The following is a 56,499-nucleotide window of genomic DNA, read 5'->3' on the forward strand; positions in this document are numbered from 1 at the left end:
GACTCGTCGAGCCGCAGGCGGTCGAGCAGGCTCACCTCGATGTCGGCTTCTTCGGCACGGGCGATGTCCTCGGCGTTGGCGGCGAGGATGGTCTCCGTTGCTGCCTCGACGGCGTCGGCCGCCGCGAGGAGGACCTCGTTCTTGGCGGCGGTCGTCAGACCACCCAGCGAGCGGGACGCCGACTTGGCGGCCCGGGCGAGCCCGAGGACGGCTTTCTCGATGTCCGACTTCTCGCCGGCGGCCTTCTCGGTGCCGGGCCCGCGTCCGGCGACGGACTGTTCTGCGGTGGGTGCGCTCATCAACATCCTCGACTTCGCGGTGGTTCACGGGCCGGGACGCCCGGGAAAGTGCCGTCCTCAGAGTAGCCCCGACGGTCGGGGGACCCGACGAGAGAGGCCCGCACCGCGTCCTCAGGCCAGGGCGAGAAACAGCTTCTCGAGTTCGGCCTCGGTCAACGGCGGTTGCTCACCGTCAACGGTCTCGATGCACTGGCGCATTCCCGACGCCACGATCTTGAAGCCGGCGCGGTCGAGCGCCCGCGACACCGCGGCGAGCTGGGTGACGACATCCTTGCAGTCACGGCCCGCCTCGATCATCGCGATCACGCCTGCGAGCTGCCCCTGGGCTCGACGCAGCCGGTTGAGCACTGCGCTCATCGCTTCTTCGCCGACAGCCATGTGCGGCTTCTCGTCAACGGCCATGGAGGCTCCCTCCGGGTTCGGGCACGACCGGTGTCCGGTCGTGCAGATTTCTTGACGGACGATACCCCCTTGGGTATGTTGGCCGCCAGAGACGATACCCCCAGGGGTATACAAGAAAGGAACATCATGGCTTCGACCAGCGCCTCGTCAGACGAGGCGGTTGTCACTGATCCGGCGACTTCCCCCGGCCCGCTCGGCCGGTGGGGCGCGGCGATGGCCGGGCACGCGCGGTGGGTGTTCGGTGTGTGGCTCCTCCTGCTGGTGATCCTCGGAGCGGCGGCACCGTCGGTGTTCTCCTCGCTCGCCGGGGCGGGCTGGCAGGCAAACGGATCGGAGTCCGTGCAGGTCCGCGAGCTGGCCCAGCAGCACTTCGGCGGAAACTCCTCGGCTGCGGTGCAGGTGGTCGTCCACTCCGAGCGCGACACGGTCGACAGTCCCGCGGTTGACGAGGTGGTCGCGAAGATCAGCGCGATCGCCGCCTCGGATGACCGCTTCGCGCAGGTCCTCCCGCCACAGCCGGGAATGTCGATCAGCCCCGACGGCCACACCGGAATCGTCATCTTGGGTGCCGCCGCCGACACCGACGAGATGGTGCGCGCCGTCGACGAGCACAAAGACGAGCTGACCGACCTGTCCGATGACGGCGTCGAGGTCTATCCGACCGGGGCGTCGGCGTTGTGGAGCGACTTCAACAAGGCCAACCACGACGCGATGATCAAGGCCGAACTGTTCTCCTGGCCGGTCACGTTGACGATCATGGTTCTCGCGTTCGGGTCGCTCGTCGCGGCCGGGCTCCCCCTGCTGCTGACCATCGCCGGGCTCGTCGCGTCCGCGGGCGGACTCGTCCTGCTCAACCAGGTCACCCCGATCTCGGTGTGGGCGATCAACTTCGCCATGATGTTCGCCCTCGCCCTGGGCATCGACTACGCACTGTTCATCGTGTCGCGCTTCCGCGACGCCATCCGCGGCCACGGCGACAACATGCGTGCCGCGGTCGCCGAGACCATGGACACCTCAGGAAAAGCAGTGTTGCTCTCCGGCATCACCGTCTTGGTGAGCCTGTCGGCCGTGCTGCTGGTTCCCGCACCCGCGGTGCGAACGATGGCCGTGGGCATCATGCTCGCCGTCGTGTTCGTCCTGGCCGCCACCCTGACACTGCTGCCCGCCGCACTGGGCGAGCTCGGCGATGGGGTCAACGCGGTCTCGATGCCATACGCGCGCCGCCAGCAGCACCGATCTCCGTTGTTCGCCCGCTGGGGCGGCTTCCTGCACCGCCACCCGTGGACGATCGCCGCAGGCTCTCTGGGCGTGCTCATCGCTCTCGCGATCCCGGTCTTCGGGCTGAAGGTCGCGATGCCCTCCATCAATGTCGTCCCGGCCGATGCCCCCGTCCGCCAGGGCTACGAACTCGTGCAGTCGCAGATGGGCGAGGGCGCACCGGGGATGTTGCAGATCGTCGCACCCGTCGACGAGGCGCAGCCGACCGCCGCGGTCGCGGCACAGTCCCCGGGCATCGAGATGGTCACTCCCCCGATGCCGGCCGCGGATGGCTCGGGATACGTTCTCATGCAGGCTCTTCCGGCGGTTGATCCGTCCGATGAGCAGTTGGCCACGATCGTCGGCGACCTGCGTGACGCATTGCCCGGAGGCGCTCTGGTCGGCGGCGCGCCCACCGAGAACCTCGACCTACAGCAGGCGCTGAACGACTACCTCCCTCTCGTCGTCTCCGTCATCCTCATCCTCGGTTTCCTCCTGCTCCTGGCGTCACTGCAAGCACCGCTGATCGCACTCATCGGCACCGTGGTGAGCCTGCTGTCCACCGCTGCGGCGTTCGGCGTCGCGAAACTGGTCTTCCAGGACGGCCACCTCGCCGACCTACTGGGTTTCACCCCGCAGGGCTTCCTCGACGGATGGGGCCCGGTGTTCTTCTTCGCCATGATCTTCGCGATCGCGATGGACTACACCGTCTTCCTGCTCGCCACGGCCAAGGAGCATTACGAGCGCTCCGACGACCCGGCGCAGGCCCAGATCGACGGGATGGCCCATTCCGGCCGCATCATCTTCGCGGCGGCCGCGGTCATGGTGGCGGTGTTCTTCACCTTCGCCCTGGCCGAACCGCTCCCCCCGAAGGAGATGGGGATCATCCTGGGCGTGGCGGTCCTGCTCGACGCCATCCTGATCCGGCTCACGCTCCTGCCGGCGCTGTTGCGCATCACCGGCCGGGCGGCGTGGTGGACGCCGTCCTGGTTGCGTCGAGTCCTGCCCGCCATCACCTTCTCGCATTGACTTCGCCCGAAACGGGTACACATCGACCCGAAATGGTCGACAACGAAAGGAATCACAATGTCACTCGCATTGGCCACGACGCTGCAGCTCCCGTTCGAGGAGGCCGTCGCGCGCACCCGCGCCGCCCTCGCCGACCAGGGGTTCGGCGTCCTCACCGAGATCGACGTCAAGGCGACGCTCAAGACGAAACTCGACGAAGACATGGAGCCGTATCTCATCCTGGGCGCCTGCAATCCGCCGCTCGCACACCGCGCGCTCGGCGTCCAGCGGCAGATCGGGTTGTTGTTGCCCTGCAACGTCGTCGTCCGGTCCGATCCCGACGATCCGAACCAGACCCTCGTCGAGGCGATGAACCCCGACCTCATGGTGCAGGTCTCGGACGAACCGGACCTCGAGCCGGTCGCGCGCGACGCCGCGGAGAAGTTGGGCGCCGCGATCGATGCCCTGTCATCGCAGCGGTGAGCACACCGTCCGACTTCGAGATCCTGGAGTCCTCATGACCAACTTCGACTTTCACTTCGACCCCGTGTGCCCCTTCGCCTGGGCGGCCTCCAGGTGGCTCATCGACCGGGCCGACGCGCACCATGCCTCCATCACCTGGCACGTGATGAGCCTGGCAATCCTGAACGAGGATCAGGAGCCGGACTCCGCCGAGCAGCGCCGGCAACTCGACACCTCACGGCGACTCGGACGTGTGCTGACCGCCGCCGCCGAGGAGTCCGGTGCCGAGGTGCTCGAGCCCCTGTACTCGGCGATCGGCCGACGACTCCACCACCGCGGCGACCAGATGACCCCCGCGGTCGCCGCCGAGACCCTGTCCGAGGTGGGGCTTGGTCCGGGGCCGGCCGAGGCCATGGATGACGCATCGTTCGACGAGGCGCTGCGCGCATCGCATCAGCGCGGCCAGGATGCGTTGGGCGAGGCCGGCGGCAGCCCCATCACCGGCATCGACGGGCGCCACTTCTTCGGTCCCGTACTCTCTGCCGTCCCGGCCGGCGACGAGGCCGAGGCGCTCTTCACCGCACTCGTCACACTCGGCGGTGCATCGACCTTCGCGCAGTTCAAGCGTCCGACCGGGGGGCCGCCGACCTTCTCGTCGTGAGGCTCGGTGGCCGCGGGCGGGAGAGCGGTCACCCACTATCCCCCGCACCGCAGAGCCTCCGAAAGGACGCGCCGCGACGGTTCGTCGATGGCCAATCCGTAGGCTGCTGTGACCATCACGAACTGGATCGCGTACTGACACCAGAATCCGGTCGCGGGCGGCATCCAGCGGGCCGGTTCGGAGTCGCTCTTGTCCTGATTCGAGTGCCCGTCGACCGCAACGAGATTGGCCGGATCATTGGCGAAGTCCAGCCTCCTGGCGGCTGTCCACGACCATGCGCCCATGTCCCATGCATAGGACAGCGGGACGATGTGGTCGATCTGCACCGCGGACGCGCTCCGGTCCCGTCGGAAGACGACGAAGTCACCGGTGTACGGACTCCGCAGTTCGCCGGCGAGAACCGCACGCGGGCAACTCGACACCGGACCGGCGCTGACATCGCGCAGATCGCGCGCGAGGACGTCGTTGCGCGTATCGCATCCGTTGCCGCTCCCGGGTACGGACGCGGCGTCGGACCAGGCACTGCCGAACGCCGACCGGTCGTAGTCCTCGCGATCGGTGCGTCCGGCCGAGACCGGTATCGCCGCCAGCGATACCGCCGCCTCGCCGGCCATCGTCCGTATCCCCGGGCCGATGGCGGGGCCGGCCCGGTGTCCGTCGACGCCGACCGCGACCGCCACTGCCGTGACGACGGCAGCGATGAGCATCGCCCACCGGCGCGCAGGCCAGGACGGTGTGTCCCGCGGGGTCCAGAGCATCCATCGCAACCGCATGCACATACGCCGGAGAGTCGGCGAACGCCGCCGAGCATCGCGCACCACCATGCATTCTCAGACGCATACGGCGACCATCCGGTTCCGCGACGAACCCGGTACCGCGCGAATGCCGCAGAACGTCGGTCAGGACTTGTCGAGATACGCGATCTTGTGCGGGACGAGGATGCCGTCGACGAGGTCGGCGAGCGGCCGGTGTTCGAGCAGGGTGATGTCCTCGCCCACGACGTCTTCCGCGAGTTCGCGAGCATCCTCGATGACCTCGACGTCCTCGAGCAGGGAGAGGAACCGCAACGAGGTGTTCACGCCGGACTGGAGAGACCCGAGCAGATCGCCTTCCCGTCGCTGTTCGAGATCTACTCGCGCGAGCTCGAATCCGTCGTTGGAGCCCGCGACGGCGCGGAGGCGATCCATCGACGGGGACGTGTCACGGGCGTTCGTCATGAGCAGGCACAGTCCGGCGTGCCGACCGCGGCCCACGCGACCACGCAACTGATGCAGCTGGCTCACGCCGAAGCGATCGGCGTCGACGATGACCATCGTGGTCGCGTTCGGCACGTCCACACCCACCTCGATGACGGTGGTCGACACCAGGACGTCGACCTCGCCCCGGCCGAAAGCGTCCATGACGGCGTTCTTCTCGTCTGCGGGTAACCGGCCGTGCAACAGCTCCACTCGGCGATGCGCGAACGGACCGGAGACCAGGGCCTCGTACTGCTCGATCACCGACGTCGTCTTCGGGCCCTTCTCGTCGTCCCCGTCGGGTTCGGGCTCGGGACCGTCGCCGATCCGCGAACACACGACGTAGACCTGGCGACCCGCCTCGATCTCCTCATTGGCCCGCGACCAGACGCGGTCGACCCACGAAGCCCGGCTCGTGGGCACCACGGAGGTGGTGATCGGCTGCCGGCCGCGCGGCAGCTCGCGGAGCACCGACGTCTCCAGATCGCCGAACGCGGTCATGGCGACGGTTCGCGGGATCGGCGTTGCGGTCATCACGAGGAAGTGCGGGATGCGTCCGTTGCGTCCCTTGCCGCGCAACACGTCTCGCTGCTCCACACCGAATCGGTGCTGCTCGTCGATCACGACGAGTCCGAGGTCGAAGAACTCGACCTTGTCCTCGAGGAGCGCGTGCGTCCCGATCACGATGCCCGCCTGTCCGGTGACCACGTCGAGCAACGTCTCGCGCCGACCCTTCGTCTTCATCGACCCTGTCAGCAGCGCGATCCGCGTCGCACCTTCGGCCGCGGTGAGCTCGCCCGCCTCGGCGAGGTCGCCCAGCATCGTCCGCATGGTCCGATAGTGCTGCGCGGCGAGAACTTCCGTCGGCGCCAGGATCGCGCACTGGAACCCGTTGTCGACGACCCGCAGCATCGCCAGCAACGACACGAGAGTCTTCCCGGACCCGACCTCACCCTGCAGCAGCCGCGACATCGGCTGCGCGCGGGCCAGATCCTCGGCGAGCTCCTCGCCCACCTCGACCTGACCGTCGGTCAGCGTGAACGGGAGCCGGTCACGCAACTTGTCCTCGAGACCGCCGGGCACCCGCGGGCACGGTGGCGCCGAATCACTTCGGCCCGCCAGTCGACGCTGCGCCAGCACGGTCTGGATGGCCAGCGCCTCGTCGAACTTCAGCCGATGGGACGCGACCTTCACGTCGTCCTCGGAATCGGGCAGGTGGATCTTGCGGATCGCCTCGTCGGTGCTCACGAGTCCCCGCGCCCGCCGCTGCGCCTCGGTCAGGGCATCAGGGATCGGTGCGCTCTCGCTCAACACCCGACGGAGGGCGCCGAGGATGTCCCAGGTCTGGATGTTCTTGTTGGCCGGGTACATCGGCAGGATGTCCCGGTCGAACATCGTGACCAGCGGGTGCTCGCCCCGCTCGCCCGTGACCTGCTCCTCGATCGCGTACATCTCGGTCAGCATCTTGGAGCCGACGACGTCCTCGATCTCCGGGTCGCCGTCGGGCAGGATCATCCATTCGGGGTGGGACAACTGGATCTGGTCGCGGAAGTACTTGACCGCGCCGGCCATCATCACCCGCGCGCCGGGCCGCAACAATCCCTTGATCCGGTACGCGTTGAAGAAGCTGGCCTCGTAGACGTCGTTGTCGTCGGTCACCTTCACCTTGAGGAAAGACCCTTTGCGGCTTCTCATCTTGATGAGATCGGACTTGGTGATCCGCCCGACGATCGTCAGCCACTCGCCGGGCTCGGGTCGTTCCTGGTCGGCCACGTGGCCGCGTCGGATGTACCGACGCGGCGTGTACCGCAACAGTTCGCCGACCGTGTGCACGCCCACGGTGGCCAGCTGTTCGGCGGGCTTGACCCCCAGGACGTCGGCCAGCGAATCCGACAGCACCAGCTCGGTCACTCCACACCCACCTGGATGAGATCGGCGCGCTGCCCGGTTCGATACACCGCCAGTTCGATACCCGGGTAACTGCGCCGCATCTGCTCGCCCACGGCCTCGAGGGCGGCCTCGTCGACGTCGACACCGGCGAGCACTGTCACGAGTTCACCTCCGGTGGAGAGCATGAGGTCGACGAGGGCGGTGCACGCCGACGTCTGATCCGGCGCGACCACGAGAACGTCGTCGCCGATCAGTCCCAGCACGTCGCCGACATCGCTCATCCCGGCCAGCGTCATCATCCTCGTCGTCGCCGACTGCAGCGATCCCCAGCGCGCACCGGCAGCCGCCTCGGCCATCGCGTAGGCGTCGACGTCGGGCACCTCACTCGGATCGTGCACGGCGAGGGCCGCCAGACACTGGGTCATCGACGAGGTCGGCAGCATGAGCACCGAACGCTGGTTGGACCGCACCTCGGTGGCCACCGTGACGAGGTCCTGCGAGGTCAGCGCTCCGTTGGCCATCACGACGACATGCCCACTGTCGGTGTCGCGGATCGCCTGCCCCAATTCGTGCGCGGAGAGACCGTCGTCGGCGCGCAGCACGACAGCACCGGCCTCGCCGAACAGTTCGGCCGCGCCGTCACCGGACACGACGACCACGACAGCACGCTTGTGCCGGGGCGGCGGTTCCGCCGAATCCGCCTGCGCTCGAATGGCATCGAGGGCGAAGCAGCTGATCCGGATGTCCGAGAGCTGCCCGATGCCCGCGCCGGCCTCCACCGCCGCACCCGGCTCGCAGGTGTGCACGTGCACCGAGAACCGTTCGCCCTCACCGCTGGAACTGTCACCGACGATCACCACCGCGTCGCCGAGGTCGTCGAGTCGTGCGCGGAGTTCGGCGATCTGCTCACCGGCCGCCCCGTCGAGGAGGTACATGACCTCGAAGTCCTGGTCGCTGCCGTCGACGCAGGTGTCGTCCGGCCCGTGTCCGAGGGTGGTGCTGTCGGTGAGGATGCCCCGGTAACGGCGCCGACGGTGAGAGACGCCGGTGATCACCTTGACCATGGCGTCGACGATCGCGAGGAATCCGCGTCCGCCCGCGTCCACCACGCCGGCGTTCGCGAGCACCGACAGCTGTTCCGGAGTGCGTTCGAGTGCCTCGGCGCAGTCGTCGGCGACCGCGCGCACCTGGTCGGCAGGCGACTCGTTCTCGTGTGCCGCGGCCGCCTCGGCTGCCACCCGTACCAGGGTGAGGACCGTGCCCTCGCGCGGTTCGCTCACCGCGCGGGTCGCCGCGAGCGAACCGAGGCGGAGTCCCAGCGTCGACAGTTCGGCGAAGGTCAGCGCATCCGTGTCGCCGAGGATCTCGGCACCGTCTGCGAGCCCGACGAGGACCTGGGAGAGGATGATCCCCGAGTTGCCGCGCGCCTGCGCGACCGCACCGTCGGCCATCGCGCGCGCCACCTCGGGCAGGGATGCGTCGGGCGGGGTCCTCTCGACCGCCTCGGCCGCCGCACGCATCGTGAAGAGCATGTTGCTGCCGGTGTCCGAATCCGGGATCGGGAAGACGTTGAGGTCGTTGATCTCGCCGCGCAGCGACTCGAGCTGCTCGACCGAGGTACGGGCCCAGTCGCGCAGCAACTGCGGGTTGACGGTGCGGGCGATCACACGGGAACTCTTTCTCGCAGACGCGGCGCGCGACGGGCAGTGCTCTCGCGGGCGACGTGACCGGCTGGTGAGGTTGTGTGCAAGGCTACTCGGGGTGTCCGACCGTGCGGCGCGACCGATCGGGTCCGCGTACGGCGAGTCGGCCCGGATTTGGTCACGTACCCACGACCTGGTTATCCTTGCAGGGTTGCCTTTCGCCTCGGCCGCGCACACCTTCCGGTGGTGCCGATCGGTTCGAGAGGCTGACCACCAGACCATGATCATCTACCAAGGGAGTTCGACGATGGCTGCCGTCTGCGATATTTGCGGCAAGGGCCCGGGCTTCGGCAAGTCGGTTTCTCACTCGCACCGCCGTACCAACCGACGCTGGAACCCGAACATCCAGTCCGTTCGCGTGGAGGTCGCCCCCGGCAACCGCAAGCGCAAGAACGTCTGCACCTCCTGCCTGAAGGCCGGCAAGACCGCAGCTGTCTGATCTTCCGCACCCGTCCGCGGGTGAGGTGTCCGAGAGCACGAGACCCGATGCCACGAGCGCACGCTCCCCGGCGTCGGGTCTTTGGCGTGTGCGCGATAGGGTTTCGCGCATGGCCTCACCGAACCCCGCCACCCCCGCCGAAGACTCCGCCGCCGGGGAGAACTCCGATGCCCTGGTGACCGAGAACAACGGCGTCCTCACCGTCGCGGTCTCGACCGCGGGTGCGGGCAACTCACTCGACGACGCCGCACTCGCCGCCGGCACGCAGGCTCTCCGCGAGGTCGCGCGCGGCCGTCGGGACGTCGGAGCCGTCCTGCTCGTCGGGCTGGGCAAGAACTTCTGCGCAGGCGGGAACGTCCGGGCCTTCGCCGGCGCGGACGACCGCCCGACCTATCTCCGCGAGATCGCGGACAACTTCCATCAGCTCGTCGGCGCACTCCACGAGGCCGACCGCCCCGTCGTCGTCGCCGCCAAGGGTTGGGCAGCGGGTGCAGGCATGTCGCTGGTCCTGCACGCTGACGTGGCCATCGGCGGCCCGTCCACGAGACTCCGGCCCGCCTACCGCGGCATCGGCCTGACGCCCGACGGTGGACTCACCTGGACACTCCCGCGCGCGGTCGGCGCCGCTCGCGCCCGACAGATCATCCTGACCGACCGCGTCATCACCGCGGAGGAGGCCCTGCAGTGGGGGCTGCTGTCGGAGATCGTCGCCGACGACGAGGTCGAGACGGCCGCGCGGACGGCAGCCGAGACCATCGCGTCCGGCCCTCGTGGCGCCGACGCCGCCACGAGGCATCTGCTCGCCGTCTCCGCGGACACCACGCTGGTCGAGCACCTCGCCCTCGAAGCCCGCTCGATCTCCGAACGGTCGGGGCTGCCCGAGGGCATCGAAGGTGTCGACGCCTTCGTCGGCAAGCGCGCACCTGATTTCGGCAAGGGACGCTGAAGCGGTCGTCGTCCTCGAGTGCGAGACTCGCCCCGCTCCCTGAGGTGCGAGCGAAGCGAGCCTCGAAGGGTCAGGGCAGGCGCCAGTCCACCGGCTCGGCACCGAGATCGAGCAATTCCTCGTTGGCCCGGCTGAAGGGTCGTGAGCCGAAGAACCCGCGCGAGGCGGACAGCGGCGAGGGGTGCGCCGACATGATGGTCGGTACATCGGGAAGCCACTTCTCCAGACCCGCGGCGTCCCGGCCCCACAGGATCGCGACGAGTGGTTCGTCGCGAGCCGCGAGTGCCTTGATGGCGCACTCGGTCACCTCCTCCCAGCCCTTGCCGCGGTGCGAGGCAGGCTCCCCCGGGGCCACCGTGAGCACACGGTTGAGCAGGAGCACGCCGTTGTCCGCCCAGGGCGTGAGATCACCGGTGGTCGGTGTCGGATAGCCCAGATCCGCGCAGTACTCGGTGTAGATGTTCGTCAGCGAGCGCGGGATCGGACGCACGTCGGGAGCCACCGAAAAGCTCAGCCCGACTGCGTGTCCGGGCGTCGGATACGGATCCTGCCCGACGATGAGGACGCGTACGTCCTCGAGCGGACGGGTGAACGCCCGCAGGACATGTTGTCCCGCAGGAAGATAGCGGCGTCCCTCGGCGATCTCCGTACGCAGGAACCGGCCCATCTCGGTGATGATGGGCTCCACCGGGGCCAACGCCTGCGCCCAGCCCGGGTCGATCAGTTCGGCGAGCGGTTTGGGTGGTGCGGTCACTCGATTGCCTCCGTCGTGCGCGGTCGTCAGTCCAGTCGTTTGAGCGCGGTGCGGTAATGCTGCGCGTTCTGGAAGTACATCTCACAGTTCAGGTCGGTGTGCCCCTCGGGAACCTCGTAGCCGTCACGGAGCCGTGCCGGCACACCGAGCGCCATCCGTCGCGGCGGCACGTCGAACTTGAACGGCACCACCGCGCCGGCGCCCACGATCGCGCCGTCACCGACGGTCGACCCGTTCAGGACCACCGATCCCGAGGCGATGAGGCAATCGTCACCGATCGTCGCACCCTCGATGTGCGCGTTGTGACCGACGACGCATCGCTCGCCGATCACCGTCGGTTCGAGGACCGTGCAGTGGATGACGGTGCCGTCCTGGATGTTGCTGCGCGCGCCCACGGTGATGGTCCCGTAGTCACCCCGCAGGACCGCGCCCGGCCACACCGACACGCCATCGCCCAGGGTGACCGCACCGATCACCACCGCATCCGGGTGCACGTAGGTGTCCTGTCCCAGGACCGGTTCTCGATCGTCGAGTGCGTAGATCGCCATGAGGCGACTCTAGTGGGGTGTCGGATCGGCGAAGGACTGCCACCCGTGCAGGTCCGGTCCGTCGGGCCCGCCGACGCGCCGGTCGTCGACCCAGACCTCGGGAGCCGATGACGACGCCGGACCGACCGAGCCGATGACGGTCCAGCCCGGGGGCACCGCCGCCGCCTCGAACGAGGCGAGAAGATGATGGTCCTCGCCCCCGGCGAGGAGCCACCGCGCGACGTCCACCCCGAGCGCACCGGCCGCATCGACCAGATCGGGGCGTCGCGGCACGGCACCGGACTCCACGGTCATCGCGAGCCCCGCGGCCCTCGACATCGTGAGCAGTTCTTCGACGAGACCGTCGGAGATGTCGGTCATGGCGTGCGCGCCCGCAGCCGCGGCGACCGGCCCCTGGCCGAGGTCGGGAGCCGGCACGCGATGCAGCGCAACGAGTTCCGGCCAATCGCTCTCGGCCGCACGCGGATCGGACAACACCGCGAGCCCCGCCGCACTGGCCCCGAGCGGACCACTCACCGCGAGGACGTCACCCGTACGAGCGCCACCGAGTGACACCGGACGACGACCCTCCAGGGCACCGACCGCGGTGACACTCACCACCACCTGCCCGGCCGCGACGAGATCGCCGCCCAGCACTCGCGCACCCAGTTCGTGCGCAGCGTGCACCACCCCGTCGTTGAGGTCGAGGACCACGCCGACCGGCGTCTCCGCCGGACACGCGATGGATACGACGAGACCCGTTGTGCGCCCGCCCATCGCGGCGACATCGGCCGAACTCTGCACCACCGCGCGGGCACCGACCTGGTCGGGCGTCGACCAGTCGAACCGAAAATGGTGGCCCTCGACGACGGTGTCGGTGCTGATCACCGCCGACCCGCCGATGTCGAGAACGGCTGCGTCGTCACCCGATCCGATCACGATGTCGTGGGCCGGCTCGCCGGTTGTCGCGGACGCGGTCAGCGCGGCGATCACCGCGCGCTCACCGATCGCACCGACCGTGTCGGTCCGGTCGATCGGGCGGTGGGGGCGACCGGTCTCCTCGAAGGTCACTCGTGGGCCTTTCCTCTTCCGGTCGCGCACGCACGGGGTTGTCGGTGACAATGTGTGCCACAGTGTATTGGGCCGCCGGGCGCGGCCGGTTCGCAGCAGACCCGGACTGCCCGGAGTCGAACACTGCCCGACGGAGAGGATGCCCGTGGTCCAGGCATACATACTGATCCAGACCGAGGTCGGCAGGGCCGCACTCGCGGCGGCGACGATCGCCGAGATCGCCGGCGTCGCCTCGTCGGAAGAGGTCAGTGGGCCGTATGACGTGATCGTCCGGGTCGATGCGGCCGACGCCACGCACCTGACCGAGAACGTCGTTCCGCAGATCCAGAAGGTCGACGGCATCACCCGCACCCTGACCTGCCCGGTGGTCACGAAGACGCGCTGACCGGTGACCCGCAGGCCATCGGCGTCCGCGACAGGTCCCCACGCGCGGGGCCGACCGGGGGGCTCTCCTACTGTTGTGGGGTGACGTCAGCAGGTTCGGATGACACCCCGCAGAGCCCCGTCGGCGACGATCCCGGCGACGACCCCACTGCCGAGGACACCCCGCGGTACGGCGGTGGCGGCCGGCTCAGCCCGGCACTCGTCGCGACGCTGGTGGCCATCCCCGTGATGGTGATCGCCGGATTCATCGTGTTCGCCGCGTTGCGACCCGACCCGGTGACCCCGATCGAGTCCTACGACGCCGCCGGGCCGGTCTCGGCGGAGTGCACCCGTCTCCTCGACGAAGCCCCGGACACCTTCGAGGGGTTCGGCACGAAAGAGGTCTCCGGAGATCGCGCGACGTGGCCTGCGACGGACTCCGGCGACGACATGACCTTGCGCTGTGGGGTGACCCGACCGGCGGAACTGTCTCCCACGAGCAACCTGCAGGAGATCCACGCCGCCGACCAGGCCGGCGTCCAGTGGTTCATCACCGACACGGTCGCCGGGTCGGGGCAGGCCTACGTGTGCGTCGACCACCGGCCCTACGTCGCGATGTGGATCCCGGCGAACGCAGGCAACGGCCCCATCACCGACATCTCGGGCGTGATCGACCGCACCCTCGAACGGGGACCGCTCGACTTCGGCTGATCCGGCGCGCGGGATCAGTCCCGATAGATCTCCGGCTTGGGGCTGCGGCCCAGCAGCGAGTTGACGGCGTCGGCCACCGACATGCCGTCGTGGCACACCTGGTGGACCGCGTTCGTGAGCGGCATCGGCACCTGATGCCGTTCGGCCAGCGCGCGCACCGAGGAGCACGACTTGACTCCTTCGGCGACCTGCCCGTTGGTGGCCTCCTGAGCCTGCGCCATGGTGGCCCCTTCACCGAGCCGAGCACCGAACGTGCGGTTGCGCGACAACGGCGAGGAACACGTGGCGACGAGGTCGCCGATCCCGGCCAGCCCGGCCAGCGTCTCGATCTGCGCGCCCACCGCGACGCCCAGCCGGATCGTCTCCGCGAGCCCCCGGGTGATGATCGTCGCCAGGGTGTTCTGACCGAATCCGATCCCGCTCGCCATCCCACAGGCCAGCGCGATGACGTTCTTGGCCGAGCCGCCGATCTCGCATCCGACGACGTCGGTGTTGGTGTACGGCCGGAAGTACCGCGTGCTGAACGCGCTCTGCAGGGTCACCGCACGCGCCTCGTCGGCACAGGCGATGACCGTCGCCGCGGGCTGGCCCTCCGCGATCTCGCGGGCCAGGTTCGGACCCGTCAGCACCGCGATCCGGTCGTCGTCGACGCCGGTCACCTCGGCGATGACCTCGCTCATCCGCAGCAGCGTGTTGGACTCGATGCCCTTGGCGAGCGACACCAGGGACGCATCCGAACCGATGTAGGGGGTCCACTGCGTGAGATTGGGACGCAACGACTGCGACGGCACACCGCACACGACGATGTCGGCACCCATGAGGGCATCGACCGCCGAACTCGTCGCCGTCAGCGCACCCGGCAGCGTGATGCCCGGGAGGTAGTCGGCGTTGACGTGCTCGCTGTTGATCGCCTCCGCGAGTTCGGGGCGTCGAGCCCAGATCACGGTGTCCGTCCCGGCATCCACGAGGACCTTCGCCACCGAGGTTCCCCAGGAACCCGCTCCCATCACCGCCGCGCGCACCGCAACCTCCCACCGGGCAAGCCCAATTCCGCATTCAGACCGGCGGCCTTCTGGCCGTCCGACCCTGCTCACCCTAATGCCCTCGCGGGTATGACCGACCCGGAATGTCACCGACCACCGGCCGGTGCATCATGATGGTCGGCATGGAACACAGCACTGTCGGCGCGGACGCCGACTCGACGATCGTCGACGCGGGGGGCACCGAGCCCGTCGCGACGTCGGTCGCGGCCGTGCTGGCGGTGAAGAGTCTGCATCGCGCGAAGTCGCGGTTGGCCGCGACTCTCTCCACCGCGTTCGAGGGCGATGACCCGGTCACCCGCGGTTCGCTCGTCCTCGCGATGTTCCTCGACACCGTCGAGGCTCTCCGCGGTGCGGGGATCTCCCGCATCGTCGTCGTCAGCCCCGACGACGAGGTCCTCGCCGCGGCCCGACGCTCGGGCATGCGCGGCCTCCGGGAGTCACCGCACGGGGATCCGACACAGGGACCTCCCCCGTCCGACGCCGGGCTCAATGCCGCGTTCGTCGACGGCGCGCGGTGGGCCGGTGAGGCCTGGCCCGACTCGACGGGACTGATGTACGTCCAAGCGGACCTGCCCGCCGCGACGAGCACGTCGCTCACCGCCGTGCTGCGCGCGGCGCAGCAGCATCGTTCCAGCTTCCTCACCGACCGCGACGGCACCGGCACCGTCCTCCTACACGGAACCGTCGTCGACGCCACGGCGCCCCGCTTCGGCCCCGGCTCGGCCGCGGCCCATCGTTCGGCCGGCGCCGTCGAACTCGATCCCGCGGGCGTGAACTGGCCCGACCTGCGCACCGACGTCGACACCGCGACGGACCTCGCCGTCGCCCGCGAGCTCGGTCTGGGCCCGCACACCACCGCTGCGCTGCGTCACCTCTGACCCGACACACCACACCGATCACCGTCTATCCGGCGGGCGTGTACGGCGAACACGTCGATGGGTCATCATTGGGGGGTGAGCCCAGCCGACGACGACGCACCACCGCAGACCCCCACGGTCACGACCACACCGATCCCCCATGCCCCGCCGGCCGCCACCCTGGTGCCCGACGAATCCGCCGATCTGCCCGAAGACCGCTACCTCAACCGGGAATTGAGCTGGCTGGACTTCAATTCCCGTGTGCTCGCGCTGGCCGAGGACACCTCGCTGCCGCTTCTGGATCGCGCGAAGTTCCTCGCGATCTTCGCCTCCAACCTCGACGAGTTCTTCATGGTTCGGGTGGCCGGGCTCAAGCGGCGTGACGAGACCGGCCTGTCCGTCCGGTCCGCGGACGGGCTCTCGCCGCGAGAGCAACTCATGCGGATCGCCGGCCGCGCCCAGACCATCGCCGACCGCCACGCCCGGGTGTTCCTGGATTCCGTCCGACCGGCGTTGGCCGACAACGACATCTACGTGGTGTCCTGGTCCGACCTGACCGCCGAGCAGCAGGCGCGGATGACGGACTACTTCCAGGACGAGGTGTTCCCCGTCCTGACGCCTCTGGCCGTCGACCCCGCTCACCCGTTCCCGTACATCAGCGGGCTGTCGCTGAACCTCGCCGTGACCGTCCGCGACGTCAACGAGAGTGGCGAGCATTTCGCGCGGGTCAAGGTACCGGACAACGTGAACCGCTTCATCCGGGTCGACCGGTTGTCGCCGTACCGGGGCCCCGCGGACGACAAGGCCGCCAAACGCGCGGTGTACCTACCGATGGAGAGCCTGATCGCGGCCAACCTCGGCAACCTGTTCCCGGGCATGGAAATCGTTGAGCACCATGTTTTCCGGATCACCCGCAACGCCGACTTCGAAGTCGAGGAGGACCGCGACGAGGATCTGCTGCAGGCGTTGGAGCGCGAGCTCGCGCGGCGCCGGTTCGGTTCCCCGGTGCGACTCGAGGTCGCCGACGACATGAGCGAGCACATGCTCGAGTTGTTGCTGCGCGAGCTCGAGGTCGATCCCGCCGACGTCATCCAGGTGCCCGGACTCCTCGATCTGTCTTCGCTTTTCGAGATCTACGCACTCGACCGCCCGCACCTCAAGGACCGCCCGTTCGTCCCCGCCACTCATCCCGCGTTCGGAGAGCGGGAGACGCCCAAGAGCGTCTTCTCGACGTTGCGCGACGGAGACGTGCTCGTCCACCATCCATACGACTCGTTCTCCACCAGCGTGCAGCGGTTCATCGAGCAGGCCGCGGCCGACCCCCAGGTCCTCGCCATCAAGCAGACGCTGTACCGGACCTCCGGCGACTCCCCGATCGTGAACGCGCTCATCGACGCAGCCGAGGCCGGCAAACAGGTCGTCGCGCTCGTCGAGATCAAGGCACGGTTCGACGAGCAGGCGAACATCAAGTGGGCCCGCAAGCTCGAGCAGGCCGGCGTTCACGTCGTCTACGGCCTCGTGGGACTCAAGACCCACTGCAAGACCTGTCTGGTGGTGCGGCGTGAGGGCTCGACGATCAAGCGGTACTGCCACATCGGCACCGGAAACTACAACCCGAAGACGGCGCGACTCTACGAGGACGTGGGCCTGCTGACCGCCGCACCCGACATCGGCGCCGACCTCACCGACCTGTTCAACACCTTGACCGGTTACTCACGCAAACAGGAGTACCGCAACATTCTCGTTGCGCCGCACGGTATCCGGGCCGGGATCATCAAACGGATCCAGCGTGAGATCGAGCTCTTCCGGGAGGGTGACACACGCGCACGGATCCAGCTCAAGGCGAATGCGCTCGTCGACGAGCAGGTGATCGATGCGCTCTATCGGGCCTCCCAGAGCGGGGTGCCCGTCGATGTCGTCGTCCGCGGTATCAGCGCCCTGCGGCCCGGGGTCGAGGGGTACAGCGACAACATCCACGTGCGTTCCATCCTGGGCCAGTTCCTCGAGCACTCGCGGATTCTGTACTTCGGTGCGCAGAACCAGTACTGGTTCGGCAGCGCGGACATGATGCACCGCAATCTGGACCGCCGCGTCGAGGTCATGGTGAACGTTCGTGACGAGCGACTGGCCGGCGAACTCGGCGACATCTTCGCCTCGGCGCTCGACCCGCGGACCCGCTGTTGGGTCCTGCATCCCGATGGCAGTTGGGTCGCGTCACCCGCCGAAGGCGAGGAGGTCCGCGACCACCAGCGACAGATGATGCGGCGCAATCGACGTCGGCCGGAGACGAGTTCGTGACCGGCACCGGCCCGTAACCTTCGACCTCTACCATCACCACCGATATGGCGAAGAAGACGAATGAGGTGTGGGCCGCGGGCGGCGTGGTCTGGCGGCCGAAGGGCTCCGGTTCCGCCGGGGCCGACGCTGTCGGGAACGGCGATCTCGAGATCGCGGTCGTCCACCGCCCGAAGTACGACGACTGGACGCTGCCCAAGGGAAAAGCCGAGTCGGGTGAGACGCTCATCGACACCGCGGTGCGCGAGATCGCCGAGGAGACCGGACAACACGTCATCCTCGGCCGGCACCTCGACGACGTCCACTACGACTTGGGCAGTACGCGCAAGCATGTGCGCTACTGGTCGGCGCGGGCGCTCGACGGGGAGTTCGTCGCCGGCAGCGAGGTCGACGAACTGCGTTGGCTCTCGGTCGACAAGGCCCGGGAGACGCTGAGTTACCCGCTCGACCGGGCGATCCTGGAAGAGTTCGTACGACTCCCCGCGGACCTGCACACGTTTCTCCTGGTCCGGCACGCCAAGGCCGGCCGGCGCTCGACGTACAAGGGCGACGACCGGCTGCGGCCCTTGGACAAGCTGGGCCGCGCGCAGGCAGACGCCCTGGCCCCGCTGCTGGTGGCGTTCGGGGCGAGGCGAGTTCACTCGGCTGATCGCGTGCGTTGCGAGCAGACCCTGGAACCGCTACGCGAGCGCCTCGGCGTCGAGTTGCACAGCGAGCCGGATCTGTCGGAGGAGACGTACCGGACGAATCCGGTGGCGGCGCAACGTCGGATACTCCAGCTCGCGACCGACGCGACGTCGACGCCGGCGGTCTGCAGTCAGGGGAAGGTGATCCCGCCCCTCATGGACTGGTGGGCCGCCCGGGACGCGATCGCGCTTCCCAAGGCGTCCAATCGCAAGGGAAGCGTGTGGGTTCTGTCGCTCCACGACGGCAGGTTGGTGGCGGCCGATCACATCGCCGGCCCACTCCCCACAGCCTGACGCCGGACAACACCGTCGTAGACCCATGGCCCGAACACAGTTCAGCCCCCGGCGGGGGAAGTACGCCGGGGGCTGAACTGTGGTTGTCGACCGCGGTTTCCGCGGTTCAGCGACGAGTGGTCTTCTTTGCCGCGGTCTTCTTTGCGGCGGTCTTTTTGGCCGGAGCCTTCTTCGCGGCCGTGGCCTTCTTGGCCGGCGCGGCCTTCTTGGCCGGAGCCTTCTTCGCGGCGGTCGTGGTCTTCTTGGCCGCCGTGGTCTTGGCCGGAGCCTTCTTGGCCGCCGTGGTCTTCTTGGCCGCCGTGGTCTTGGCCGGAGCCTTCTTGGCCGCCGTGGTCTTCTTGGCCGCGGTGGTGGCCTTCTTGGCTGCGGTCTTCTTTGCAGGGGCAGCCTTCTTGGCAGCCGTGGCGGTGGTTCCGCTGCCGCGCTTCACAGCCGGGCCGGTGGCGGACAGCTTCTGCTTGCCGGCGACGACGGCCTTGAACTGAGCGCCCGGACGGAATGCCGGAACCGATGTCGCGCGGACCTTCACGGTCTCGCCGGTGCGCGGGTTGCGGGCGACGCGCGGTGCGCGCTTCCGCTTCTCGAATACGCCGAAGCCGGTGATCGTCACGCTCTCGCCCTTGTTGACAGCGCGCACGATCGTGTCGACGACGAGCTCGACGGCTTCAGTCGCAGTCTTGCGATCCGCGTCGAGCTTTTTGGTCAGCTCATCAATGAGCTCCGCCTTGTTCATGAGTACCTCCGCAAGCTGATCTGACCGAGTTTCGGCCAGCTACCAACACACGGTAAACGTCGGATGTGAAAACGTCCATCTTCCACGCCAATTAGGATGCCGTGTTGCGAAATCGTATGGCAGCTCACGAGGGTGCCGCCGCGGCGAGATGACCCCGCCGCGGCGACGGGAGATCAGTCCGCGAGGGTCCGCGGCTTGAACGCCGGACGCGTCGACTCGAACGCAGAAATCGCGTCTACCTGGCGCAACGTGAGTCCGATGTCGTCGAGACCCTCCATCAGGCGCCACCGGGTGTAGTCATCAATTGCCAACGGCACCACGAGGTCTCCGGCGGTGACCGTCTTATCGACAAGGCTCACGGTCACTTCGAGTCCCGGATTCTCCTCGAGCCGCTTCCAGAGCAGTTCGACGTCGGACTGCTCGACCTGGGCGGCCACCAGGCCCGCCTTGCCCGAGTTGCCGCGGAAGATGTCGGCGAAGCGGGACGAGATCACCACGCGGAAACCGAAATCGGACAGGGCCCAGACCGCGTGCTCGCGCGAGGAGCCGGTGCCGAAGTCGGGACCGGCGACCAGGACCGACCCGCGGCTCCAGGGCTCGTTGTTGAGGATGAAGTCGGGATCGGTCCGCCAGCCGGCGAACAGACCGTCCTCAAAGCCGGTGCGTGTCACCCGCTTCAGATAGACGGCCGGGATGATCTGGTCGGTGTCGACATTGCTGCGCCGCAGCGGGACGCCGATGCCGGTGTGTTCGGTGAACGGTTCCATCAGGAAAGCCCCTGTTCGAATGATGTGGCTGGGATGTGGTTCGGACCGTGACTCAACCGAGATCGGCGGGCGCCGACAGTGAGTCCAGATCGGCGGGCGCCGACAGGGTGCCGCGCAGCGCGGTGGCCGCGGCCACTCCCGGCGACACGAGGTGGGTTCGACCACCCTTGCCCTGGCGCCCTTCGAAATTCCGGTTCGACGTCGATGCGCATCGCTCACCCGGGGCGAGTTGATCCGGGTTCATGCCGAGACACATCGAGCATCCGGCCTGCCGCCACTCGGCGCCCGCCGCGACGAAGATCTCGCCGAGCCCTTCGTCCTCGGCCTGCGCGCGCACGCGCATCGAGCCGGGGACGATCAGCATCCGCATGCCGTCCGCGACCTTGCGACCCTTGAGGATGCCCGCGACCTCGCGCAGATCCTCGATCCGGCCGTTCGTGCACGAGCCCACGAAGACCGTGTCCACCTTGATGTCACGCAGCGGCGTTCCGGGCTCGAGGCCCATGTACTCCAGCGCCTTCGCCGCGGCCCCGGCCTTGACCTCGTCGCCGTAGTCGGCCGGGTCCGGCACCGCGGCGCCGAGCGGCGCACCCTGGCCCGGGTTGGTTCCCCACGTGACGAAGGGGGTCAGCGTGGTGGCGTCGATGTGCACCTCGGCGTCGAAGGTGGCGTCGGGATCGGTGCGCAGACTGTCCCAATAGGCAACAGCCGCATCCCAATCGGCACCGGCCGGAGCGTGCGGACGACCCTTGAGGAACTCATAGGTGGTCTCGTCGGGCGCAATCATCCCGGCCCGGGCCCCCGCCTCGATTGACATGTTGCACACCGTCATCCGGGCTTCCATGGACAGCTTGCGGATCGCCTCGCCGCGGTACTCCAACACGTAGCCCTGGCCACCGCCGGTGCCGATCTTCGCGATGATCGCGAGGATCAGGTCCTTGCTCGTCACACCCGGCGGCAGCTCGCCGTCGACGTTGATGGCCATCGTCTTGAACGGGCGCAACGACAGTGTCTGGGTGGCGAGGACGTGCTCGACCTCGCTGGTGCCGATTCCCATCGCGATCGCACCGAAGGCACCATGCGTCGACGTGTGACTGTCGCCGCACACCACGGTCATGCCGGGCTGGGTGAGGCCCAGCTGCGGCCCCACGACGTGGACGATGCCCTGCTCGGCATCTCCCATGGGATGCAGGCGGACGCCGAACTCTTCGCAGTTGCTGCGGAGGGTGTCGACCTGGGTGCGCGAGACCGGGTCGGCGATGGGCTTGTCGATGTCCACCGTCGGGACATTGTGATCCTCGGTCGCGATCGTCAGGTCGGGTCGCCGAACCGGACGTCCGGCGAGGCGCAGGCCCTCGAAGGCCTGCGGACTGGTGACCTCGTGCACGAGGTGGAGGTCGATGTAGATCAGGTCGGGATTGGTGTTGCCGGACGCGTCGACGTCACCGGGGACCACGACGTGGTCGCGCCACACCTTCTCGGCGAGAGTTAGCGGCTGGGCTGGGCTGTTGCTCATGGCTGCACTCGTTATCTGTCTCGGGTTCTTCGGACTCTGCACGCGATGGTGGCGAACTGGCTGGCTTTCGAGCGTGCATCTCACTATTTGGACAGCTAGTATCGTCCTATGGGAAAGGATACCGCATCTGCGGTCAGCAGCGGAATCGGTGTGCTCGATAAGTCGGTGGCGGTGCTGCACGCGATCGCCGAGGCCCCGTGCAATCTGTCGGAGCTCTGCGATCGGACCGGACTGCCCCGGGCGACGGCACACCGACTCGCGGTCGGGCTCGAGACCCACCGCTTCCTCATCAGGGACGTCACCGGACGCTGGCAGCCCGGCCCCGTCCTCGGTGAACTCGCCTCCTCGGCACACGATCCCGTCACCGAGTCGGCGCTCATGGTCCTCCCCCGGCTTCGTGACATCACCGGCGAATCGGTCCAGGTCTATCGCCGCGAAGGAGCCGAACGCGTCTGCGTTGCAGCGATGGAACCACCGACCGGCCTGCGGGACACCGTCCCGGTGGGCACCCGCTTCCCGATGAGCGCGGGGTCTGCGGCGAAGGTCCTCCTCGCCTGGGCCGACCCGGCGACCCAGCGGGCGCTCGTGCCGGACAGTGTCTTCAGCGAGCGGGCGCTGCACGAGATCCGCCGCCGCGGGTGGGCGCAGAGCGCCGGTGAACGAGCCGCCGGGGTGGCGAGTGTGTCGGCTCCGGTACGCGACGGCAACGGTGACGTCGTCGCAGCGATATCGGTGTCCGGGCCCATCGACCGGATGGGGCGCCGGCCCGGTGCGCGCTGGGCGGCCGACCTGCTCGCCGCCGCGGACGCGATCCACAAACGTCTTCAGGCCGCTCGTCCCTGACCCCAGAGCCGTTGCACCCGGAGCCGTTCCGATGCAACGGCCGGTGGGCTAGCGTCAGGGCATGGGAGTCAATCAACGTAGTCAGATCGTCATGTCCGAGGACGAGATCGCGGAGTTCGTCGCGCGCAGCCGGACCGCGACTCTCGCCACCACCGGACCCGACGGGAGCATCCACCTGGTGGCGATGTGGTACGGGATCGTCGACGGCGACATCTGGTTCGAGACGAAATCCAAGTCCCAGAAGGCGGTCAACATCCGCCGCAACAGCCGGTGTTCGGTGATGATCGAGGACGGCGACACCTACGACACCCTCCGAGGCGTCACCTTCGAGGGGGTCGCCGAGATCCTCGACGACCCGGACTCATGTCTGAAGGTGGGCATCAGCGTCTGGGAGCGCTACACCGCGCCCTACACCGAAGAATCGCGGCCGTTCGTGGAGCAGATGATGAACAAGCGCGTCGCCGTGCGGATCAGACCGTCTCGCACACGTTCCTGGGACCACCGCAAGCTCGGTATCCCCGAGATGCCGGCTTCCGGAAGCACCGCCGAATTCCTGTGACCCGACGCCGATGACGGCCGCCGTCCGTGTTCTCGATGTGATCATCGCGACACGGACGAGATGGCCTGCCACACAATGAAAAACACCCTCCCCCTGCAGTGCAGAGGGAGGGTGTTTCTCGTAGCCCCGACGGGATTCGAACCCGCGCTACCGCCTTGAGAGGGCGGCGTCCTAGGCCGCTAGACGACGGGGCCATGGGAACTTCCGGCGATCAAGACCTTAGCACGGTCTCGATCGCTTTCTGTCCGCTGGGGTACCAGGACTCGAACCTAGAATGGCGGTACCAGAAACCGCTGTGTTGCCAATTACACCATACCCCATTGGCGTGGTTCTCCTTGCGGAAAACTGCCGAGAAAGAGAGTATCAAAGGGTTGCCGGAAGTCCACAAACGTGCAGCTCAGAGGCCTTATTTGGCCGCAATCTCCCGAGCCGAGGACAGGCGCGCGAGCGTCTTGTCGCGACCCAGGATCTCCATCGACTCGAACAGCGGAGGACTGACCTGGGAGCCGGTCACGGCCACCCGCACCGGACCGAACGCCTTGCGCGGTTTGAGCCCGAGATCGTCCACCAGCGCGGCGTTCAGCGCATCCTGCAGCGCAGCCGTCGTGAAGGAATCCAGCGACTCGATCGCGGCGATGGTGGCGTCCAGAACCGCCACGGCGTCGGCGCCCAGGTTCTTGCTCGCGGCCTTCTCGTCGATCGTGAACTCGGCGTCCGAGACGTAGACGAACGAGATGAGATCCCAGGCATCCCCGAGAACCTGGATACGCGTCTGCACCAGCTCGGCCAGAGCTGCGAAGGTCTCGCCATCGGCGGTCTCGGTGAGCTTGCCCTGCGCGACGAGGTACGACTTGAGCCGAGCGGTGAAGTCACCGAGGTCCAGCCGGCGGATGTGCTCGGCATTGATGGCGTCGGCCTTCTTCTGGTCGAATCGCGCAGGGTTGGAATTGACCTGTCGCACATCGAAAGCCGTGATCATCTCGTCCAGGCTGAAGACATCGACATCACTCTTGTAGCCCCAGCCGAGCAGCGCGAGGTAGTTGAGCAGACCCTCCGGGATGAATCCGCGATCCCGATGATGGAAGAGATTCGACTGCGGGTCGCGCTTGGAGAGCTTCTTGTTGCCCTCCCCCATCACGAACGGAAGGTGGCCGAAGGCCGGGACCGCGTCGGCCACGCCGATGCGGATCAGCGCGTCGTAGAGCGCCAGCTGACGCGGGGTGGAGGAGAAGAGGTCCTCCCCGCGCAGGACGTGGGTGATCTTCATCATGGCGTCGTCGACCGGATTGACCAAGGTGTAGAGCGGATCGCCCGAGGCGCGCGTGAGGGCGAAATCCGGCACGGTACCCGCCTTGATCGTCGTGGTTCCGCGCACGAGATCGTCCCACGAGATGTCGGTGTCCGGCATACGAAGGCGGACAACGGGTTTGCGCCCTTCGGCCACATACGCCGCGCGCTGCTCGGCGGTCAGGTCACGGTCGAAGTTGTCGTAACCCAGCTTCGGGTCACGGCCGGCGGCGCGGTGACGGGCCTCGACCTCCTCGGGGGTGGAGAAGGCCTCGTAGGCCTCGCCCGCCGCGAGCAACCGCGCGACGACGTCGGCATGGAGGTCTCGACGCTCGGACTGCCGGTAGGGTCCGTACGGGCCGCCGACCTCGGGCCCCTCGTCCCAGTCGAGCCCGAGCCACCGGAGCGCGTCGAGGATGGCCGCGTAGGACTCCTCGCTGTCGCGCGCGGCATCGGTGTCCTCGATGCGGAAGACGAAGGTGCCCCCGTCGTGGCGGGCCTGAACGAAGTTGAAGAGCGCGGTTCGCACGAGCCCCACGTGCGGCGTCCCCGTCGGAGACGGACAGAATCGGACGCGCACACCCTCAGTACTGGTCATGGGCTCAGGGTATCGAAGCGGTGCTGCGCTCCCGACACGCCCGCCGTCAGGCCCGGTGCCGCTCGCAGAACTCGACGAGGACCCGATTCACCTCGGCCGGCTGTTCGAGATAGCCGAAATGCCCGGCCCGTTCGATCTCGACGTACTGCGCGCCCGGAATGGCCTCGGCCACTTCGCGCGCCAGCTTCGCCGGCAACGTCCGATCGTCGGCGAAACCGACGACCAGCGCCGGCCGGTCGATTCCGCGGTAGGCGGCGAGGCGGTCGGACTCCTTGTTGTGCAGTTCGAGCTGCGCGCGGACCCCCGGGGTGATCGTCTGCGGTGAGAACCCGATGATGTCGAGCCAGTCACGCGCCGTGCGGTCGTCGTCGAGCGTGTGCGGCGACAGGTTCAGATGGGCGGTGATGGCGGCCTCGTACTCCGGCGGCAGCTTGATCTTGTTGTCGTACAGCGCGCGCTCGCCGGCCGAGATCGCCTCCTGCAGTGGAGTGTTGCGGCCATACGTCGCGACCATCACCGCAGCTTTCACCACATCCGGCCGCGCCAGCGCCAACTCCTGGGTGATCCGGGCGCCCAGCGAGGTGCCGATCACGATCGCCGGGCCTCGTCCGAGATGCTCGATCAGCGCAGCCGTGTCGGCGACCATGTCATCGAGCGTGAAGCCCTCGGCACACTCCGAAGACGGCGCCACACCACGGTTGTCGAAGGTCACCACGGTGAATCCGGCCTTCACCAGAGCCGGTTCCTGGTGGGCCTTCCACACCCGTCCGGGACTGCCGGTCCCCATCACCATGACGACCAGCGGGCCGGAACCGGCCACGCTGTAGGAGATGTCGATGCCGTTGACTCGAGCCGTGCTGGGAGCTGTCACTTGTCCACCACCGAGTTGGAGAGCGTACCGATACCTTCGACGGTCACCGAGACGCGCTGGCCGGCGACCATGGGGCCCACGCCTTCCGGGGTGCCCGTGAGGATCACGTCGCCCGGCAGCAGGGTCATGACGCGCGAGATCCACTCGACGATCTCGCCGACGTCGTGGAGCATCAGCGACGTGCGGGTCCGCTGCTTGACCTCGCCATCGAGTTCCGTCACGAGCTCGACGTCGGACGGGTCGAATGCGGTATCGATCCATGGACCGAGCGGACAGAAGGTGTCGTAACCCTTCCCGCGGGTCCACTGCCCGTCGGCCTGCTGGTGATCGCGGGCGGTCACGTCGTTGGCGACCGTGTAACCGAGGATCACGTCTTTGGCCTGTGCCGCCTTCACGTCCTTGCACGCCCGTCCGATGACGATCGCGAGTTCGCCTTCGTAGTCCACACGTTCCGACGACGGTGGGCGCACGATGGGCAGCTCGGGACCGATGATCGACGTGTTCGGCTTGAGGAAGATCACCGGGTCGGCGGGCGCTTCGCCACCCATCTCCGCGGCGTGCGCGGCGTAGTTCTTGCCGATGCAGATCACCTTGCTGGCCAGGATCGGGGCCAGGACCCGCACATCTGCCGCCTTCCACGAGCGACCGGTGAACGTCGGCGTGCCGAAGGGGTGCTCGGCGATCTCCTTCATGACGGCATCGCCACCGTCGCCCTCGACGGACACGAATGCCACGCCGTCAGGACTCGCAATTCGACCTAAGCGCATGTCCAGACCCTATCGCACCGCCGATCCCAGACGTTGGGAGCCGAGTTGGCCGACCGAGGCGGTAGTTCTACAATGTGGGCATATCATTTCACATATTGAGATGGATGAGTGGCGACCTTCGCCCGAGCAGACAGCGAGGTGAGTGACACATGACCGATGTCGACGACATCACCACTGCCAGAAGGTGGATCATCCTCGGCTGTTCGCTCCTCGCCGCACTCACCACGACGTGCGTGGTCAGCGGTGTGGCCTATCTGATCCCTGCTTTGCACACCGACGCCGGACTCTCGCTGGCCGAGGCCTCGACGCTCGCCGCGATCCCGACCATCGGCTTGATGGCCGCGACGATCCCGTGGGGGATCCTGTTGGACCGCTACGGCGAACGCCGCATCCTGCTGCTGTCGCTGTCCATCTCGCTCAGTGGAGCGATCGCGGCCGCGGTCGCCGCGTCGGCCGATGCGTCGTATCTCGTCGTGGGCGCCGCGCTGCTGGTGGGCGGTCTCGGTTCCGGTGCCGCGAACGGGGCCAGCGGCCGGATCGTCGTCGGCTGGTTTCCCGCCCATCAGCGCGGGACCGCGATGGGCATCCGCCAGATGGCTCAACCGCTGGGCATCGGCGTCTGCGCACTCACGATGCCGGTCGTCGCGGCGAGCTCGGGACCTGCTGCCGCGCTGGCGATCCCCGCCGTGGTGACCGCCGCGGGACTCGTCGCGGTGATCGTCGGCATCACCGACCCGCCGTGCCGCACGGCTCCCACCACAGAGGCCGTCGACAATCCTGTGCAGCCCGCGAACCCCTACCGCGGCAACTCTTTCCTCGCGCGCATTCACATCGTCAGCATGCTGCTCGTCATCCCGCAGTCGATGCTGTGGACGTTCGTGCCCACCTGGCTGATCGTCGCCCACGGATGGTCGCCGGCCGGCGCCGGCATCTTGATCACGGTCACCCAGGTCGTGGGTGCGCTGGGACGGATAGTCGCCGGACGATGGTCGGATGCGTGGATGTCGCGGATGCGACCCGTCCGGGTGATCGCGGTCGCTGGTGTCGCCGCGATGTTCGCGCTCGCGATCGCCGACTGGTTCGACAGCCCACTGGCACCCGCACTCATGGCGGTCGCGAGCATCATCTCGGTCGCCGACAACGGTCTGGCGTTCACCGCCATCGCCGAATACGTCGGCCCGGAATGGAGCGGTCGCGGCTTGGCCGTGCAGAACACCGGACAGTATCTGGTGACCGCGGCGACCACACCGCTTCTCGGAGCACTGATCGCCGCGGTCGGCTTCCCGCTCGCATTTGCGGCGACCGCCCTCGCACCGCTCGTCGCCACACCGCTGGTCCCCCGCGACCGGACTCGGGAACCCGACGAACTGGTGGACGCGTAAACCCACCACTCATGGACAGAGCCCGCCACCGATCCGGTGGCGGGCTCGTCCGTCCATGGCGGGTGCGCTTGCCGCGAGGGAGTTGTGGGTCGCGGGGGAACTACAGCCGCTCGCGGATGCGCGTCCCGATCTCCGAGGTGCTGAACGTGCCACTGCGGTCGACGAGGTCGTCGGCGACGGCCTTCTCGATCCGCGCGGCGGCGTCGTCCTCACCGAGATGTCGGAGCAGGAGGGCGACCGACAGGATTGCGGCCGTCGGATCGGCCTTGCCCTGACCGGCGATGTCGGGAGCCGACCCGTGGACGGGCTCGAACATCGACGGGTTGGCACCGGTGGCGTCGATGTTGCCCGAGGCGGCCAATCCGATACCGCCGCTCACCGCGGCCGCGATGTCGGTGATGATGTCGCCGAACAGGTTGTCGGTGACGATGACGTCGAAGCGGCCGGGATCGGTGACCAGGTAGATGGTCGCGGCGTCCACATGGCAGTAGTCGGTCGTGACGTCGGGGAACTCGGCGCCGACCTCGTCGACCGCACGGCTCCACATGGACCCGGCGAACGTGAGGACGTTGGTCTTGTGCACCAGCGTGAGCTTCTTACGACGCTGCTGCGCGCGCTGAAAGGCATTACGCACCACGCGTTCCACGCCGAAACGCGTGTTGACGCTCACCTCGGTGGCGACCTCGTTCGGGGTACCGACCCGAATCGCACCGCCGTTGCCGGTGTAGGGCCCCTCGGTGCCCTCTCGAACCACCACGAAGTCGATGTCGGGGTCACCGGCGAGCGGCGAGGAGACACCGGGGAACCGGCGCGACGGCCGTAGGTTGACGTGATGATCGAGGGCGAACCGCATGGTGAGGAGGAGGCCGCGTTCGAGCACACCCGAGGGCACCGACGGATCGCCGATCGCGCCCAGCAGGATGGCGTCGTGACGACGGAGCGACTCGAGGTCGTCCTCGGTCAGCAACTCGCCGTTGCGGTGGTAACGACGCGCGCCCAGGTCGAATTCGGTGGTGCTCACCGCCGGTACGACCGACTCGAGCACCCCCAGTGCCTCGGTGATGACCTCGGGACCGATGCCGTCACCGGCGATGACTGCGAGCTTCATGAGAGGTCGACCTGTTCGATCAGGGTCGCGCTGACCGCGTCACCGATCGCGGCGACGACGTCGTCGTCGAGAACGCTGCTCACGCGGAGCATCATCGTGGCCCCGCCGCCCTCGGCGTCCTGGGACAGACCGGCGGCCAGGATGTCGACACCCGCATTGCCGAGCAGGGTGCCGATCTTGCCCAGCGAACCCGGCTGATCGTCGTAGCTGACGATCAGGTTGTGGCCCTCGGCGCGGAGGTCGAAGTTACGGCCGTTGATGTTGACGATCTTCTCCACCAGCCGCGGACCCGAGAGGGTGCCCGACACATTGTGGGTGGAACCGTCGGCGAAGACGGCCTTCACGTCGACCACGCTGCGGTGGTTGGGGCTCTCCGATGCGGTCGTGACCTCGCTGGTCACGCCGCGTCCCTCGGCGACCGCCGGGGCGTTGACGAACGTGACCGGCTCGTCGAGCACCGCCGAGAACAGACCGCGCAGAGCCGAGAGGCCGAGGACGTCGACGTTGTTGGCGGCGAGTTCGCCACGTACGTCCACGACGAGCGAGGTCGGCGGCTCGTTGCTGATCGCGCCGACGAGAACGCCGGCCTTGCGGGCGACCTCGAGCCACGGTGCGACCTCTTCGTCGACGGCGCCACCGGTGATGTTGACCGCGTCGGGGACGAAGTGTCCGGCCAGCGCCAGCCGCACGCTCTTGGCGACGTCGGTGCCGGCACGGTCCTGAGCCTCGCTGGTCGAGGCACCGAGATGCGGGGTCACGACGACCTGCGGGAGCTCGAACAGCGGCGAGTCGGTGCAGGGCTCGGTGGCGAAGACGTCGAGTCCCGCGGCCCGGACCTGACCGGAGGTGATCGCGTCGGCGAGGGCCTGCTCGTCGATGAGACCACCACGGGCGGCGTTGACGATGACCACGCCCTTCTTGGTCCGCGCGAGCTGCTCGGCGCCGATCAGACCCAGGGTCTCGGGCGTCTTCGGCAGGTGGACGGTGATGAAGTCGGCGCGCTCGAGCAATTCGTCGAGGCTGACCAGCTCGATCCCCAGCTGGGCCGCGCGGGCCGGCGACACATAGGGGTCGTAGGCGATGATGTGGGTCTCGAACGCGGCCAGCCGGGCGGCCACGAGCTGACCGATGCGGCCGAGGCCGACGACACCGACGGTCTTGTCGAAGATCTCGACACCGTTGAACGACGAACGCTTCCAGGTCTTCTCACGCAGGGTGGCGTCGGCGGCCGGGATCTGACGCGAGGCCGACATCAGCAGTGCGACAGCGTGTTCGGCCGCCGTGTGGATGTTGGAGGTCGGGGCGTTGACGACCATGACGCCGCGCTCGGTCGCCGCGGGGACGTCCACATTGTCCAGGCCGACACCGGCGCGGGCGATGATCTTCAGCTTCTTGCCCGCGTCGAGGACCTCGGCGTCCACGGTCGTCGCCGAGCGGACCAGGATGGCGTCGGCGTCGACGACCGCCTCGAGCAACTTGGGACGATCCGGACCGTCGACCCATCGCACCTCGACACCGTCACCGAGTGCTTCCACGGTGGACGGCGCCAGCTTGTCGGCGATGAGTACAACCGGGCGGCCAGCAGAGCTCACAGTCATTTCTCCAGGTTCGGGGAGTGCGGTTTCACGATCGGCGGTGCGGAGTGTCGGTGACGACTCCGTACGACAGCTTAAAGGTGTGGTAGGTGCCGCCGAGCATGCGGTGTACCCCGAAACCGGAGACCTGTCCCTCGGCATGGGTAGAGTGTGACGCACATTACGGCTACCTTGCTGGGAGCATCACGGAAGTGTTGCAAAGCGACCGCGGGTCGATCCCACGCAGACGTGAGCACCCGGGGGGACCGGTACGGTGTGCTTGCCGCCGGTTGCGAAGTCCCGACCGGTGCCCGATGCCTGTGACCGAAACTGGTTGGACACGAGAAGTGGAGTGCGGATGACGAAGAAGCTGACAGTGCTGTTGGCGGTTTTGGCTGCGACGGTGCTGGCCGGCTGGGGAGGGGGCGTCGCGGTCGCCGCACCGGCGAAGATCTTCATGGGGGGCGGCTCCGGCATCCTGGTCCTCAAGGGTGGCAACTCGGCGGCAGCCTGCACGCTGACGACCATCGGTCGCTCGAAGACGAACAAGCTCATCGGCGTCACCGCTGGTCACTGCGGCACCCCCGGCCAGAAGGTCTACTCCGAGACCTTCCAGGATCGCGGCCAGGCCGGCACCATCACCTACACCGCGCCCGATCTCGACATGGCGATCGTCGAATTCGACGCCTCGCGCGTCGTGCCGCTGCGCACGGTCCGCGGGGTCACCATCCGCTCGGTCGACCCGAAGCCCCTTGCCTTTCCGACCATCGCCTGCAAGGAAGGCCGGACCACCGGCAACACCTGCGGTATCGCCTGGTTCTCCGACGGTGATGTCCACGTGAGCCAGATGTGCGTGATCGAAGGCGACTCCGGCAGCCCCGTGGTCGTGGGCGATCGCCTCGTGGGGATGGTCAACGCCTACTACTTCCTCGGTTGCCTCGGCCCCGAGACCGGCACCAACATCCAGCCGATCCTCAAGCGGATCGGGTCTCTCGACGCCTACAAGGGATTCCGGGTCGCCTGACGACTGGATTCCCACCCCCACCGACGCCCCGGATGGTTTCCCTCCGGGGCGTCGTCGTGTCCGGGGTCAGCCCAGGCGGTGCGGGCGTCGGTTCGTCACGCCTCGACGGATGACGGACCGCCCGCCTGAACGGTCGCGGAGATGCTGCTCGAGCGGACGATCAGTTCGGGCTCGAGCACGATCGACTCGGGTGTCCGGCCGCCGATGACCTCGAGCAGCAAGCCGACAGCGCGCCTGCCCATTTCGTGCATCGGTGATCGAATCGTGGTCAGCGGGACGGCACCGCCCGCGGCGATCGGCGTGTCGTTGTAACCGACGAGGGCGACGTCGTCGGGTACGCGAATCCCACGATCGCGCAGAGCTCCGAACGCTCCGATCGCGGCGAAGTCGTTGGTCGCGAAAATGGCGTCGGGCACCGGGCCGGTCGCGAGCAGCTGCTCGACGGCGGCCCGACCGCCGGCCGGATCGAAGCCCGAATAGACGATACGGTCGTCCGGGATCTCGACGCCGTGCTCGGCGAACGTGGTCACGATGCCGTTGGTCCGGTCACGAGCGGTGGAGGCGAACTCCCAGCCGGCGAGTACCGCGACATCTCGTCGTCCCGTGTCGAGCAGGTGCGAACCGACCAGTCGTCCGCCCTTCACATCATCGACGGTCGCCGAGGGATAGTCCCCCGCCGTTCGGGATACGAGCGCGAATTTGATTCCCTGCGAATGGATCTCGTCCAGGAAGCGGTGGTCGAGGTGGGCGTCCCCGTAGATCAGGCCGTCGACCCGCCGGTCGATCATCATTCGAGTACGTGCCCGTTGGTTGTCCGGCTTGTCCAGCGAGTTGGTGACGAATGTCGACAGACCCGACTCGTAGGCCGCCTCTTCTATCCCCTCGTAGATGGTCGCGAGCACATAGTCCTGTAGTCGAGGGACGAGCACCCCGATCAATCCCGAGCGCCGTGTGCGCAGACTCGATGCCTGGGGATTCGGCGAGTAGTCGTGCTCGGCCGCAAACGCGCGGATCCGGGCGACCGTGTCAGACGAACCCCAGCGGAGCGCGGCGTCACCGGGCGTATTGAGCACTCGCGACACGGTCGACGGGCTGACCCCGAGCTCCGTGGCGATCATGCGGAGCGTCAGCGGTCCCCGCGCCGGCCCCTCTCCTGTCTTCCTCAACCCGGCCCTCTCTCGTCGGTGGCCCACAGCGTACCCAACCCGGTCTGTTACGTCGTGATTTACCCAAACGTTTGACGGAAGTTACACAAACGATTGCGCCAAACGTTTGTCGTGTGTTTCACTTCACGTCATGCACGTCACAGTCAGCTCCATCGCCGCAGGTTTCCGGGGCTTCACGCCGTCGCGGGACCGTCGCCGATGACCCGGATCGCAGTCATCGCGACGGGCGGCACCATCGCGTCCGAGGCGACCGACGCCGGGGTCGTGGCCACCCAGACCGCCGCGCGGCTGGTCGAGCGCGCCGGCCTCGACGACGTCGAGGTCGAGACCATCGATCTGATGACGGTCGGGTCCTATCGGCTCACGCACGGACACCTGCGGCAGATCAGTGACGCGGTGGGCGCACTTCTCGCCCGGCCCACGGAACCCGTCGACGGCGTGGTCATCACGCACGGGACCGACACGATGGAGGAAACCGCGATCCTCCTCGACCTCGTCCACGACGATCCCCGTCCCGTCGTCCTGACGGGAGCCCAGCGGGCCGGCGACACCGCCGACGGTGACGGTCCGGGCAATCTCACCGACGCCGTCCGAGTCGCCGCGGCGCATGCCGCCCGCGACCGTGGCGTCATGATCGTCTTCGCCGGGCAGATCATCCCCGCCCGCGGGGCACGCAAGATCCACACGATCGCACTCGACGCCTTCCGCTCCGTCGTCTCTCCCCCGTCGGGCTCAGTGACGAACGAGCAGGTCTGCTTCGGTCCCACGGCACCGCGACCCGACCCGCTGCCACGCCCGGGCCCCGAATTCGACGACACCCGTGTCGATCTCGTCGACGTCTATCCCGGCGCGGACGACGCACTGCTACGCGCGGCCGCGAACTGCGGCGCCGCCGGAATCGTGCTGGCGGGCACCGGCATCGGCAACGGGAATCCCGCCATCGTCGACGCCGCGACCGATCTCGTCGACGACGGCCTCGCTCTCATCTTGTCCACCCGGGTACCGGCCGGACCTGTCCGCGGCGTCTACGGCAACGGCGGCGGCGCCGACCTGGTCGCCGCCGGAGTCCCACCTGTCTCCGGACTACCCGCCACCCAGGCGCGAATTCTGTTGGCGCTGTTGCTGTCCACTGGTCTCGCCCGGGAGCAGCCGCTGGCAGAGCTGATCTCGACCTATGCCGACCTGACTCCGTCCGGCACCCCTGGGGCAACCCGGGAGTCATCCGGACCCGGAGCCGGGGACGACACAAAACTCCACACCACCGATCGCCACAACCAAGGAGGACTGAACAAATGACCAAGGAAATCTTCGTAGCCTTCGGAATCGACGTCGACGCGGTCGGCGGCTGGCTGGGCTCCTATGGCGGCGAGAACTCGCCCGGGGACATCTCGCGCGGTGTGTTCGCCGGCGAGGTCGGAGTCCCCCGTCTCAACAATCTGCTCGCGAAATACGACCTCCCGGCGACCTGGTTCTGGCCGGGCCACTCCGTCGAGACGTTCCCCGAACAGTTCGATCAGGTCGTCGCCGCGGGACACGAGATCGGTCTGCACGGATACAGCCACGAGAACCCGATCGCGATGACACGTGAGCAGGAATCGGAGATCCTCGATCACTGCATCGATCTGATCAGCACTAGGACCGGCAAGCGACCCACCGGATATGTCGCGCCGTGGTGGGAGTTCAGCAAGGTCACCAACGAGCTTCTCGTCGAGCGCGGAATCACCTACGACCACTCGCTGATGCACCGTGACTTCGAGCCGTACTACGTCCGCGTCGGTGACTCATGGACGCCGATCGACTATGACAAGCCGGCCGCGGAATGGATGAAACCGCTTGTCCGCGGCGAGGAGACCGACCTCGTCGAGATCCCGGCCAGCTGGTACCTCGACGATCTGCCGCCGATGATGTTCATCAAGGGCAGCCCGAACAGCCACGGCTTCGTGAATCCGCGGCACATCGAAGAGATGTGGCGCGACCAGTTCGACTGGGTCTACCGCGAAAGCGATTACGCGGTCTTCACCTTCACCATCCACCCGGACGTCTCCGGCCGTCCGCAGGTACTGCTCATGCTCGAGCGACTGATCGAGCACATCAACTCGCACGACGGCGTCCGCTGGGCGAACTTCGACACCATCGCCGAGGACTTCAAGAAGCGGTCGCCGCGTCACTGACGCCTGTTCGCCACCTCCAACGCTTTCCCATCGCCGACCCGATCACGAGCCGGCGAGCCCGCCAATCCCACTGAGCAAGAGAGCACAACCATGTCTCGACCCACCACCCCCACCCCGGGGTTGCGGCGTGTCACCGGCAAGGAGACCCGCCGCGCATCCGGAATCGCGTTCTTCGCCTGGACGATCGCGGTGTACGACTTCATCCTGTTCGGCACGCTGCTTCCGCGGATCGAGGAGTCGTTCGGCTGGACCACCAGTCATGCGCTCCTGGTCTCCACCCTCGTCAGCGTCGGCACCGCCATCGTGGTCCTCCTCGTGGGCCCCATGGTGGACAAGCTCGGTCGCCGTAAGGGAATGATCATCTCGGTAGGCGGCACGGCCGCGTCGTCGGCGGCCACTGCCGCGACCTTCGGCGCGACCTCGCTGATCGGAGTCCGCGCGATCAGCGGTCTGGGACTCGCCGAACAGTCGGTCAACGCCACATACCTCAACGAGCTCTACGAGCTGACCGAGGACGAGAAGATCAAGAAGCGCCGGGGTTTCGTCTACTCGATGGTCCAGACCGGCTGGCCGGCCGGCGCACTGCTCGCGGCCGGGTTCGTCGCCATCGTGACGGCGATCTTCGGCGCTGACTCCTGGCGGATCGCGTTCCTGCTGGCGACCATCCCGGCGGTCATCGTCGCTCTGGTGTGCCGCACCCTCAAGGAAAGCCCCCAGTTCGAGGCGCAACACGCCGTCAAGCAGCTCCGCAAGGCCGGAAAGCACGACGAGGCAGCAGCACTGGCCGCCGCGACCGCGACGGTCGAGCAGACCTCGGCCCCCTTCAAGCGGATCTTCACCGGCAAGCATCTGCGCAACACCGTCGTGTTGTCCCTGGCCTGGTTGCTCAACTGGTTCGCCATCCAGACCTTCTCGGTCCTCGGCACCACGGTGCTGGAGAAGGGCAAGGGAATCGACGCCTCGAGCACTCTGATCCTCGTGGTCCTGTCCAACCTCGTCGCGGTCGCGGGCTACCTCGCCCACGGGTGGGCGGGCGACCGTTTCGGCCGCCGCAACACCATTGCCGTGGGCTGGTTGCTCTCGGGTCTGTTCTTCGGCGCGATGCTGCTCGGACCGTCGGATCAGATCTTCGTGCTCGTGACCTACATGATGGGCTTGTTCTTCCTCCTCGGCCCGTACGCCGCGATCATGTTCTTCCAGGCCGAGTGCTTCGACACCGATTGCCGCGCAACCGGTAGCGCGTTCATCGGCGCCATGTCGCAACCGGGTGCGATCATCTCGGGCTTCATCCTCACCGGCCTCACCGCCGCCTCGATCGGCTACTCGACGGCCGCCCTCTGGGTCGGCGCCCTGGGAGCCATCGCATCGGCCGTGATCGTGCTCGGTGCGCGCAAGGTTGCCGACACCCCGCCGTCGGCGGGCGTCCCCGCGGGTCCCACGACGACGGCGGGAGCCCAGGCATGAGCGATCCGAGTGTCGCGATGATCACCGGCGCCGCATCGGGTATCGGCGCGGCCACGGCCGTGTGCCTCGCCGAACGCGGTGTGCGCGTGGGAATCGGAACCTTCCCGGGCGATCCGCACGACCCCGAATCAACCCTCCGGGACGTGCACGACGCCGGCGGCGAGGGGCGGATCGTCGAAGTGGATGTGCGTTCCACCGAGTCGGTGGATGCCTTCGCCGACGAACTCGTATCCGCCTGGGGCCGTGTCGACATCGCGGTGGCCAACGCGGGCATCCTGCGGGAGGCGTCGTTCGATTCGATCACCGACGACCAGTGGCACGACATGATGGATGTCGACCTGCACGGTGTCATGCGCACGGCGCGGGCCGGCCTGCGCCACATGGGCGACGGCGGCTCGGTGACGGTGATCTCGTCGATCGCGGGCGGCATCTACGGCTGGCAGAACCACGCCCACTATGCGACCGCCAAAGCCGGGGTCGTCGGTCTGGCACGAAGTCTCGCCGTCGAGTACGGGCCCCGGGGCATCCGCGCCAACGCCATCATCCCCGGCCTCATCCGTACCCCGCAGTCCAGCGATGCGGTCAACTCACTCGGACCGGAAGGGCTCGACCGCGCGGGCGACTACATCCCGTGGGGCCGAGTCGGACACCCCCGCGAGGTCGCCGAGGTCATCGCCTTCCTGTCGAGTCCTCAGGCGTCTTATGTCAGCGGTCAGGCGATCGTCGTCGACGGCGCCCTGACCACCGCCATGCGTGACTGAATGCACCATCCCGGAGAGGATCTGACATGACCGGACTGTTGGACGGACGACGGGCGCTGGTGACCGGCGCTGCGTCGGGTATCGGACGCGCGATCGCCGCGGCCTACGTCGCCGAGGGCGCCGTGGTGACACTGGCCGATCGCGATACACGGGTCGAGGAGGTGGCGGACGAGGTCGGCGCGCGCCGCGGTGTCGTCCTCGACGCGACGATCGAAGCCGAGGTCGACGGGCTGGTGAACCAGATCGTCGACGACGACGGTGGACTCGACATCCTCGTGTGCTCGCACGGCATCCTCACCCAGTCACCCACCGTGGACATGCCGACCGAGCTGTGGCGCGAGACCGTCGACATCGACCTCACGAGCGTCTTTCTGCTCAATCGTGCGGCGCTGCGGCCGATGCTGGCGCAGGGCAGCGGCCGCATCGTCAACGTGGCCTCTCAGTTGGCCATCAAAGGCGGTGTCTCACTGGCCCATTACGCCGCGGCGAAGGCGGGTGTGATCGCGATGTCGAAGTCGATCGCGCTCGAGACGGCCGCCCAGGGCGTCCTGGTGAACGCGATCGCACCCGGACCGATCGACACGCCGATGGTCGACGTCATCGACGACGAGTGGAAGCGCAGCAAGCGCGCGGAGCTGCCGCTGGGCCGATTCGGACGACCCGAGGAGATCGCCCCGGTGGCCGTCCTTCTCGCGTCCGACCCCGGTGGCAACCTGTTCGTCGGTCAGGTCCTCGGCCCCAACTCCGGCGACGTGATGCCCTGATGTGTGGGGGTTGCGCAGGAGCACCACCGGACTGGGCCGCCGAGTTCGTGAGCGGTCCGCGCCGACGCGCCGAGGTGGCGCGCCGGATGTCGGAGGTGCTGCGCCGGCACACGGTGCGCGCGATCCCGTCGGGGTGGGTCGTCGCCACCCTCACCGGATCGGCAGTCGTGTGCCGGACCTACGACGAACTCGTGGGAGCCGTCGCGGAACGTTCCGGGCTCGGCATCGCCTCCGTGCGGGAACAGGGCCTGCCGGCACACGCAGTGTGACAGAACGCTTCCGCCGCGCCGACCGGCAGGTCGTCCGGTCTCGCGGTACGTCCGCGAGGTCTCCGGCGGTCGAGAAGTGGCTCGCAGCGGTGACGTGACCCGTCCAGCCACACCCACCCTTTTTCGGCATTTCCTCCCCCCTCGACCCCGGTGGGTTCACCGAAAAGGGGTGGGTGTGCGGAAACGCAAGCGGGCCCGCACCCTTCGGTGCGGGCCCGCTTGTGGTTGTGACTCAGGCGGTCTCGGTGATCGGGCGATCGACCCAGCTCATGAGATCGCGCAGCTTCTTGCCGGTGACCTCGATCGGGTGCTCGGCGTTCGCCTTGCGCAGACCCTCGAGTTCCTTGTTGCCACCCTCGACGTTGGCGACGAGGCGCTTGACGAAGGTGCCGTCCTGGATGTCGGTGAGGATGGCGCGCATGCGCTCCTTGGTGTCGGCATCGATGACCCGCGGGCCCGACACGTAGCCACCGAACTCAGCGGTGTCGGACACCGAGTAGTTCATCCGCGCGATGCCACCCTCGTACATGAGGTCGACGATCAGCTTGAGCTCGTGCAGCACCTCGAAGTAGGCCATCTCGGGGGCGTAACCCGCCTCCACCATGACCTCGAAGCCGGTCTTGACCAGTTCCTCGGTACCGCCGCACAGCACGGCCTGCTCACCGAAGAGGTCGGTCTCGGTCTCTTCCTTGAAGGTGGTCTTGATGATGCCGGCACGGCCACCGCCGATGGCGCTGGCGTAGCTGAGCGCGAGCGCCTGGCCCTCACCCTTGGGGTCCTGGTGGACGGCGATGAGCGCGGGAACGCCCTTGCCGTCGACGAACTGACGGCGCACGAGGTGGCCGGGGCCCTTCGGGGCGACCATCGCGACGGTCACGTTCTCCGGCGCCTTGATCAGACCGAAGTGGATGTTGAGACCGTGGCCGAAGAACAGCGCGTTGCCGTCCTGCAGGTTCGGCTCGATGTCCTCGGTGAAGATCTTCGCCTGCGAGGTGTCGGGTGCCAGCACCATGATGACGTCGGCCCATGCGGCGGCCTCGGACGCGGTCAGCACCTTGAGGCCCTGCTCCTCGGCCTTCGCCTTCGACTTCGAGCCCTCGCGCAGACCGATCACGACGTCGACGCCGGAATCGCGCAGCGACAGCGAATGCGCATGGCCCTGGCTGCCGTAGCCGATCACCGCGACCTTGCGACCCTGGATGATCGACAGATCTGCGTCGTCGTCGTAGAACAGTTCGATGGCCACTATGTTTCCCTTCGATATGTGGTGACCCCGGCGAACTCTCCGAACGCCCGGGCTTCGTAATTCTCTTGTCGCTGCCGTCCGCGCTCAGTGGCGCACGGCGACAACGGGATTCCCTGTCAGCGGTTGGCCGACATGCTCTTCGGTCCCCGACCGAGGGTCACCGCGCCGGATTGCGCGATCTCCCGGATTCCATACGGATCGAGCATCCGCAGAAGTGCTTCGAGTTTCTCCGACGTACCTGTCGCCTCGATCGTGAGCGACTCGGGCGAGACGTCGATGACCTTGGCGCGGAACAGGTTCACCACCTCGATGACCTCGGTGCGCACGGTGGAGTCCGAGCGGACCTTGACCATCATCAGCTCGCGCGACACCGAGCTCCCCGGGTCCTGCTCGACGATCTTGATCACGTTGATCAGCTTGTTGAGCTGCTTGGTGACCTGCTCGAGCGGGAAGTCCTCGACGGAGACCATGATCGTCATCCGCGAGATGCCCTTGAGCTCGGTGGGGCCGACGGCCAGCGACTCGATGTTGAAGCCACGTCGTGAGAACAGCGCGGAGATGCGCGCCAGGACGCCCGGACGGTCTTCGACCAGGACGCTGAGGGTATGGGTGGTGCTCACTGCTCGTCCTTCTCGGTTGCGCGGTCGGCCGGTGCGTTCTCGACCGTCTGATGGCCGTCCATCGTCTGGTGGATCTCCACCGGACCCGACGCCGACTCGTCGTCGTCGAACAGCGGCCGGATGTCGCGGGCGGCCATGATCTCGTCGTTGCCGGTGCCCGCGGCGACCATCGGCCACACCTGGGCGTCCTTGCCGACGATGAAGTCGATGACCACCGGGCGGTCGTTGATCTCCCGCGCCTTCGCGATCACCTCGTCGACGTCTTCTTCGCGTTCGACGCGGAAGGCCACACAGCCCAGCGCCTCGGAGAGCTTGACGAAGTCCGGGATCATCCGCGAGTGGGTCGACAGGTCGGTGTTCGAGTACCGCTCCTCGTAGAACAGCGTCTGCCACTGACGAACCATGCCCAGGTTGCCGTTGTTGATCAGCGCCACCTTGATCGGGATGCCCTCGATCGCGCAGGTGGCGAGTTCCTGGTTGGTCATCTGGAAACAACCGTCACCGTCGATCGCCCACACCTCGGCGTCGGGATCGGCGGCCTTGGCGCCCATGGCGGCGGGCACCGCGTAGCCCATGGTGCCGAGACCACCGGAGTTGAGCCAGGTGCGCGGCTTCTCGTAGGAGATGAACTGCGCGGCCCACATCTGGTGCTGGCCGACGCCCGCGCAGTACACCGCGTCCGGGCCGGCAGCCTTGCCGAGGGCCTGGATGACGAACTCCGGAGACATCGAACCGTCGGTCTGCCGGTCGTAGCTCAGAGGATAGGTCCGGCGCAGGTTGTCCAGGTAGGACCACCACTGCGAGATGTCGGGAGTCGAGCCGCTGGTCGCGCGCTCGTCGCGCAGGGCTTCGGTGAGCTCGGCGATGACCGCCTTGCAGTCACCGACGATCGGCACGTCGACCGGTCGGTTCTTGCCGATCTCGGCAGGATCGATGTCGGCGTGGATGACCTTCGCGTTCGGTGCGAACGACGACAGCTGCCCGGTGACCCGGTCGTCGAAGCGCGCACCGAGGGTGATCAGCAGGTCGCTGCGCTGCAGACCCGCGACCGCCGCCACCGTGCCGTGCATACCCGGCATACCCAGGTGCAGCTGGTGGCTGTCCGGGAACACGCCGCGCGCCATCAGGGTCGTGACCACGGGGATGCCGGTGAGTTCGGCCAGTTCCAGCAGTTCCGCAGCCGCGTTCGCCTTGATGACGCCGCCGCCGACATAGAGCACCGGGGACTTCGCGGCGTTGATGAGGCGGGCCGCCTCGCGAACCTGCTTGCCGTGCGGCTTGGTGACCGGCCGGTAGCCGGGCAGGTCGATCTGCGGCGGCCACGAGAAGGTGGTCTGCGCCTGCAGGATGTCCTTCGGGATGTCGACGAGAACCGCGCCCGGACGGCCACTCTCGGCGATGTGGAACGCCTCCGCGATCGTCTTCGGGATGTCGATGGCCCGGCTGACCAGGAAGTTGTGCTTGGTGACGGGCATCGTGATGCCCGAGATGTCGGCTTCCTGGAATGCATCGGTGCCGATGAGCGCCCGCCCGACCTGACCGGTGATCGCGACGACGGGCACGGAATCCATCTGTGCATCGGCCAGCGGTGTCACCAGGTTGGTGGCACCGGGACCCGACGTCGCCATCATGACGCCGGCGCGACCGGCGACCTGGGCGTATCCGGTCGCGGCGTGGCCGGCACCCTGCTCGTGACGGACGAGAACGTGACGGACCTTCTGAGAATCCAGGAGCGGATCGTAGACCGGCAGGACCGCGCCGCCGGGAATGCCGAAGACGACCTCGACACCGAGTTCCTCGAGGGAACGAACCACGGACTGGGCGCCGCTGACACGCTCGGGCGCAACAGTGTGCTGGGTTACCGCACGGAGGTTGCCCGCCGCCGGAGACTGCTGCCGCAATCCTGCGTTACGCGTCGGCTCATTTCGGCCCGCGTCGGTGCGTGCTGTTGGTGCGCTCACTGCACGATCCTCATCTTGGTTGTGGAATCCGATATCCGTGATGGAAGTACCTGGCATGAAAAAACCCCCGACAGCTTCCGCTGTTCGAGGGTGGCGCGTCGATGCCGGTTGGGGGTCTGCGAGGTGACCGGTCAGGCGAAGACGCGCCAGCCGATTACTACGAGGATCCCGTTCTGCATCACGCGTTCACGGTAGGACTGTGTTCGGTTCAGAGTCAAACTCCGGACCAATGCGTCCCACTATCTGGGAAATCACTGGTCGAACCGGGCGCGATCGCACCGCGCTTCTCATATGGCGCGACGAACCCGTCGGTAGGGAGGCACGGGGCCGGTTGGCACAATGGACGGGTGCCGACTGATTCCACCGACCCCGTAGACCCGAAGACCAGCACGACCTCTGCCGCCGACGACGTGACATTCGACTACCCGGTGACGTTCCGCATCAACCGGATCGCGTACTTCACGGTCCCGATGGTCGCCCTGGTGGTCGTGCTGCTGGTCGGCGCCTCCCCGTGGTTCGCCATCGCCCTGGTCATCCCCGTCGTGCTGTGGTTGTGGATCCACCGACTGCGGACCGTCGTCACCGAGGACGGCCTGCGCGCCGTCCGGATGTTCTCCACCACCGAGATCGCCTGGTCGGAAGTCGCGGGACTGCAGTTCCCGAAGTGGAGCTCGGTCCGCGCGGTGCTGACCGACGGCAGTCGGGTCCGATTGCCCGCCATCGGTTTCCGCGATCTCCCGGCGTTGTCGATCGTCAGCGGCGGCCGCATCCCGGACCCCTTCGAGGCGGCCCGTTCCGCCGAGTGATCGTCTGCCCGTGATTCCTGGCACGGATCAGGCTCCCCTCGGTCTCATCAACGCCCCGCAGGCGGCGATAGAGTGCGGCCGTGGAGAACACCCGAACACTCGACGCCGGTGAACTCGACGAACTGATCTCGGCAGGTGGCCTCGCAGAGGTCGGGACGACGCTGTCCACGTTGCCTGCGGGCGACATCGCCGCCCTGCTCGACCGCCTCCCCCACAAGTCCCGCGGGGTCGCGTTCCGGTTGCTGGCCAAGGACCTCGCGGTGGAGGTGTTCGACGATCTGTCGGCCGGCTCGCAGCGCCGCCTCATCGACGACCTCGGCACCGCGGAGGTGGCCGCCGCGTTCGACCACCTCGACCCCGACGACCGCGCCGAGCTGCTCGACGAGTTGCCCGCGGGAGTCGCGAAGTCGCTGATCCAGCAACTCACCCCGGCCGAGCGCGACATGACGGCGGTGGTCCTCGGCTACCCGCGAGGTTCGGTGGGGCGTCGGATGAGTCCCGAGTTCGTCCACGCGCGCGAGGACGAACCGGCCGGCGACGCACTGGCCCGCGTGCGCGAACGCGGACACGCCGCGGAGACGATCTACACCGTGCCCGTCCTCGACGGCGCGCGCTCGCTGTGCGGTGTGGTCAGCCTGCGCGACCTCCTCCTCGCCGACCCGGCGGACACCGTCCGCGACCTGATGAACAAGCCGATGTTCGCCCATGCCGAGGACGACGCCGAGACCACCGCGCAGCGGTGTGTGGACCGCGGGATCCTCGCGATGCCCGTCGTCGACAACGACAGCCGACTGGTCGGCGTCCTGACGATCGACGATGCCGTCGAGGTCGTCGAGCAGGCCCGCGACACCGACGAGGCCCGCGCCGGCGCGCGCGAACCGCTCCGCGAGCCCTATCTGCTGTCCTCCATCGTGTCGATCACGCGCGCCCGGATCGTGTGGCTGTTCGTCCTCGCGGTGTCGGCGATTCTCACCGTCAACGTGCTGGAGATCTTCGAGGGCACCCTCGAGCAGCGGGTCGCACTGGCACTGTTCATCCCGCTGCTCACCGGGATCGGCGGCAACACCGGTTCGCAGGCGGCGACGACCGTGACCCGCGCGCTCGCCACCGACGAGGTCGCCCCGCGCGACGTCGCCCGCGTCGCCGCCAAGGAGGTCCGGGTCGGGCTGACCATGGGGGCTCTGCTCGGCCTCGCCGGGTTCACCGTCGCCGCACTCGTCTACGGCCTCGACATCGGCGTGGTCATCGGGTTGACGATCCTGTCGGTGTGCACGCTGGCCGCGACCGTGGGCGGCGTGATGCCGTTGATCGCGAAGTCCATCCGTGTCGACCCCGCGGTGTTCTCCACACCGTTCATCTCGACGTTCTGCGACGCCACCGGCCTCCTCGTCTACTTCTCGATCGCCAAGGCGGTGCTGGGGATCTGACCCCGCACCGGCGAGGGCGCCCCCGAGACGCCGAATCGTTTTGTTACCCCTCGTCACAGCGGAGTAGCCTGGCTTCTCGGCGCTCCCCCACGCCCACCCTCAGCGAGGCGGCGCCCGTCAACACAGCCGCGCCCGGCCACAGCCCGTGGGAAACAACCCCGGGGTCGCGGTGTTGAGCCGAAGAGTCCGGCGCCGGTCAGTCACTGCACGGCCGATCGCGCCGGGCCCGCCCGAGCCACACGATCGATTCGAGGAACCCATGCCTGCTCTGAGGTCACGCACCACCACCGTCGGCCGCGAAGCCGCCGGCGCCCGCTCCCTGTGGCGCGCCACCGGGATGACCGACGACGATTTCGGCAAGCCGATCGTGGCGATCGCCAACTCCTACACCCAGTTCGTGCCGGGACACGTGCATCTGAAGAACGTCGGCGACATCGTGGCCGAGGCGGTGCGAGCCGCCGGAGGCGTGCCGCGCGAGTTCCACACCATCGCCGTCGACGACGGCATCGCGATGGGTCACGGCGGCATGCTCTACTCGCTGCCGAGTCGCGAGATCATCGCCGACTCCGTCGAATACATGGTCAACGCCCACACCGCGGACGCACTGGTGTGTATCTCGAACTGCGACAAGATCACTCCGGGCATGCTCAATGCCGCGATGCGCCTGAACATCCCGACGGTGTTCGTCTCCGGCGGACCGATGGAGGCCGGAAAGGCCGTCGTCGTCGGCGATGTCGCACACCCGTCGTCGGATCTGATCACCACCATCTCCGCGTCGGCCAACAGCGAGGTCGACGATGCGGGTCTGAGTGAGGTCGAGGCGGCTGCGTGCCCCACCTGCGGTTCGTGTTCGGGCATGTTCACCGCCAACTCGATGAACTGCCTCACCGAAGCTCTCGGGCTCGCCCTGCCCGGCAACGGTTCGACGCTGGCCACCCACGAAGCGCGCCGCGCCCTGTTCACCAGGGCCGGCGAGGTCGTCGTCGACGCGGCGACCCGCTGGTACCGCGACGACGACGCGTCGGTGCTCCCGCGGAACATCGCCACGCCGACCGCATTCCGCAACGCGATGGCCCTCGACGTCGCGATGGGCGGCTCGACCAACACCGTGCTGCACATCCTCGCCGCGGCGCAGGAGGGTGAGGTCGCCGACTTCGACCTCTCGGTCATCGACGAGATCAGCCGCAATGTGCCGTGCCTGTCGAAGGTCTCCCCCAACTCCGACTATCACATGGAGGACGTCCACCGGGCGGGCGGAATCCCGGCCATCCTCGGCGAACTGCGCCGCGCCGGTCTGCTCGACGACACCACGTCGACCGTCCACACCGCCACCATGGCCCAGGCCCTCGACGACTGGGACATCCGCGGCGGCAAGGCCATCGACGAGGCCGTCGAACTGTTCCACGCCGCACCCGGCGGTGTTCGCACCACCACCCCGTTCTCGACCGCGAACCGGTGGAGTTCGCTCGACACCGACGCCGCGGGCGGCTGCATCCGCGACCTGGAGCACGCGTACACCGTCGAGGGCGGTCTGTGCGTGCTCCGCGGAAACCTCGCCCCGGACGGGGCGGTCCTGAAGACCGCGGGCATCGACGAGGATCTGTGGCACTTCGAGGGCCCGGCCCGCGTCGTCGAGAGCCAGGAGGACGCCGTCCAGGTCATCCTGTCCAAGACCATTCAGGCCGGCGAGGTCCTCGTGGTCCGGTACGAGGGTCCCGCAGGCGGGCCCGGCATGCAGGAAATGCTTCACCCGACCGCCTTCATGAAGGGCACCGGGATGGGCAAGAAGTGCGCCCTCATCACCGACGGCCGGTTCTCCGGTGGATCGTCGGGTCTGTCGGTCGGTCACATGTCTCCCGAAGCCGCGTCGGGTGGTGCCATCGGACTCGTCGAGGACGGCGACCCGATCCTGATCGATGTGAAGACCCGTCGTCTCGAGGTCCTCGTCGACGACGACGTGCTCGCCGAGCGCCGCGCCAAGATGGAGGCCTCCAAGCGTCCCTGGCAGCCGAAGGACCGTGAGCGCACGGTCACGACTGCGCTGCGCGCCTACGCCAAGCTGGCGACGTCGGCGGACCGCGGCGCGGTGCGTCAGGTCGACTGACCGCCACTCGAAACCCAGAGTGCGGGGTACGTATCGGATTCCGATACGTACCCCGCACTCTTGTGTGTCAGACGAGTGGGTTGCTGCCGTTCGCGAGAACCCAGACCGCTACGGCGGCGGCCGCGCCGACGATGAGCCACAAGAACGACCCGACAAACGGCCGTCGCGCCCAACCGCGGGGGTAGTCGAGCGAGTACAGCCCCGGGCCGGTGAGGATGACGACCGCCGCGGCCACCGCCAGGAACAGTTCGAACTCGACTCCGCCGGCTGCGGCGAAGAACGTGAACCCGCCTGCCATCGACATCTTGAAGGCCGCCGCGACGAGCATCGTGCCGAGGATCGCCGACGCCCCGATCGGCGTCAACAGGCCCAGGATCACCATCAGACCGCCGATCGTCTCCGACAGGGCGCCGACGATCGCGAGGACCTGCGCGTAGTCGGCGCTGAACCCGGCGTCGACGAGCATGGACTCGAATCCGCTGAGGCGCGGACCGTTCCACAGTCCGAACAGCTTCTGCAGCCCGTGCGCGCCGACGAGGCCGCCGAGCGCGATGCGCAGTACCAGCAGACCCAGATCGATCGTGCCGCGGCGCGACTTCGCGAGCGCGTCCTCGAGATCGTCGTCGGCCGGACTGTCACGACGGACGACGGTGTCGTCGTCGGTTCGTCGCCGGCCGAACCGGCGGCGGCCCCGCGGCTCGTCGTCGAGCACCTCGGTGTCCGTCGACTCGCCGCGGGCCCGGGCGCGGGACACGACATCGTCGTCGTCCTCGAGGAAGTCGTAGCGCGCGGTACCGACCGGCGGCAGCGCCGGCTCCGGCGTGGTGACCGCGTCGTCGGTGGGGCCGTCGATGGGCTGCGCGCGGGTGGGACCGGGATGCTTCGCGAACTGGACGGTCTCGAAATCGTCGTCCGCCGGCCCTGCCGCCCCGGCCGCCGGTGGGGCGGGGGGCGCGGTCTGCGCGGCGGGTCGGGGTGGCTCGGCGATGGGCCGCGACGTCGTCGGAGTACCCGCGGCGGCGGGACGCGTCTCCACGTCGCCGGGATCGAGGTCGTCGAGGTCGTCCACCCGGGAGTAGGGGGCCGGCGACCGCCGGGCGTGCCGGTTGTAGAAGTCGTCACGGTCGGTCACCGCGGGCGGTGTCGGCGGGCCGGGCTCGGGCCGCGCGGCCGCCGGTCCGGGTCCGACACCGGGCACTCCACTCCCGGTACCCGGGACCGGGATCTGTCCGGTCGGTTCGTCGTAGGGACTCGTCGCCGGTGTGTCGCGCTCGCTGGTGCCCGACGTGTCGCGTTCGCTCACACGCCCGACTCTAGAGGCTCGCACTCCGCCGTCACCGCACCCCGGCGGGGTGAGTCGGGGCACCACGCTCGGGCACCACGGCCCGGGGCACCACTACTGTGGATGCCATGTGGAAGGGGCGCCCGACGGGCACGCGCGGTGATGCCGGCCGGACGAGTTCACCCGCCTCGGCGGATCGACGGATACGGGTTCGGTGGCGCACCCTGCTGACGGTGCTGACCGTGGTGGTCGTCCTGGTCGGCGGCTGTGCGGATTTCACCGCACAGGACAACCAGCGCGAGGCGGGCGCGTTCAGCCCCAACAACCGGCCGAGCGGTCAGCCCGAGCCGACTCCGCCGCCGGAGACCCCCCGCGAGACCCAGCCGCCACCGACCGGTCCGTGCGTCGACCCCGACCCCGCGGTCATCGCCACCTGCCTCGCATCGACGGGCGGTGTGATGCCCGGTGACGAGCAGGGCGAGGTCACCGTCGTCGCCGAACGCACGACCGGGAAGATCATCACCACCAAGCGCTACGGTCCGGCCCGCACCCTGGGCGAGACGCCCGTCGATGCATCCGGGGACGGCGGTCTGATCGATTTCGCCTTCTCCCCCACCTACTCCCAGGACCGGCTGATCTACGCCTACATCACGACCCCGGCGGACAACCGCATCGTCCGTCTGGCGCCGGGTGACGTGCCCAAACCGATCCTGACCGGTATCCCCAAGGGAGCCACCGGGAACATGGGCGCGATGTACTTCCGGTCACCGACCGAACTCGTGGTCGCCACCGGCAACGCCGGGAATCCCGCGGCCGCCGACGATCCGTCCTCACTCGCCGGCAAGGTGCTGCTGGTCACGTCGTTCACCTCGGGGGCGAGCCCGCGGCCGGCGATCCTCGCCTCCGGGTTCGGGTCCACGGTGTCGCTGTGCCCCAACGCTTCCACCGGAACCGTCTACGTCGCCGACCAGACAGCCACCGAAGACCGCGTGCAGGTGCTCGAGGAAGGCGGACCCAAGGTGTTGTGGACATGGCCCGACCGGCCGCAGATCGCCGGCTGCGGTGTCGCGGCCGGCAGCATCTTCGTCTCGACGACGCGCACCCAGCGCATCGAGGCCATCAACGAGCCCACCCGCGAGGAGCCGACGATCACCGCGCCGGCCGTCGTGCTGGAACGCCGCTACGGCGCGCTCGGCCGGATGGCCGCGCTACCCAACGGATTGCTACAGGTGGCGACCGTCAACAAGGAGGTGGGTTCGGCGAAGCCCACCGACGACCGCGTGTTCCGCTTCCTGCCCGCCGGCGGTGGCAACGACCGGACGTGATGCCCGGTCAGGAACAGGCCGCGATGACCAGTTCCTTCACGCGCGCCGGGTCTGCCTGTCCGCGAGTGGCTTTCATGACGTCGCCGACGATCTTGCCGGCGGCCTGGACTTTTCCGCCGCGGATCTTCTCGGCGATGTCGGGGTTCGCGGCGAGTGCGTCGTCGACGGCCTTCTGGAGAGCCGAGTCGTCGCGCACCACTTCGAGACCGCGATCGGCGACGATCTGCGCGGGCTCACCCTCGCCGTCGAGGACGGCGGTCGCGACCTGTTGCGCGAGTTTGGTGGTGAGCTTGCCCTCGTCGACCAGCCCGATGATCTCGGCGACCTGGGCGGGTGTGATGGTCAGGTCGGCGAGTTCGACCCCGCGTGAGTTCGCCTGCTGCGCAAGGAAGGACACCCACCAGCCGCGCGCCGCCTCGGGTGCCGCCCCGGCGTCGACGGTGGCGATGATCAGATCGACCGCGCCGACGTTGACGAGGTCACGCATCACCTCGTCGGAGACTCCCCACTCCCCCTGGATGCGGGCCCGCCGCAGCCACGGCAATTCCGGCAGGGTTGCCCGGAGTTCCTCGATCCACGCCGAATCCGGCTGCACCGGCGGAAGATCGGGCTCCGGGAAGTAGCGGTAGTCCTCGGCGGTCTCCTTGCGGCGGCCGGCCGAGGTGGTGCCGTCGGTCTCGTGGAAGTGCCGCGTCTCCTGGACGATCTCGCCCCCGGCCTGGAGGATGGCCGCCTGGCGGCGCATCTCGTAGCGGACGGCCACCTCGACGCTCTTGAGCGAGTTGACGTTCTTGGTCTCGGTGCGCGTGCCGAACTCGGTGGCGTCCTTCGTCTTCAGCGACAGGTTGACGTCGCACCGCATCGACCCCTGGTCCATGCGCACATCGGAGACGTCGAGCGACTTGAGCAGGTCACGCAGTGCCGACACGTAGGCCCTGGCGACCTCGGGCGCACGTTCCCCGGCACCTTCGATGGGCCGCGTCACGATCTCGACGAGCGGCACGCCGGCGCGGTTGTAGTCGAGCAGCGAATGACTCGCACCGTGGATCCGGCCGGTGGCGCCGCCGATGTGGAGCGACTTGCCGGTGTCCTCCTCCATGTGCGCACGCTCGATCTCGACGCGCCAGGTGGTGCCATCGGTGAGCAGGACATCGAGGTAACCGTCGTAGGACGTGGGCTCGTCGTACTGCGAGATCTGGTAGTTCTTCGGCTGATCCGGGTAGAAGTAGTTCTTCCGCGCGAAGACACTCGACGGCCGGATGGAGCAGTTCAGTGCCAGGCCGATGCGGATCGCGGACTCGATCGCCTTGGCGTTGGCGACCGGGAGCGAGCCGGGCAGTCCGATGCACACCGGGCACACCTGGGTGTTGGGGTCGGCACCGAACTCGGTGGGGCACCCGCAGAACATCTTGGTCGCGGTGCCCAGCTCGACGTGCACCTCGAGGCCCATCACCGGATCGAATGCGGCGAGCACCTCGTCGTAGTCCAACAGGTCAGTCATGGCAGTCAGTTTATGCGGCGATATCCCAGGGGCACGTTCAGGGTGATCACCGATGCCGAGAACGTGCACCCGCTCGTAGCGTCGAAGACACCGGCGAACGACGTCGGGATACATGCCCACCCAGGAGGACGACATGACCACCCCACAACCCGCCTACAGCGGCCCGCGCCTGATGCGTTCGCGCACGAACTCGTGGCTGGGCGGTGTGTGCGGCGGCATCGCCGAACGCTGGGGCTGGGACCCGACACTCATCCGCGTTCTGTTCATCCTGTCGATGCTGCTGCCCGGGCCCCAGGTGCTGATCTACCTGGCTCTCTGGATCATCATCCCGCGCGAGCCCGCCGCGACGATCACCCCCGCCGCCTGAGGCGCTCACGGGCTCAGCCGAAGATGACCCGGATCTCCTTGTACTGGTCCAGCGGCACGGTCTTGAGCTCGCCGAGCGCCTCGTCGAAGGTGATGCGCGCGATCTCGGTGCCGTGCAGGGCGACCATCTGCCCCCAGCCCTTCTCGGCGACGAGGTCGGCGGTCGCCATGCCCATGCGTGTCGCCAGCACCCGGTCATAGGCCGACGGCACCCCGCCGCGTTGGATGTGACCGAGGATGGTGGCCCGGGTCTCGATGCCGGTCCGCTCCTCGATGAGCGGCGCGAGCACCTCGGCCACGCCGCCGAGCCGGGGTCGGTTGAAGCCGTCGAGACCCTTGGTCGAGTGGGCCTCCTTCATCTCCGGGAGTGTGAACCCCTCGGCGACGACGACCATCGGCGACCGGCCACGCGACTTGACGCTGGTGACCCAGGCACAGATCTGGTCGAGGCTCTCGGGGTTCTCCGGGATGAGGATCACGTGCGCGCCGCCCGCGATCCCCGAGTGCAGGGCGATCCAGCCGGCGTGGCGGCCCATCACCTCGAGCACCATGCACCGCTTGTGCGAGTTGCCGGTGGTGCGGAGCCGGTCGATGGCCTCGGTCGCGATCTCCACCGCGGTGTTGAAGCCGAAGGTGTAATCGGTCGCCGCGATGTCGTTGTCGATGGTCTTGGGAACCCCGACGATGTTGATGCCGTCGTCGAACAGTCTCTTCGACGCCGCGGCGGTGCCCTCGCCGCCGATCGCGATCACGCCGTCGATCTCGAGGTTCTTCAGCACCTTCTTGATGTTCTCGGGTCCGCCGTCGGGCTCGGAGTAGGGACCGAACCGGCTCGTGCCCAGGATGGTGCCGCCCTGGTTGGACAGGCCGCGGACCGTCGACCGATTCAGTTCGACGATGTCGCCGTAGACGAGTCCGGCCCAGCCGTCCCGGAAGCCGACGAACTCGTGGCCGTAGACGGTCTCACCTTTGAGCACTGCGCCGCGGATCACCGCGTTCAGTCCGGGGCAGTCTCCCCCGGACGTCAGAATGCCGAACCTCTTGGCCATCTGGTGAGACCACCCTCCCTGTCGTCATCGGTCGAACCTGCCCGAACATCCCCAATCTAGTGCCCCGGCGAGCCGGGCGCTGGCCGCGAAATCACTTGATGCCGTTCTCGTAGGCGAACACGACAGCCTGGGCTCGATCCCGGAGCCGGAGTTTGTTCAGCAGGCTGCTCACGTGCGTCTTGACCGTCTGCTCGGTGACGAACAGGTCGGCACCGATCTCGGCGTTGGACTTGCCGTCGGCCACCAGATCCAGCACCTCGCGTTCTCGGGGGGTCAGGGTGTCGAGTTTGTCGTCCCGCGACGGCCGGCGGCGGTTGGCGGTGACCTCGGTGATGAGTCGCCGGGTGATCGACGGTGCCAGCAAGGCCTCGCCTGCGGCCACGACGCGTACCGCGCGCACCAGCTCGTCGGCGGGTGCGTCCTTGAGCAGGAAGCCCGAGGCGCCGATTCGCAGGGCCTCGTAGACGTAGTCGTCGATGTCGAAGGTCGTGAGCATCAGCACACGAGTGGGCGGCTCGGCGGATGACGCGAGGATCTGTTCGGCCGCCCACAGCCCGTCCTTGCGCGGCATGCGCACATCCATCAGGACGACATCGGGGCGCACCCGGCGACACACCTCGACGGCTTCGACCCCGTCGGCGGCGTCGCCGAGGACCGAGAGATCGGGTTGCGCGGCGAGCAGAGCCGAAAAGCCCTGACGCACCATGGCCTGGTCATCTGCGATGACTACGGTGATCGGCACGCCGTCACGCTACCGTCGTCGCGGCTGCGGCTCACCGGTACCCGAGGAGGTCACGATCGGCTCGGGCACGACGACCTCACGTCGCGGCGCCGCCGGGATTCGAGCGCGGACGGCGAAGCCCCCGGTCGGTGTGGGCGCGGCGACCAGCGAACCACCCACCGCCTGAGCGCGATCGATCATCCCGGGGATGCCCACGCCGCTCCCCCCGATCTGCAACGGATCGGCGGTCGCGACCGTGTTGACCACGGCGACGTCGACGAGGTCGCCGTCACCGCGCGTCACCTCGACGTCCACGCGCCCACCGGGGGCGTGCCGGGTGGCATTGGCCAGCGACTCCTGCACGATCCGATAGATCACCAGCGCAGCCGATTCGCCGACGTCACCGGCGTCGACGTCCAGCTCCAGCACGACCTCGGCGCCGGCGCGGCGTGTCTCGGCGACCAGCGAATCGAGTTCGGCCAGGCCGGGATTGGGCGCCGCCGAAGCCGCCGCATCCTCGACGCGGAGGACCCCGAGCAACTGCCGGACCTCATCGAGGGACGTCCGGGCCGCATCGGCGATCGCGTCGAATTCCGCTGCAGCCGAAGGACTCACATCCGGCAGGCGATATCTCGCGGTCTGTGACATCACCACCACCATCGACATCCGGTGAGCGACCACGTCGTGCAGGTCGCGGGCGATGCGCGCCCGCTCCTGGAGCACGGCCGCCTCGGCTTCGGCGGCCTCGGTCTGCTCGGTGCGAACCGCCAGCTGTCGGCGCGAGGCCATCAGGCCCCGCAACAACGCGACCACCACCGCGAGCACGGATATCCCGAAGACCCACCCGACCCGCGCCGTCGGCTGCACGGCGAAGGCGATGACGATCGAGGTCGAGACCCAGACCACCGGAATCCACCGCAGCGGGCACTTGAGGAAGGCCATGAAGGTGAGGACCAGCAGCTCGATGAGGTGGGTCACCTGAATGGTCAGCTCCCACGTGTCCCGTACCGGGACGATGATCCCGATGAGCTGGGCGGAGACCACCGAGATCGCCCACCCCAGCAGCGGGGCCGACCACGCCAGGGCGATCGGCAGAGCCGCGAAGGCCGCGACCACGGGGAGCACGAACACCGGCATGGAGTGCGTGATGGGCAGGGTCGGCCAGGCGACCGAGTACATGACGAGCGCCACGAACAGGAAGAACCAGTTGAGGCGCGAGGAGAAGTAGTGCCGCACCGCGGGGTCCTGGGCAACCGGTGCGGTCGACGCCCATTCCAGTGAGGACGCCCCCACCGCGCGGAGCTTCTTGCGGTATCCGAACATGCCCTCACCCTAGGCCCGCCGACCACTCGCCGACCTCATACTTTCGAGGGAGACGACCCGATACCGGCGTACGGGTCCGGCGTCGTCGAACCGACCTGGGGACGACCGGGGACGGCTCCGGGGAGCGATGTGCCGGTGGGATTCCGACTCATAGCGTCGATGACCATGACCGGATCAGCACACATCCGAAACACCAGGCCGGACAACGGCTTCCCCGACCCGAAGAGTTTCGCCGCACGCCGGCGACGGTCGCGGTGGTGGGCCGCGACCCTCACCCTCGCCGTTCTCCTGACCGGCCAATGGATCTCGACCGCGCACGCCGTCGCCGGCCCTCTCCTCGCGCCGACGAGCACGACGGTCGCGGCACCTCCGAACGATGCCGACAATCCCTACGCGGCCGTGGTCGTCGCCCTGGTGGGACCGCGCCCGGCGACCGCGACGGCGTCCCTCCCGGCGTCCTTCGTCGCGGCGCAGGGGTACGTTCCCCAGGTCGTCGACGGATACCCGGTCGATCCGGACGGGGACTGCTCGTCGCCAGTCCCGTTGCCGCAACACTTCACGTCCCTGTGCCGCACCCATGACTTCGGTTATGACCTGTTGCGGGCGGCACAGCATGACGGCGCCCCGCTCGGAGCGTGGGCCCGGATCGCCCTCGACCGCATGCTGATCGACCGGATGTACGCGTCCTGCCGGACGCCTGCGTGCACGACAGCCGCGCACGGCGCCCGGATCGGGCTGGCGTGGAACACGTGGCGTCAGTACGGCGGTCCCCCCACCCGGGGCGAGACGCTGCCGGCACTGGTGTACACGAGCTTCGAGCGTGCCCTGGTCGACCCGGACGAGTACGAGGCGAGACAGCGATGACGTCGCACCGATACCCGCGGCGGTTGCGCGACAGCACATTCGGGTCGTGGCCGCACCCGGCCGTCAGTGTCGCGGTGATGCTCGGCTACCTCGCCGCGCTCTACCCGGGCACCCTGCCACGCGATCCGACGACCACCGCGGTCCTGACCACTGTGTTCAGCGCGCTGGGGGCGTGCACCGGGATGGTCCTCGCACGGCGCAGCAAGCGCAGGCCGGATGACCAGGCGCGGCGCATCGTGTTCGGCTCTTGCCTGGTGATCCTCGGATGCGCGGTCGGCATGGCGGTCTGGTGGCAGAACCTCATCCGGTCCGCGGTCGACGTCGCACCCGCGGGTGTGGGGTGGTTCGCCGCGGCGACACTGCCGGCCGCCGTGGTCGTGGTGGCGATCGTGGCTGTCCCGCGGACCGCCGCGGTGGTCGCCGCCGGAGGCCTCGCACTCACGGCCGGACTGCTGGCACCCGCCGATGCCGGCGCCGACGAACAGCGGTTGCCGGTCTCGTCGTCCGCGCAGCAGGACCCGGAAACGCTACTGCGGGGCGAGCTGCGGATCGGTGAGTTCGACGCGGCCGCAGCCGATCTCACGCACAGGTGGACCGCGTCGGGAGGACTCTCGGCGCGTGCGGTCGTGGTTGCGGTGCCGACCGGGTCGGGCTGGGTCGATTCCGCGGCCGTCGACGGATTCGACAGTCGTTTCGCCGGCGACGTCCGGATCCTCGCCCTCCCCTACGACCGGGTTCCGTCGTGGCAGGCCTTCGTGTCCGACCGGTCCGGATCCGCGGAGTCGGCGATCGCCATGGTGTCGGCGCTGGCGACCGTGCTCGACGGTGTCCCCGCGCACGAACGTCCGCGAGTGATTCTCTACGGGCAGAGCCTCGGAGCCGTGGGTGCCGACGCCGCGCGGGTGTGGCTGGAGAACGAGCACCCGTCGTTGATGGCCGAGACCGTGCTGGTCGCCCCGCCGGCGGGAACCGTCACCCCGATCTCCCGCACCCCGCGAACGGTTCTCGCCAATTCCAGCGATCCCGTGGTGCGCTGGTCGCTCACCGAACTGTGGCGTCCGCACCGAGCGACCGACGACACCCATGTCCGTGGTCCGCGGGTGCCCGACGCGCCGTGGTTGCCCGTGATCAGCTTCGTACAGACCAGCGTCGACCTGCTCGGCGCGCTCGACGGGGCGGCCGGCGTCGGTCATCGGTATGGATCGGAGCAGGCCGGACCGCCACACCCGTTGCGGAACTGAGGCTCCGCCGCGCCGGCGCGGCTCGAGGGTCCGTCAGACGATCGGGCCGCGAGCCGCTTCGTAGGAGGCGCCGACGCGGTACAGCCGGTCGTCGGCGAGGGCGGGGGCCATGATCTGCAACCCGACCGGCATCCCG

54 protein-coding genes and 2 tRNA genes (2 of these 56 running past the window's edge) are annotated in these 56,499 nt (G+C 68.2%); 27 read left to right on the top strand and 29 right to left on the bottom strand.

Features of this window, described 5'->3' with window-relative positions; translation table 11 throughout:
* Together ABIC25_RS15275 and ABIC25_RS15280 are read right to left on the bottom strand one after the other, a co-directional pair.
* Positions 1-299: the 5' portion of a glutamate-5-semialdehyde dehydrogenase gene (locus ABIC25_RS15275; RefSeq protein WP_354562126.1), read on the bottom strand. Its footprint begins 1,015 nt before the window's first position; the window shows 299 of its 1,314 coding nt (coding positions 1-299); its start codon is at positions 297-299; its stop codon lies off the left edge, out of view.
* 111 nt (positions 300-410) lie between these two features.
* The gene (locus tag ABIC25_RS15280; RefSeq protein WP_010841296.1) at positions 411-677 is read right to left on the bottom strand and encodes a metal-sensitive transcriptional regulator; all 267 of its coding nucleotides are present in this window, start codon (positions 675-677) and stop codon (positions 411-413) included.
* Between the two features lie 150 nt (positions 678-827).
* Between ABIC25_RS15280 and ABIC25_RS15285 the strand changes: the two genes are divergently transcribed.
* From ABIC25_RS15285 to ABIC25_RS15295, 3 genes are read left to right on the top strand one after another with little or no spacing between them, the layout of a single operon-like run.
* On the top strand, positions 828-2,987 hold the full coding sequence (locus tag ABIC25_RS15285; RefSeq protein ID WP_354562128.1) for an MMPL family transporter: 2,160 nt from the start codon (positions 828-830) through the stop codon (positions 2,985-2,987).
* A gap of 57 nt (positions 2,988-3,044) precedes the next feature.
* Positions 3,045-3,449, top strand: coding sequence for a DUF302 domain-containing protein (locus tag ABIC25_RS15290; protein ID WP_004023087.1), 405 nt, complete (start codon positions 3,045-3,047; stop codon positions 3,447-3,449).
* Positions 3,450-3,483: 34 nt separating this feature from the next.
* On the top strand, positions 3,484-4,089 hold the full coding sequence (locus ABIC25_RS15295; RefSeq protein ID WP_354562129.1) for a mycothiol-dependent nitroreductase Rv2466c family protein: 606 nt from the start codon (positions 3,484-3,486) through the stop codon (positions 4,087-4,089).
* 35 nt (positions 4,090-4,124) lie between these two features.
* Here ABIC25_RS15295 and ABIC25_RS15300 read toward each other — a convergent pair whose 3' ends face one another.
* The 3 genes from ABIC25_RS15300 to ABIC25_RS15310 form a co-directional block, all read right to left on the bottom strand.
* Positions 4,125-4,913: an HNH endonuclease family protein gene (locus tag ABIC25_RS15300; protein ID WP_239402511.1), complete on the bottom strand. Its 789-nt coding sequence runs from the start codon at positions 4,911-4,913 to the stop codon at positions 4,125-4,127.
* Between the two features lie 75 nt (positions 4,914-4,988).
* Complete coding sequence (gene recG, locus ABIC25_RS15305; RefSeq protein ID WP_354562130.1) at positions 4,989-7,235, bottom strand: ATP-dependent DNA helicase RecG; 2,247 nt, start codon at positions 7,233-7,235, stop codon at positions 4,989-4,991.
* Positions 7,232-8,881: a DAK2 domain-containing protein gene (locus ABIC25_RS15310; protein ID WP_248643043.1), complete on the bottom strand. Its 1,650-nt coding sequence runs from the start codon at positions 8,879-8,881 to the stop codon at positions 7,232-7,234. Before ABIC25_RS15310 ends, recG begins: the two co-directional genes overlap by 4 nt.
* Before the next feature lie 283 nt (positions 8,882-9,164).
* On the opposite strand from ABIC25_RS15310, the gene rpmB reads away from it, so the two are divergent.
* Positions 9,165-9,356, top strand: coding sequence for a 50S ribosomal protein L28 (gene rpmB / locus ABIC25_RS15315; protein WP_004023092.1), 192 nt, complete (start codon positions 9,165-9,167; stop codon positions 9,354-9,356).
* 109 nt (positions 9,357-9,465) lie between these two features.
* Positions 9,466-10,302, top strand: a complete 837-nt coding sequence (locus ABIC25_RS15320; RefSeq protein ID WP_354562131.1) for an enoyl-CoA hydratase/isomerase family protein — start codon at positions 9,466-9,468, stop codon at positions 10,300-10,302.
* 70 nt (positions 10,303-10,372) lie between these two features.
* Here ABIC25_RS15320 and ABIC25_RS15325 read toward each other — a convergent pair whose 3' ends face one another.
* Genes ABIC25_RS15325 through ABIC25_RS15335 form a run of 3 tightly spaced genes read right to left on the bottom strand, consistent with a single transcriptional unit; the run spans position 10,373 to position 12,654 of the window.
* Positions 10,373-11,056, bottom strand: a complete 684-nt coding sequence (locus tag ABIC25_RS15325; protein ID WP_354562133.1) for a uracil-DNA glycosylase — start codon at positions 11,054-11,056, stop codon at positions 10,373-10,375.
* A 26-nt stretch (positions 11,057-11,082) separates the two neighbouring features.
* Complete coding sequence (locus ABIC25_RS15330) at positions 11,083-11,604, bottom strand: gamma carbonic anhydrase family protein (RefSeq protein WP_004023095.1); 522 nt, start codon at positions 11,602-11,604, stop codon at positions 11,083-11,085.
* A gap of 9 nt (positions 11,605-11,613) precedes the next feature.
* Entirely contained in the window at positions 11,614-12,654 is a 1,041-nt protein-coding gene (locus tag ABIC25_RS15335; protein ID WP_354562135.1) for a thiamine-phosphate kinase, read from the bottom strand.
* A 139-nt stretch (positions 12,655-12,793) separates the two neighbouring features.
* Here ABIC25_RS15335 and ABIC25_RS15340 point away from each other — a divergent pair, with 139 nt between their 5' ends.
* Positions 12,794-13,039, top strand: a complete 246-nt coding sequence (locus ABIC25_RS15340) for an Lrp/AsnC ligand binding domain-containing protein (protein WP_101819351.1) — start codon at positions 12,794-12,796, stop codon at positions 13,037-13,039.
* A gap of 80 nt (positions 13,040-13,119) precedes the next feature.
* Positions 13,120-13,728: a DUF3515 domain-containing protein gene (locus tag ABIC25_RS15345; protein ID WP_101819350.1), complete on the top strand. Its 609-nt coding sequence runs from the start codon at positions 13,120-13,122 to the stop codon at positions 13,726-13,728.
* A 14-nt stretch (positions 13,729-13,742) separates the two neighbouring features.
* On the opposite strand, the gene ABIC25_RS15350 is transcribed toward ABIC25_RS15345, so the two are convergent.
* Positions 13,743-14,750: an NAD(P)H-dependent glycerol-3-phosphate dehydrogenase gene (locus ABIC25_RS15350; protein WP_101819349.1), complete on the bottom strand. Its 1,008-nt coding sequence runs from the start codon at positions 14,748-14,750 to the stop codon at positions 13,743-13,745.
* Between the two features lie 143 nt (positions 14,751-14,893).
* Between ABIC25_RS15350 and cofC the strand changes: the two genes are divergently transcribed.
* The 3 genes from cofC (at position 14,894) to ABIC25_RS15365 (ending at position 18,903) form a co-directional block, all read left to right on the top strand.
* Positions 14,894-15,649, top strand: a complete 756-nt coding sequence (gene cofC / locus ABIC25_RS15355; RefSeq protein WP_239402516.1) for a 2-phospho-L-lactate guanylyltransferase — start codon at positions 14,894-14,896, stop codon at positions 15,647-15,649.
* A gap of 75 nt (positions 15,650-15,724) precedes the next feature.
* Positions 15,725-17,926 carry an RNA degradosome polyphosphate kinase gene (locus ABIC25_RS15360; protein WP_033203969.1) on the top strand — a complete coding sequence of 734 codons (2,202 nt, stop codon included), beginning with the start codon at positions 15,725-15,727 and terminating at the stop codon, positions 17,924-17,926.
* A gap of 44 nt (positions 17,927-17,970) precedes the next feature.
* A complete protein-coding gene (locus tag ABIC25_RS15365) occupies positions 17,971-18,903 on the top strand; it encodes an NUDIX hydrolase (protein WP_101819348.1) in 933 nt (310 codons plus the stop codon).
* Positions 18,904-19,009: 106 nt separating this feature from the next.
* On the opposite strand, the gene ABIC25_RS15370 is transcribed toward ABIC25_RS15365, so the two are convergent.
* The 3 genes from ABIC25_RS15370 to leuC all read right to left on the bottom strand — a co-directional run bounded on the left by ABIC25_RS15370 (position 19,010) and on the right by leuC (position 21,919).
* Positions 19,010-19,636, bottom strand: a complete 627-nt coding sequence (locus tag ABIC25_RS15370) for an HU family DNA-binding protein (protein WP_004023103.1) — start codon at positions 19,634-19,636, stop codon at positions 19,010-19,012.
* A 173-nt stretch (positions 19,637-19,809) separates the two neighbouring features.
* A complete protein-coding gene (leuD, locus tag ABIC25_RS15375) occupies positions 19,810-20,403 on the bottom strand; it encodes a 3-isopropylmalate dehydratase small subunit (protein ID WP_004023104.1) in 594 nt (197 codons plus the stop codon).
* A 52-nt stretch (positions 20,404-20,455) separates the two neighbouring features.
* Complete coding sequence (leuC, locus tag ABIC25_RS15380) at positions 20,456-21,919, bottom strand: 3-isopropylmalate dehydratase large subunit (RefSeq protein WP_004023105.1); 1,464 nt, start codon at positions 21,917-21,919, stop codon at positions 20,456-20,458.
* A gap of 108 nt (positions 21,920-22,027) precedes the next feature.
* Here leuC and ABIC25_RS15385 point away from each other — a divergent pair, with 108 nt between their 5' ends.
* Positions 22,028-22,762, top strand: coding sequence for an IclR family transcriptional regulator (locus ABIC25_RS15385; RefSeq protein WP_004023106.1), 735 nt, complete (start codon positions 22,028-22,030; stop codon positions 22,760-22,762).
* Positions 22,763-22,823: 61 nt separating this feature from the next.
* On the top strand, positions 22,824-23,321 hold the full coding sequence (locus tag ABIC25_RS15390) for a PPOX class F420-dependent oxidoreductase (RefSeq protein WP_004023107.1): 498 nt from the start codon (positions 22,824-22,826) through the stop codon (positions 23,319-23,321).
* A 121-nt stretch (positions 23,322-23,442) separates the two neighbouring features.
* On the opposite strand, the gene ABIC25_RS15395 is transcribed toward ABIC25_RS15390, so the two are convergent.
* The 5 genes from ABIC25_RS15395 to ABIC25_RS15415 form a co-directional block, all read right to left on the bottom strand.
* Positions 23,443-23,515, bottom strand: a tRNA-Glu gene (locus ABIC25_RS15395).
* 54 nt (positions 23,516-23,569) lie between these two features.
* A tRNA-Gln gene (locus ABIC25_RS15400) sits at positions 23,570-23,641 on the bottom strand.
* Positions 23,642-23,727: 86 nt separating this feature from the next.
* Positions 23,728-25,206: a glutamate--tRNA ligase gene (gene gltX, locus ABIC25_RS15405; RefSeq protein WP_354562137.1), complete on the bottom strand. Its 1,479-nt coding sequence runs from the start codon at positions 25,204-25,206 to the stop codon at positions 23,728-23,730.
* A gap of 46 nt (positions 25,207-25,252) precedes the next feature.
* The gene (locus ABIC25_RS15410) at positions 25,253-26,077 is read right to left on the bottom strand and encodes an alpha/beta fold hydrolase (protein ID WP_004023109.1); all 825 of its coding nucleotides are present in this window, start codon (positions 26,075-26,077) and stop codon (positions 25,253-25,255) included.
* Complete coding sequence (locus ABIC25_RS15415) at positions 26,074-26,844, bottom strand: fumarylacetoacetate hydrolase family protein (protein WP_354562138.1); 771 nt, start codon at positions 26,842-26,844, stop codon at positions 26,074-26,076. The genes ABIC25_RS15410 and ABIC25_RS15415 overlap by 4 nt, the downstream gene beginning before the upstream one ends.
* Before the next feature lie 149 nt (positions 26,845-26,993).
* On the opposite strand from ABIC25_RS15415, the gene ABIC25_RS15420 reads away from it, so the two are divergent.
* Entirely contained in the window at positions 26,994-28,226 is a 1,233-nt protein-coding gene (locus tag ABIC25_RS15420; protein WP_354562140.1) for an MFS transporter, read from the top strand.
* A 100-nt stretch (positions 28,227-28,326) separates the two neighbouring features.
* Here ABIC25_RS15420 and ABIC25_RS15425 read toward each other — a convergent pair whose 3' ends face one another.
* Positions 28,327-29,334 carry a 3-isopropylmalate dehydrogenase gene (locus ABIC25_RS15425; protein ID WP_101819344.1) on the bottom strand — a complete coding sequence of 336 codons (1,008 nt, stop codon included), beginning with the start codon at positions 29,332-29,334 and terminating at the stop codon, positions 28,327-28,329.
* The gene (gene serA / locus ABIC25_RS15430; RefSeq protein ID WP_004023113.1) at positions 29,331-30,926 is read right to left on the bottom strand and encodes a phosphoglycerate dehydrogenase; all 1,596 of its coding nucleotides are present in this window, start codon (positions 30,924-30,926) and stop codon (positions 29,331-29,333) included. Before serA ends, ABIC25_RS15425 begins: the two co-directional genes overlap by 4 nt.
* A 340-nt stretch (positions 30,927-31,266) precedes the next feature.
* On the opposite strand from serA, the gene ABIC25_RS15435 reads away from it, so the two are divergent.
* Positions 31,267-31,932: a chymotrypsin family serine protease gene (locus ABIC25_RS15435; protein WP_004023114.1), complete on the top strand. Its 666-nt coding sequence runs from the start codon at positions 31,267-31,269 to the stop codon at positions 31,930-31,932.
* A gap of 95 nt (positions 31,933-32,027) precedes the next feature.
* On the opposite strand, the gene ABIC25_RS15440 is transcribed toward ABIC25_RS15435, so the two are convergent.
* A complete protein-coding gene (locus ABIC25_RS15440) occupies positions 32,028-33,050 on the bottom strand; it encodes a substrate-binding domain-containing protein (RefSeq protein ID WP_494337978.1) in 1,023 nt (340 codons plus the stop codon).
* 246 nt (positions 33,051-33,296) lie between these two features.
* Here ABIC25_RS15440 and ABIC25_RS15445 point away from each other — a divergent pair, with 246 nt between their 5' ends.
* The 6 genes from ABIC25_RS15445 to ABIC25_RS15470 all read left to right on the top strand — a co-directional run bounded on the left by ABIC25_RS15445 (position 33,297) and on the right by ABIC25_RS15470 (position 38,527).
* Positions 33,297-34,394 (top strand): asparaginase, encoded by a 1,098-nt coding sequence (locus ABIC25_RS15445; RefSeq protein ID WP_354562143.1) that lies wholly within the window; start codon positions 33,297-33,299, stop codon positions 34,392-34,394.
* The gene (locus ABIC25_RS15450) at positions 34,391-35,269 is read left to right on the top strand and encodes a polysaccharide deacetylase family protein (RefSeq protein ID WP_101819342.1); all 879 of its coding nucleotides are present in this window, start codon (positions 34,391-34,393) and stop codon (positions 35,267-35,269) included. Before ABIC25_RS15445 ends, ABIC25_RS15450 begins: the two co-directional genes overlap by 4 nt.
* 90 nt (positions 35,270-35,359) lie before the next feature.
* The gene (locus ABIC25_RS15455) at positions 35,360-36,733 is read left to right on the top strand and encodes an MFS transporter (RefSeq protein WP_239402522.1); all 1,374 of its coding nucleotides are present in this window, start codon (positions 35,360-35,362) and stop codon (positions 36,731-36,733) included.
* Entirely contained in the window at positions 36,730-37,494 is a 765-nt protein-coding gene (locus ABIC25_RS15460) for an SDR family NAD(P)-dependent oxidoreductase (protein ID WP_239402523.1), read from the top strand. The genes ABIC25_RS15455 and ABIC25_RS15460 overlap by 4 nt, the downstream gene beginning before the upstream one ends.
* A 26-nt stretch (positions 37,495-37,520) precedes the next feature.
* Positions 37,521-38,258: an SDR family NAD(P)-dependent oxidoreductase gene (locus tag ABIC25_RS15465; protein ID WP_354562145.1), complete on the top strand. Its 738-nt coding sequence runs from the start codon at positions 37,521-37,523 to the stop codon at positions 38,256-38,258.
* A gap of 47 nt (positions 38,259-38,305) precedes the next feature.
* A complete protein-coding gene (locus ABIC25_RS15470) occupies positions 38,306-38,527 on the top strand; it encodes a hypothetical protein (protein WP_239450610.1) in 222 nt (73 codons plus the stop codon).
* 232 nt (positions 38,528-38,759) lie between these two features.
* Here ABIC25_RS15470 and ilvC read toward each other — a convergent pair whose 3' ends face one another.
* The 3 genes from ilvC to ABIC25_RS15485 form a co-directional block, all read right to left on the bottom strand.
* A complete protein-coding gene (gene ilvC, locus ABIC25_RS15475; RefSeq protein WP_101819335.1) occupies positions 38,760-39,773 on the bottom strand; it encodes a ketol-acid reductoisomerase in 1,014 nt (337 codons plus the stop codon).
* 116 nt (positions 39,774-39,889) lie between these two features.
* Positions 39,890-40,393: an acetolactate synthase small subunit gene (gene ilvN / locus ABIC25_RS15480; protein WP_004019305.1), complete on the bottom strand. Its 504-nt coding sequence runs from the start codon at positions 40,391-40,393 to the stop codon at positions 39,890-39,892.
* Complete coding sequence (locus tag ABIC25_RS15485; protein ID WP_004019304.1) at positions 40,390-42,354, bottom strand: acetolactate synthase large subunit; 1,965 nt, start codon at positions 42,352-42,354, stop codon at positions 40,390-40,392. The genes ilvN and ABIC25_RS15485 overlap by 4 nt, the downstream gene beginning before the upstream one ends.
* Before the next feature lie 347 nt (positions 42,355-42,701).
* Here ABIC25_RS15485 and ABIC25_RS15490 point away from each other — a divergent pair, with 347 nt between their 5' ends.
* The 3 genes from ABIC25_RS15490 to ilvD all read left to right on the top strand — a co-directional run bounded on the left by ABIC25_RS15490 (position 42,702) and on the right by ilvD (position 46,691).
* Positions 42,702-43,160, top strand: a complete 459-nt coding sequence (locus ABIC25_RS15490) for a PH domain-containing protein (protein ID WP_004019303.1) — start codon at positions 42,702-42,704, stop codon at positions 43,158-43,160.
* A gap of 80 nt (positions 43,161-43,240) precedes the next feature.
* Positions 43,241-44,587: a magnesium transporter gene (mgtE, locus tag ABIC25_RS15495; protein ID WP_354562147.1), complete on the top strand. Its 1,347-nt coding sequence runs from the start codon at positions 43,241-43,243 to the stop codon at positions 44,585-44,587.
* Between the two features lie 259 nt (positions 44,588-44,846).
* Positions 44,847-46,691, top strand: a complete 1,845-nt coding sequence (gene ilvD, locus ABIC25_RS15500) for a dihydroxy-acid dehydratase (protein ID WP_354562148.1) — start codon at positions 44,847-44,849, stop codon at positions 46,689-46,691.
* 67 nt (positions 46,692-46,758) lie between these two features.
* On the opposite strand, the gene ABIC25_RS15505 is transcribed toward ilvD, so the two are convergent.
* Positions 46,759-47,994 (bottom strand): DoxX family protein, encoded by a 1,236-nt coding sequence (locus ABIC25_RS15505; RefSeq protein WP_239402530.1) that lies wholly within the window; start codon positions 47,992-47,994, stop codon positions 46,759-46,761.
* A gap of 107 nt (positions 47,995-48,101) precedes the next feature.
* Here ABIC25_RS15505 and ABIC25_RS15510 point away from each other — a divergent pair, with 107 nt between their 5' ends.
* Positions 48,102-49,298, top strand: coding sequence for a PQQ-dependent sugar dehydrogenase (locus ABIC25_RS15510; RefSeq protein WP_239402531.1), 1,197 nt, complete (start codon positions 48,102-48,104; stop codon positions 49,296-49,298).
* Between the two features lie 7 nt (positions 49,299-49,305).
* Here the strand turns inward: ABIC25_RS15510 and gatB are convergent, their stop codons facing one another.
* On the bottom strand, positions 49,306-50,799 hold the full coding sequence (gene gatB, locus ABIC25_RS15515; protein WP_004019298.1) for an Asp-tRNA(Asn)/Glu-tRNA(Gln) amidotransferase subunit GatB: 1,494 nt from the start codon (positions 50,797-50,799) through the stop codon (positions 49,306-49,308).
* Positions 50,800-50,932: 133 nt separating this feature from the next.
* On the opposite strand from gatB, the gene ABIC25_RS15520 reads away from it, so the two are divergent.
* Positions 50,933-51,166: a PspC domain-containing protein gene (locus ABIC25_RS15520; RefSeq protein WP_033204042.1), complete on the top strand. Its 234-nt coding sequence runs from the start codon at positions 50,933-50,935 to the stop codon at positions 51,164-51,166.
* A gap of 13 nt (positions 51,167-51,179) precedes the next feature.
* Here ABIC25_RS15520 and ABIC25_RS15525 read toward each other — a convergent pair whose 3' ends face one another.
* From ABIC25_RS15525 to ABIC25_RS15535, 3 genes are all read right to left on the bottom strand, one after another.
* Positions 51,180-52,214: a 6-phosphofructokinase gene (locus ABIC25_RS15525; RefSeq protein WP_064570641.1), complete on the bottom strand. Its 1,035-nt coding sequence runs from the start codon at positions 52,212-52,214 to the stop codon at positions 51,180-51,182.
* 91 nt (positions 52,215-52,305) lie between these two features.
* Positions 52,306-52,956, bottom strand: coding sequence for a response regulator (locus tag ABIC25_RS15530; RefSeq protein ID WP_033203972.1), 651 nt, complete (start codon positions 52,954-52,956; stop codon positions 52,306-52,308).
* A 9-nt stretch (positions 52,957-52,965) separates the two neighbouring features.
* Positions 52,966-54,258, bottom strand: a complete 1,293-nt coding sequence (locus tag ABIC25_RS15535; RefSeq protein WP_248643062.1) for a sensor histidine kinase — start codon at positions 54,256-54,258, stop codon at positions 52,966-52,968.
* A gap of 165 nt (positions 54,259-54,423) precedes the next feature.
* On the opposite strand from ABIC25_RS15535, the gene ABIC25_RS15540 reads away from it, so the two are divergent.
* Entirely contained in the window at positions 54,424-55,122 is a 699-nt protein-coding gene (locus tag ABIC25_RS15540) for a hypothetical protein (RefSeq protein WP_435529089.1), read from the top strand.
* Entirely contained in the window at positions 55,119-56,363 is a 1,245-nt protein-coding gene (locus ABIC25_RS15545; protein WP_354562149.1) for an alpha/beta-hydrolase family protein, read from the top strand. The genes ABIC25_RS15540 and ABIC25_RS15545 overlap by 4 nt, the downstream gene beginning before the upstream one ends.
* 33 nt (positions 56,364-56,396) lie before the next feature.
* Here ABIC25_RS15545 and gatA read toward each other — a convergent pair whose 3' ends face one another.
* Positions 56,397-56,499: the end of an Asp-tRNA(Asn)/Glu-tRNA(Gln) amidotransferase subunit GatA gene (gene gatA, locus ABIC25_RS15550; RefSeq protein WP_101819327.1), read on the bottom strand. 1,403 nt of this gene lie beyond the right edge of the window; the window shows 103 of its 1,506 coding nt (coding positions 1,404-1,506); its start codon lies off the right edge, out of view — the gene reads right to left on this strand; it ends in the stop codon at positions 56,397-56,399.

This window comes from Gordonia sp. PvP123 (assembly GCF_040547295.1).
Lineage (GTDB): Bacteria > Actinomycetota > Actinomycetes > Mycobacteriales > Mycobacteriaceae > Gordonia > Gordonia terrae.

Bases quoted from the DNA above. Each gene is read 5' to 3' on its own strand.
- ABIC25_RS15370 (WP_004023103.1), bottom strand. From the start codon at position 19,636: ATGAACAAGGCGGAGCTCATTGATGAGCTGACCAAAAAGCTCGACGCG.
- ABIC25_RS15455 (WP_239402522.1), top strand. From the start codon at position 35,360: ATGTCTCGACCCACCACCCCCACCCCGGGGTTGCGGCGTGTCACCGGC.
- ABIC25_RS15300 (WP_239402511.1), bottom strand. From the start codon at position 4,913: ATGGTGGTGCGCGATGCTCGGCGGCGTTCGCCGACTCTCCGGCGTATG.
- rpmB (WP_004023092.1), top strand. From the start codon at position 9,165: ATGGCTGCCGTCTGCGATATTTGCGGCAAGGGCCCGGGCTTCGGCAAG.
- ABIC25_RS15320 (WP_354562131.1), top strand. From the start codon at position 9,466: ATGGCCTCACCGAACCCCGCCACCCCCGCCGAAGACTCCGCCGCCGGG.
- ABIC25_RS15330 (WP_004023095.1), bottom strand. From the start codon at position 11,604: ATGGCGATCTACGCACTCGACGATCGAGAACCGGTCCTGGGACAGGAC.
- leuC (WP_004023105.1), bottom strand. From the start codon at position 21,919: ATGAGCAACAGCCCAGCCCAGCCGCTAACTCTCGCCGAGAAGGTGTGG.
- ABIC25_RS15450 (WP_101819342.1), top strand. From the start codon at position 34,391: ATGACCAAGGAAATCTTCGTAGCCTTCGGAATCGACGTCGACGCGGTC.
- gatB (WP_004019298.1), bottom strand. From the start codon at position 50,799: ATGACTGACCTGTTGGACTACGACGAGGTGCTCGCCGCATTCGATCCG.
- ABIC25_RS15445 (WP_354562143.1), top strand. From the start codon at position 33,297: ATGACCCGGATCGCAGTCATCGCGACGGGCGGCACCATCGCGTCCGAG.
- ABIC25_RS15415 (WP_354562138.1), bottom strand. From the start codon at position 26,844: ATGCGCTTAGGTCGAATTGCGAGTCCTGACGGCGTGGCATTCGTGTCC.
- leuD (WP_004023104.1), bottom strand. From the start codon at position 20,403: ATGGAACCGTTCACCGAACACACCGGCATCGGCGTCCCGCTGCGGCGC.
- ABIC25_RS15295 (WP_354562129.1), top strand. From the start codon at position 3,484: ATGACCAACTTCGACTTTCACTTCGACCCCGTGTGCCCCTTCGCCTGG.
- ABIC25_RS15440 (WP_494337978.1), bottom strand. From the start codon at position 33,050: ATGATCGCCACGGAGCTCGGGGTCAGCCCGTCGACCGTGTCGCGAGTG.
- cofC (WP_239402516.1), top strand. From the start codon at position 14,894: ATGGAACACAGCACTGTCGGCGCGGACGCCGACTCGACGATCGTCGAC.
- ABIC25_RS15280 (WP_010841296.1), bottom strand. From the start codon at position 677: ATGGCTGTCGGCGAAGAAGCGATGAGCGCAGTGCTCAACCGGCTGCGT.
- ABIC25_RS15425 (WP_101819344.1), bottom strand. From the start codon at position 29,334: ATGAAGCTCGCAGTCATCGCCGGTGACGGCATCGGTCCCGAGGTCATC.
- ABIC25_RS15435 (WP_004023114.1), top strand. From the start codon at position 31,267: ATGACGAAGAAGCTGACAGTGCTGTTGGCGGTTTTGGCTGCGACGGTG.
- ABIC25_RS15510 (WP_239402531.1), top strand. From the start codon at position 48,102: ATGTGGAAGGGGCGCCCGACGGGCACGCGCGGTGATGCCGGCCGGACG.
- ABIC25_RS15525 (WP_064570641.1), bottom strand. From the start codon at position 52,214: ATGGCCAAGAGGTTCGGCATTCTGACGTCCGGGGGAGACTGCCCCGGA.
- ABIC25_RS15385 (WP_004023106.1), top strand. From the start codon at position 22,028: ATGGGAAAGGATACCGCATCTGCGGTCAGCAGCGGAATCGGTGTGCTC.
- ABIC25_RS15535 (WP_248643062.1), bottom strand. From the start codon at position 54,258: ATGTTCGGATACCGCAAGAAGCTCCGCGCGGTGGGGGCGTCCTCACTG.
- ABIC25_RS15545 (WP_354562149.1), top strand. From the start codon at position 55,119: ATGACGTCGCACCGATACCCGCGGCGGTTGCGCGACAGCACATTCGGG.
- ABIC25_RS15540 (WP_435529089.1), top strand. From the start codon at position 54,424: ATGACCGGATCAGCACACATCCGAAACACCAGGCCGGACAACGGCTTC.
- ABIC25_RS15420 (WP_354562140.1), top strand. From the start codon at position 26,994: ATGACCGATGTCGACGACATCACCACTGCCAGAAGGTGGATCATCCTC.
- ABIC25_RS15365 (WP_101819348.1), top strand. From the start codon at position 17,971: ATGGCGAAGAAGACGAATGAGGTGTGGGCCGCGGGCGGCGTGGTCTGG.
- ABIC25_RS15465 (WP_354562145.1), top strand. From the start codon at position 37,521: ATGACCGGACTGTTGGACGGACGACGGGCGCTGGTGACCGGCGCTGCG.
- ABIC25_RS15290 (WP_004023087.1), top strand. From the start codon at position 3,045: ATGTCACTCGCATTGGCCACGACGCTGCAGCTCCCGTTCGAGGAGGCC.
- ABIC25_RS15285 (WP_354562128.1), top strand. From the start codon at position 828: ATGGCTTCGACCAGCGCCTCGTCAGACGAGGCGGTTGTCACTGATCCG.
- ABIC25_RS15390 (WP_004023107.1), top strand. From the start codon at position 22,824: ATGGGAGTCAATCAACGTAGTCAGATCGTCATGTCCGAGGACGAGATC.
- gltX (WP_354562137.1), bottom strand. From the start codon at position 25,206: ATGACCAGTACTGAGGGTGTGCGCGTCCGATTCTGTCCGTCTCCGACG.
- ABIC25_RS15460 (WP_239402523.1), top strand. From the start codon at position 36,730: ATGAGCGATCCGAGTGTCGCGATGATCACCGGCGCCGCATCGGGTATC.
- ilvD (WP_354562148.1), top strand. From the start codon at position 44,847: ATGCCTGCTCTGAGGTCACGCACCACCACCGTCGGCCGCGAAGCCGCC.
- ABIC25_RS15340 (WP_101819351.1), top strand. From the start codon at position 12,794: ATGCCCGTGGTCCAGGCATACATACTGATCCAGACCGAGGTCGGCAGG.
- ABIC25_RS15520 (WP_033204042.1), top strand. From the start codon at position 50,933: ATGACCACCCCACAACCCGCCTACAGCGGCCCGCGCCTGATGCGTTCG.